Source organism: Luteococcus sp. Sow4_B9 (assembly GCF_052116585.1).
Classification (GTDB): domain Bacteria; phylum Actinomycetota; class Actinomycetes; order Propionibacteriales; family Propionibacteriaceae; genus Luteococcus.
Genome location: NZ_JBQKKT010000006.1, coordinates 1 through 56,055, shown reverse-complemented (window position 1 = coordinate 56,055; position 56,055 = coordinate 1). Strand labels below are relative to the sequence as shown.

At 67.5% G+C, this 56,055-nt stretch carries 52 protein-coding genes and 2 pseudogenes (1 of these 54 only partly in view); 33 read left to right on the top strand and 21 right to left on the bottom strand.

Going from position 1 to position 56,055, the window contains the following annotated elements; all coding sequences use genetic code 11:
- The 6 genes from ACTQ49_RS05750 to ACTQ49_RS05725 form a co-directional block, all read left to right on the top strand.
- Positions 1–700, top strand: partial view of a hypothetical protein gene (locus ACTQ49_RS05750; RefSeq protein WP_441826892.1) — the 3' portion only. The gene continues 506 nt to the left of window position 1, outside the view; 700 of the gene's 1,206 nt are visible here — the last part of the coding sequence; its start codon lies beyond the left edge, outside the window; the stop codon is at positions 698–700.
- Positions 697–978 (top strand): hypothetical protein, encoded by a 282-nt coding sequence (locus ACTQ49_RS05745; RefSeq protein WP_441826891.1) that lies wholly within the window; start codon positions 697–699, stop codon positions 976–978. Before ACTQ49_RS05750 ends, ACTQ49_RS05745 begins: the two co-directional genes overlap by 4 nt.
- Positions 979–983: 5 nt before the next feature.
- Positions 984–1,271 carry a hypothetical protein gene (locus ACTQ49_RS05740; RefSeq protein ID WP_441826890.1) on the top strand — a complete coding sequence of 96 codons (288 nt, stop codon included), beginning with the start codon at positions 984–986 and terminating at the stop codon, positions 1,269–1,271.
- 95 nt (positions 1,272–1,366) lie between these two features.
- On the top strand, positions 1,367–2,527 hold the full coding sequence (locus ACTQ49_RS05735) for an ImmA/IrrE family metallo-endopeptidase (protein ID WP_441826889.1): 1,161 nt from the start codon (positions 1,367–1,369) through the stop codon (positions 2,525–2,527).
- Positions 2,527–3,000 (top strand): DUF4411 family protein, encoded by a 474-nt coding sequence (locus ACTQ49_RS05730; protein WP_441826888.1) that lies wholly within the window; start codon positions 2,527–2,529, stop codon positions 2,998–3,000. The genes ACTQ49_RS05735 and ACTQ49_RS05730 overlap by 1 nt, the downstream gene beginning before the upstream one ends.
- A gap of 70 nt (positions 3,001–3,070) precedes the next feature.
- Positions 3,071–3,310: a hypothetical protein gene (locus ACTQ49_RS05725; protein ID WP_441826887.1), complete on the top strand. Its 240-nt coding sequence runs from the start codon at positions 3,071–3,073 to the stop codon at positions 3,308–3,310.
- A gap of 238 nt (positions 3,311–3,548) precedes the next feature.
- Here ACTQ49_RS05725 and ACTQ49_RS05720 read toward each other — a convergent pair whose 3' ends face one another.
- The 3 genes and pseudogenes from ACTQ49_RS05720 to ACTQ49_RS05710 all read right to left on the bottom strand — a co-directional run.
- Positions 3,549–4,625 (bottom strand): IS110 family transposase, encoded by a 1,077-nt coding sequence (locus ACTQ49_RS05720; RefSeq protein ID WP_441826886.1) that lies wholly within the window; start codon positions 4,623–4,625, stop codon positions 3,549–3,551.
- A 237-nt stretch (positions 4,626–4,862) separates the two neighbouring features.
- Positions 4,863–5,618, bottom strand: a complete 756-nt coding sequence (locus ACTQ49_RS05715) for an ISL3 family transposase (RefSeq protein WP_441826885.1) — start codon at positions 5,616–5,618, stop codon at positions 4,863–4,865.
- Positions 5,619–5,689: 71 nt separating this feature from the next.
- Positions 5,690–6,013 (bottom strand): annotated as a pseudogene (locus ACTQ49_RS05710) (transposase family protein); the annotation flags it as partial.
- 342 nt (positions 6,014–6,355) lie between these two features.
- On the opposite strand from ACTQ49_RS05710, the gene ACTQ49_RS05705 reads away from it, so the two are divergent.
- Positions 6,356–7,009 (top strand): DUF6037 family protein, encoded by a 654-nt coding sequence (locus tag ACTQ49_RS05705; protein WP_441826884.1) that lies wholly within the window; start codon positions 6,356–6,358, stop codon positions 7,007–7,009.
- Here the strand turns inward: ACTQ49_RS05705 and ACTQ49_RS05700 are convergent.
- From ACTQ49_RS05700 to ACTQ49_RS05680, 5 genes and pseudogenes are all read right to left on the bottom strand, one after another.
- Positions 7,006–7,944, bottom strand: a complete 939-nt coding sequence (locus ACTQ49_RS05700; protein ID WP_441826883.1) for an alpha/beta fold hydrolase — start codon at positions 7,942–7,944, stop codon at positions 7,006–7,008. The genes ACTQ49_RS05705 and ACTQ49_RS05700 overlap by 4 nt on opposite strands.
- A gap of 85 nt (positions 7,945–8,029) precedes the next feature.
- Complete coding sequence (locus ACTQ49_RS05695) at positions 8,030–8,674, bottom strand: HAD-IA family hydrolase (RefSeq protein WP_441826882.1); 645 nt, start codon at positions 8,672–8,674, stop codon at positions 8,030–8,032.
- 183 nt (positions 8,675–8,857) lie between these two features.
- Positions 8,858–11,041: a glucose PTS transporter subunit IIA gene (locus tag ACTQ49_RS05690; RefSeq protein WP_441826881.1), complete on the bottom strand. Its 2,184-nt coding sequence runs from the start codon at positions 11,039–11,041 to the stop codon at positions 8,858–8,860.
- Positions 11,042–11,102: 61 nt separating this feature from the next.
- On the bottom strand, positions 11,103–11,375 hold the full coding sequence (locus tag ACTQ49_RS05685; protein WP_441826970.1) for a hypothetical protein: 273 nt from the start codon (positions 11,373–11,375) through the stop codon (positions 11,103–11,105).
- Between the two features lie 18 nt (positions 11,376–11,393).
- Positions 11,394–12,748 (bottom strand): annotated as a pseudogene (locus ACTQ49_RS05680) (alpha,alpha-phosphotrehalase); the annotation flags it as partial.
- A 221-nt stretch (positions 12,749–12,969) separates the two neighbouring features.
- Between ACTQ49_RS05680 and ACTQ49_RS05675 the strand changes: the two are divergent.
- A complete protein-coding gene (locus ACTQ49_RS05675; RefSeq protein WP_441826880.1) occupies positions 12,970–13,446 on the top strand; it encodes a DUF2382 domain-containing protein in 477 nt (158 codons plus the stop codon).
- 206 nt (positions 13,447–13,652) lie between these two features.
- Here the strand turns inward: ACTQ49_RS05675 and ACTQ49_RS05670 are convergent, their stop codons facing one another.
- Complete coding sequence (locus ACTQ49_RS05670) at positions 13,653–14,471, bottom strand: hypothetical protein (protein ID WP_441826879.1); 819 nt, start codon at positions 14,469–14,471, stop codon at positions 13,653–13,655.
- Complete coding sequence (locus ACTQ49_RS05665) at positions 14,468–15,376, bottom strand: ABC transporter ATP-binding protein (protein ID WP_441826878.1); 909 nt, start codon at positions 15,374–15,376, stop codon at positions 14,468–14,470. Before ACTQ49_RS05665 ends, ACTQ49_RS05670 begins: the two co-directional genes overlap by 4 nt.
- A gap of 167 nt (positions 15,377–15,543) precedes the next feature.
- Here ACTQ49_RS05665 and ACTQ49_RS05660 point away from each other — a divergent pair, with 167 nt between their 5' ends.
- On the top strand, positions 15,544–16,794 hold the full coding sequence (locus ACTQ49_RS05660) for a sensor histidine kinase (protein ID WP_441826877.1): 1,251 nt from the start codon (positions 15,544–15,546) through the stop codon (positions 16,792–16,794).
- Entirely contained in the window at positions 16,791–17,495 is a 705-nt protein-coding gene (locus tag ACTQ49_RS05655) for a response regulator transcription factor (RefSeq protein ID WP_441826876.1), read from the top strand. Before ACTQ49_RS05660 ends, ACTQ49_RS05655 begins: the two co-directional genes overlap by 4 nt.
- 231 nt (positions 17,496–17,726) lie before the next feature.
- On the opposite strand, the gene ACTQ49_RS05650 is transcribed toward ACTQ49_RS05655, so the two are convergent.
- Both ACTQ49_RS05650 and ACTQ49_RS05645 read right to left on the bottom strand, forming a co-directional pair.
- On the bottom strand, positions 17,727–18,680 hold the full coding sequence (locus tag ACTQ49_RS05650) for an ROK family glucokinase (protein WP_441826875.1): 954 nt from the start codon (positions 18,678–18,680) through the stop codon (positions 17,727–17,729).
- Positions 18,681–18,823: 143 nt separating this feature from the next.
- Entirely contained in the window at positions 18,824–19,813 is a 990-nt protein-coding gene (locus ACTQ49_RS05645; RefSeq protein WP_441826874.1) for a Gfo/Idh/MocA family protein, read from the bottom strand.
- Between the two features lie 149 nt (positions 19,814–19,962).
- Between ACTQ49_RS05645 and ACTQ49_RS05640 the strand changes: the two genes are divergently transcribed.
- Both ACTQ49_RS05640 and ACTQ49_RS05635 read left to right on the top strand, forming a co-directional pair.
- On the top strand, positions 19,963–20,892 hold the full coding sequence (locus tag ACTQ49_RS05640) for an alpha/beta fold hydrolase (protein WP_441826873.1): 930 nt from the start codon (positions 19,963–19,965) through the stop codon (positions 20,890–20,892).
- 90 nt (positions 20,893–20,982) lie between these two features.
- Positions 20,983–21,309 carry a hypothetical protein gene (locus ACTQ49_RS05635; protein ID WP_441826872.1) on the top strand — a complete coding sequence of 109 codons (327 nt, stop codon included), beginning with the start codon at positions 20,983–20,985 and terminating at the stop codon, positions 21,307–21,309.
- 320 nt (positions 21,310–21,629) lie between these two features.
- Here the strand turns inward: ACTQ49_RS05635 and ACTQ49_RS05630 are convergent, their stop codons facing one another.
- On the bottom strand, positions 21,630–23,273 hold the full coding sequence (locus ACTQ49_RS05630) for a DUF885 domain-containing protein (protein ID WP_441826969.1): 1,644 nt from the start codon (positions 23,271–23,273) through the stop codon (positions 21,630–21,632).
- Between the two features lie 372 nt (positions 23,274–23,645).
- On the opposite strand from ACTQ49_RS05630, the gene ACTQ49_RS05625 reads away from it, so the two are divergent.
- Positions 23,646–26,366 carry a S8 family serine peptidase gene (locus ACTQ49_RS05625; RefSeq protein ID WP_441826871.1) on the top strand — a complete coding sequence of 907 codons (2,721 nt, stop codon included), beginning with the start codon at positions 23,646–23,648 and terminating at the stop codon, positions 26,364–26,366.
- A 208-nt stretch (positions 26,367–26,574) separates the two neighbouring features.
- On the top strand, positions 26,575–27,912 hold the full coding sequence (locus ACTQ49_RS05620; RefSeq protein ID WP_441826870.1) for a flavin monoamine oxidase family protein: 1,338 nt from the start codon (positions 26,575–26,577) through the stop codon (positions 27,910–27,912).
- Positions 27,913–28,092: 180 nt separating this feature from the next.
- Here the strand turns inward: ACTQ49_RS05620 and ACTQ49_RS05615 are convergent, their stop codons facing one another.
- Positions 28,093–28,758, bottom strand: a complete 666-nt coding sequence (locus ACTQ49_RS05615; protein WP_441826869.1) for a TetR/AcrR family transcriptional regulator — start codon at positions 28,756–28,758, stop codon at positions 28,093–28,095.
- A gap of 115 nt (positions 28,759–28,873) precedes the next feature.
- Between ACTQ49_RS05615 and ACTQ49_RS05610 the strand changes: the two genes are divergently transcribed.
- Positions 28,874–31,012, top strand: a complete 2,139-nt coding sequence (locus ACTQ49_RS05610; protein WP_441826868.1) for an MDR family MFS transporter — start codon at positions 28,874–28,876, stop codon at positions 31,010–31,012.
- 37 nt (positions 31,013–31,049) lie between these two features.
- Here the strand turns inward: ACTQ49_RS05610 and ACTQ49_RS05605 are convergent, their stop codons facing one another.
- Genes ACTQ49_RS05605 through ACTQ49_RS05595 form a run of 3 tightly spaced genes read right to left on the bottom strand, consistent with a single transcriptional unit; the run spans position 31,050 to position 32,766 of the window.
- The gene (locus tag ACTQ49_RS05605; protein WP_441826867.1) at positions 31,050–31,388 is read right to left on the bottom strand and encodes a P-II family nitrogen regulator; all 339 of its coding nucleotides are present in this window, start codon (positions 31,386–31,388) and stop codon (positions 31,050–31,052) included.
- Complete coding sequence (locus tag ACTQ49_RS05600) at positions 31,385–32,467, bottom strand: ammonium transporter (RefSeq protein WP_441826866.1); 1,083 nt, start codon at positions 32,465–32,467, stop codon at positions 31,385–31,387. The genes ACTQ49_RS05605 and ACTQ49_RS05600 overlap by 4 nt, the downstream gene beginning before the upstream one ends.
- A complete protein-coding gene (locus tag ACTQ49_RS05595) occupies positions 32,350–32,766 on the bottom strand; it encodes a hypothetical protein (RefSeq protein ID WP_441826865.1) in 417 nt (138 codons plus the stop codon). Before ACTQ49_RS05595 ends, ACTQ49_RS05600 begins: the two co-directional genes overlap by 118 nt.
- A gap of 456 nt (positions 32,767–33,222) precedes the next feature.
- Here ACTQ49_RS05595 and ACTQ49_RS05590 point away from each other — a divergent pair, with 456 nt between their 5' ends.
- From ACTQ49_RS05590 to ACTQ49_RS05570, 5 genes are read left to right on the top strand one after another with little or no spacing between them, the layout of a single operon-like run.
- Positions 33,223–34,422 carry a glycosyltransferase family protein gene (locus ACTQ49_RS05590; protein ID WP_441826864.1) on the top strand — a complete coding sequence of 400 codons (1,200 nt, stop codon included), beginning with the start codon at positions 33,223–33,225 and terminating at the stop codon, positions 34,420–34,422.
- Positions 34,412–35,656 (top strand): glycosyltransferase, encoded by a 1,245-nt coding sequence (locus tag ACTQ49_RS05585; protein WP_441826863.1) that lies wholly within the window; start codon positions 34,412–34,414, stop codon positions 35,654–35,656. The genes ACTQ49_RS05590 and ACTQ49_RS05585 overlap by 11 nt, the downstream gene beginning before the upstream one ends.
- Positions 35,653–36,846, top strand: coding sequence for a glycosyltransferase family 4 protein (locus ACTQ49_RS05580; protein WP_441826862.1), 1,194 nt, complete (start codon positions 35,653–35,655; stop codon positions 36,844–36,846). The genes ACTQ49_RS05585 and ACTQ49_RS05580 overlap by 4 nt, the downstream gene beginning before the upstream one ends.
- Positions 36,843–38,675 (top strand): ABC transporter ATP-binding protein, encoded by a 1,833-nt coding sequence (locus tag ACTQ49_RS05575; protein WP_441826861.1) that lies wholly within the window; start codon positions 36,843–36,845, stop codon positions 38,673–38,675. The genes ACTQ49_RS05580 and ACTQ49_RS05575 overlap by 4 nt, the downstream gene beginning before the upstream one ends.
- Entirely contained in the window at positions 38,668–40,911 is a 2,244-nt protein-coding gene (locus ACTQ49_RS05570) for a hypothetical protein (protein ID WP_441826860.1), read from the top strand. The genes ACTQ49_RS05575 and ACTQ49_RS05570 overlap by 8 nt, the downstream gene beginning before the upstream one ends.
- Before the next feature lie 36 nt (positions 40,912–40,947).
- Here ACTQ49_RS05570 and ACTQ49_RS05565 read toward each other — a convergent pair whose 3' ends face one another.
- The gene (locus ACTQ49_RS05565; RefSeq protein WP_441826859.1) at positions 40,948–41,439 is read right to left on the bottom strand and encodes a SixA phosphatase family protein; all 492 of its coding nucleotides are present in this window, start codon (positions 41,437–41,439) and stop codon (positions 40,948–40,950) included.
- The gene (locus ACTQ49_RS05560; RefSeq protein WP_441826968.1) at positions 41,436–42,452 is read right to left on the bottom strand and encodes a TRM11 family SAM-dependent methyltransferase; all 1,017 of its coding nucleotides are present in this window, start codon (positions 42,450–42,452) and stop codon (positions 41,436–41,438) included. Before ACTQ49_RS05560 ends, ACTQ49_RS05565 begins: the two co-directional genes overlap by 4 nt.
- Before the next feature lie 191 nt (positions 42,453–42,643).
- Between ACTQ49_RS05560 and ACTQ49_RS05555 the strand changes: the two genes are divergently transcribed.
- Positions 42,644–43,087 (top strand): fluoride efflux transporter FluC, encoded by a 444-nt coding sequence (locus ACTQ49_RS05555; RefSeq protein WP_441826858.1) that lies wholly within the window; start codon positions 42,644–42,646, stop codon positions 43,085–43,087.
- Positions 43,088–43,089: 2 nt separating this feature from the next.
- Positions 43,090–43,458: a fluoride efflux transporter CrcB gene (gene crcB, locus ACTQ49_RS05550; protein WP_441826857.1), complete on the top strand. Its 369-nt coding sequence runs from the start codon at positions 43,090–43,092 to the stop codon at positions 43,456–43,458.
- Between the two features lie 245 nt (positions 43,459–43,703).
- Here the strand turns inward: crcB and ACTQ49_RS05545 are convergent, their stop codons facing one another.
- Entirely contained in the window at positions 43,704–44,270 is a 567-nt protein-coding gene (locus ACTQ49_RS05545; RefSeq protein WP_441826856.1) for an inorganic diphosphatase, read from the bottom strand.
- Positions 44,271–44,384: 114 nt separating this feature from the next.
- Between ACTQ49_RS05545 and dacB the strand changes: the two genes are divergently transcribed.
- The 10 genes from dacB (at position 44,385) to ACTQ49_RS05495 (ending at position 53,994) form a co-directional block, all read left to right on the top strand.
- Positions 44,385–45,767, top strand: a complete 1,383-nt coding sequence (gene dacB / locus ACTQ49_RS05540) for a D-alanyl-D-alanine carboxypeptidase/D-alanyl-D-alanine endopeptidase (RefSeq protein ID WP_441826855.1) — start codon at positions 44,385–44,387, stop codon at positions 45,765–45,767.
- A gap of 1 nt (position 45,768) precedes the next feature.
- Positions 45,769–46,722 carry a tRNA lysidine(34) synthetase TilS gene (gene tilS, locus ACTQ49_RS05535; protein WP_441826854.1) on the top strand — a complete coding sequence of 318 codons (954 nt, stop codon included), beginning with the start codon at positions 45,769–45,771 and terminating at the stop codon, positions 46,720–46,722.
- A 9-nt stretch (positions 46,723–46,731) separates the two neighbouring features.
- A complete protein-coding gene (gene hpt, locus ACTQ49_RS05530) occupies positions 46,732–47,283 on the top strand; it encodes a hypoxanthine phosphoribosyltransferase (RefSeq protein ID WP_441826853.1) in 552 nt (183 codons plus the stop codon).
- 267 nt (positions 47,284–47,550) lie between these two features.
- Positions 47,551–49,797, top strand: a complete 2,247-nt coding sequence (ftsH, locus tag ACTQ49_RS05525; protein ID WP_441826852.1) for an ATP-dependent zinc metalloprotease FtsH — start codon at positions 47,551–47,553, stop codon at positions 49,795–49,797.
- A gap of 357 nt (positions 49,798–50,154) precedes the next feature.
- Positions 50,155–50,739 (top strand): GTP cyclohydrolase I FolE, encoded by a 585-nt coding sequence (gene folE, locus ACTQ49_RS05520; RefSeq protein WP_441826967.1) that lies wholly within the window; start codon positions 50,155–50,157, stop codon positions 50,737–50,739.
- A 72-nt stretch (positions 50,740–50,811) separates the two neighbouring features.
- Positions 50,812–51,627 (top strand): dihydropteroate synthase, encoded by an 816-nt coding sequence (folP, locus tag ACTQ49_RS05515; protein WP_441826851.1) that lies wholly within the window; start codon positions 50,812–50,814, stop codon positions 51,625–51,627.
- 201 nt (positions 51,628–51,828) lie between these two features.
- Positions 51,829–52,191, top strand: a complete 363-nt coding sequence (folB, locus tag ACTQ49_RS05510) for a dihydroneopterin aldolase (protein ID WP_441826850.1) — start codon at positions 51,829–51,831, stop codon at positions 52,189–52,191.
- Positions 52,188–52,739: a 2-amino-4-hydroxy-6-hydroxymethyldihydropteridine diphosphokinase gene (gene folK, locus ACTQ49_RS05505; protein ID WP_441826849.1), complete on the top strand. Its 552-nt coding sequence runs from the start codon at positions 52,188–52,190 to the stop codon at positions 52,737–52,739. The genes folB and folK overlap by 4 nt, the downstream gene beginning before the upstream one ends.
- On the top strand, positions 52,736–53,314 hold the full coding sequence (locus ACTQ49_RS05500) for a DUF3180 domain-containing protein (RefSeq protein ID WP_441826848.1): 579 nt from the start codon (positions 52,736–52,738) through the stop codon (positions 53,312–53,314). Before folK ends, ACTQ49_RS05500 begins: the two co-directional genes overlap by 4 nt.
- Positions 53,315–53,403: 89 nt before the next feature.
- Positions 53,404–53,994 carry a hypothetical protein gene (locus tag ACTQ49_RS05495; RefSeq protein WP_441826847.1) on the top strand — a complete coding sequence of 197 codons (591 nt, stop codon included), beginning with the start codon at positions 53,404–53,406 and terminating at the stop codon, positions 53,992–53,994.
- Between the two features lie 137 nt (positions 53,995–54,131).
- Here ACTQ49_RS05495 and ACTQ49_RS05490 read toward each other — a convergent pair whose 3' ends face one another.
- Complete coding sequence (locus ACTQ49_RS05490; RefSeq protein WP_441826846.1) at positions 54,132–55,178, bottom strand: NADH-quinone oxidoreductase subunit D; 1,047 nt, start codon at positions 55,176–55,178, stop codon at positions 54,132–54,134.
- 273 nt (positions 55,179–55,451) lie between these two features.
- Here ACTQ49_RS05490 and ACTQ49_RS05485 point away from each other — a divergent pair, with 273 nt between their 5' ends.
- Positions 55,452–55,769, top strand: coding sequence for a histone-like nucleoid-structuring protein Lsr2 (locus ACTQ49_RS05485; protein WP_441826845.1), 318 nt, complete (start codon positions 55,452–55,454; stop codon positions 55,767–55,769).
- Positions 55,770–56,055 lie beyond the last annotated feature (286 nt).

The window sequence follows — 56,055 nt, the reverse complement described above, 5'->3', positions numbered from 1 at the left end:
CAAAGCCAGCGACGGGGAAGCGGTGTTGTTCGAACTTGACGATGTCGCCCGGACCTTGGATTCGTTCACCGCCGAGCTGGGAACCATCGTCGAGAGCGCCAGGCTTGACCTCATGGGCGAAGGAGCCGTCCTTCTGGGCGACAGTCGTGGGAACGACGTCTCACCCGAAGGCCTCCGCAAGGCCGATGTTCTCTTGACCTCACCCCCTTATGTGAACCGAATGTCCTACATCCGAGAGCTCAGGCCCTACATGTACTGGCTTCGCTACCTGGACGTAGCTTCAGACGCCGGCGATCTCGACTGGAAGGCCATCGGAGGCACGTGGGGTTCGGCCACCACCAAGGTCGGAGCATGGTCTGCTGAACTCTCCACGCCTGCGGACGAGGCCATGATGCAGGTCTGCGAGTCGATCAGAGCCGATGGAGGCAAGAACGGCCCTGTGCTCGCCAACTACGTTCACAAGTACTTCGTGGACATGTGGCAGCACTTCCAATGGGTGCCAAGCATCCTCAAGGACGGGGGTCGAGTGTCCTACATCGTCGGAAATTCAACATTCTACGGCCATGTGGTTCCCGCCCAAGACTGGTACGCAACGATGCTGAAGGATCTTGGCTTCACGGATGTGAAGGTCGAGGTCATTAGAAAGAGGAACTCGAACAAGTCGTTGTTCGAGTACGACGTGACGGGTCGCATGGCATGAGTGTCATCAAGCAGAACAAGCTGGCAGACGTCGTCTGGGAACTGGTGGACGACAGGCACATCGTTCGACATGGCAGTGAGGAGCTCACGAACACTGCTGTGGATTCACTCGCCCAGATCACGTATGACGAGGCCGTCGAGCAGTTTGACCCGGCCAGGGAGAAGCGTCGCCGTGAGCGGAACAACGCGGACTTCCAGGCAGCCATCTGGGAGGGGTTTGGCACTCGCTCGACCAAGAACGCAGGCAAGGGCGGTAAGGGTGGCCGCGGAGGGGTCTGACACGCATGGACTCCTTCGACCTCCTTCTTGTTGCTGACCAGCTGCGCGACCTCTGTCTCGCGGCCGGCCTCGACCACCCGCGTGTCGCAGGTCTGGTGGCGTCGGGCCGCACCCTGCCGCCCGGCGTAGCCCTCGAGGTCTACGTCGTCCCACGACAAGAGATGACCGCGAGTGACCTCGGGCGCATCGGCCGCGAGATCACCGACGTCATCGGCTGGCCGATCCTGCTGTGGGCTGTGTCCCCTGGTGAGGAGGACTTCCTGCCGGGGGAGAGGGTCACCTACCTTGAGTAGCGCTGACCAGAACTCACAATGTCCCGGCAAGCAGGCGTTCACTGAACTAGGATCGCATCCGACAAGGCGCAGCATCGAGACGAGGGGAGTCGCTCATGGTCACGCGAATCCCTGTCAACGGTGAGGTGCTGCAGTGGGCTCGTCAAACCGCTGGCCTTGACCAAGAAACCGCATCTGAGCGTCTTCGCGTCAAGGTCGACCAACTGAAGCAGTGGGAAGACGGGTTGTTGAACCCCACCATGAACCAGCTGCGCCAGCTGGCCAAGGTCTACTCGCGCCCCTTGGGTGCGCTCTTGATGCCCGAGCCGCCGCGAGATGAAGTCACGCCCGCGTTGCCCGACTTCCGCCGGCCTAGTGAGCAGGATCATGTACAGCCGGCTGCCCTCCAGAAGGCCATCATCCGTGCCAGACAGCAACGCGAGGACTTGTTGGAGATCTCGGAACTGTTGGGCGAGGAGATCGAGTCGCGTAGCCCGAAGTTCAGCTTCTCGAAGACTGACGGGCCTGAGAAGATCGGCTCGCTACTCCGGTCGCTGCTGAAGATTGACTCGTTGTCGACGGGCAAGCTGCAGCGGCCAGACGAGACGTTGCGCCTCTTGGTGGACAGGGTCGAGCGTCTGGGAGTCTTGGTGATCCAGGTCCAGAACGTTTCCGCTGACGCCATGCGCGGCTTTTCATTGGCCGAGGATCAATTTCCGGTCATCGCCCTCAACGGTGCTGACTGGCCTCGAGGAAAGATCTTCACGCTGCTCCACGAGCTCGTACATGTCGGCCTTCGTGCCAGCGGACTTTGTGATCTGCAGCAGGAGTCCGACAAGGCTGTTGAGCGGTTGTGCGATGCCGCCGCGGGAGCTGCCTTGATGCCCTGGGGGGAAATGAATGCACTCCTCGTGCATCTCACGCGCCCCTTGACCGTCCAACAGATGTCTGCACTCGGCAAGGAGTTCGGCGCGAGCGGCGAGGCTGCCACCCTGCGCTTCGTTTCCATGGGCAAGGTGACCTGGGACGAATACTTCGAGTTGCGTCCGGCCTTTCGTCAGGCCTACAAGTCGTACAAGGCGGATGAAAAAGCTTCGAGGGACGGGGAGGCTCCCATCTACTATCAGCTCAAGGTGCGCGACTTGGGGCGCCCGTTCATTCGTAAGGTGCTCCAGGCTTATGGCGAAGATGCTGTCAGCTCACGCGACCTGGCTGTCATGCTGGACGTGAAATTCGACAAGGTGCCCAAGCTGGCAACTATGGTAGGGGCATTCTGATGACGAACCTGTACTCCTTCGACACCAGCGCGCTGATCGATGGTCTCGAGAGGTTCTACCCACAGAAGAACTTCCCGGCCCTCTGGGAGAAGATTGATGACCTCATCGCGCAAGGTCGACTCCTCATCTCGGAAGAGGCTTGGAAGGAGGCCATTCGCGTCGCCTCGGCCACCAAGGATTGGTGCGAGGATGTCAATGCGGCGCGCAATCAGGCGATCCGCAACACGGATGCAGCCGTGGCTGCAATTGTCGGTGCCATCATGCGCGACTACCCACAGTGGGCCAAGCAAGGGCGCAAGAATGGCGCTGACCCGTTCGTGATTGCGGTGGCAGAAGCCCTCGACGGGACCGTCATCACGGGCGAGAAGGGCGGCGGGCCCGCGAAGCCCAAGATTCCGTATGTTTGCGACAAGAGGCAGGTCCCGCACGGAGCCCTCGTGCGTGTGATCACAAGCGAGGGTTGGACATTCTGAGGCTGAGTGTCAGCTCGTGCTGCGTCCGTTTGTATGCTGACCGTACTATTCACGACGATAGGAAGCGGCGATGGGGCTCTTCGGCAGATTGCTCGGCAATCACACAGGTGCTGACGTGACCGAGGGAGATGATGCCCCAGTTCTCTGTGCTGCATGTGGCGATGTCAACGACAACGAGGATGTCAGCGACCTCTGCAAGTTCTGCTTTGCAGAGCATGACGGTGAATCGGGGATTGGCACCAGCTACTGCTGCGGCCAGATCTACGAGGAGGGCGAGACCGTGTGCGCTAGCTGCGGCGAGCCCCTGTGAGCAGCTAGACGTTTGAAGGACAAGTGCACAGCACACGCCCGCGTGTGCCGGGGGAGAGACCGAACAGAGTCATCTCTCGAAGGAGCACACCATGAGTGGCTCTTCGGACTTGAGGTGGGGTCAGGTGTCCAGGCCTCCGGCGATGAGTAGGCAGCGTAGTCGGTAGTTGTCGCGATTGCGGAAGCCTCTGGCGATGCGGCGGTGGAGTTCGATGAGCCCGTTGAATCTCCTATGTCTGTCAAGCAGGGCTCGGGGTGCAGTTGGCTGCGGCCGTGTTGAGTTTTCGGTAGATGTTTCGAGCGAGGTAGCGCTTGAGACAGCGGCGGATCTCTCGGGGTGTTCGTCCTTCGGCGCTGCGGCGTGCGACGTAGGCGCGGGTGCGGGGATCCATGCGCATGCGTGTGACTGTTGCCATGTGGAGTGCTTGGTTGAGACGGCGATCCCCGCCGGGGTTGATGCGGTGACGTTGTGTGTTGCCGGAGGATGCTGGGATCGGGCTTGTCCCGGCGAGACTGGCGAAGGCGGCTTCGGAGCGGACCCGTCCGGGATGCGACCACGCTGTGAATGCGACGGCCGCGGTGATGGGCCCGATCCCTGGTTCCTCGAGCAGCACGGAGGCAGGGCTCATGCGCAGGAGTTCGAGGATGCGTCTGCTCGCGGTGGCAAGGTCGTGGTCGAGGTCTATGATCCGTCTCGCCAGGCGTGTGGCTTCACCGCGGGCGGTTGCAGTGGCGAGGTCTTCGCTGCGGGGTCGCCATCCGGATGCGGTAGTGATCTGGCTGTGGTTGAGGGGTCGTCGCGCGTCGATGCCCAGATCGACGATGCGAAGCAGCGCGGTCAGGGCGTTGATGGTGGCGGTGCGTTCGGTACTCATGTGGTCGCGGGAGGTCAGTAGCACCTTGATCGCAGCTCTGACGCCGTCGTCGGCTCGTGGCATGCGTAGCTTGAGATGATCCAGCGGCAACGCTGCAGCGGCGATGCGTTGGGCGTCGAGCGGGTCGGACTTGCCAAGGCCGCGGTTGTTGCGGGAGTTCATGCGGGGCGCCTCGACCACGGTGTAGCCGGTTTCGGTGGCGGCGTGCGCCAGTCGTGCCCCATAGGTCCCAGTGCCCTCAATGACCCACAGGACATCGAGGTCTCCAGCGGTGCGACGACCGACCCAGGCCAACGCTCGTCGCAGGCCGGCGGTGGTGGTCGGGAATTGTGCTTGGTCGACGACTTCGGCGGTGGGACAGGCAAGGATCGCCAGCGCGTGGGTGCGGGCGTGGGTGTCCACGCCAATGACGAACGGGTGATGGTGAGCGACGATGGTCATGGTGATCGGTGGCCTCCTGGATCGTGAATGGGCGGGCGGTGGTCGCCCGCGGCCGGCATCGTTCGGGAAGAGGTCACGTCGAGACACATCTGTGATGGGTCACAACCGTTACGTTGGACAGTCTCCTGATTAGGTCATCGAGGTGGGCCGGACGATGCTGGCCGCGCCGACGGGATGGACAATTCAACGGAAAGGCACCACCGCGATGGGCCAATAGCTTCGAGGGTCACATCCGCGTCAGCACGACCAACACCATCCTGACCAGCCGATCCCAGACCAGCCACCCCCAGACTCACAGATCGCTTCGGTGGGGCCGTTGGATGCTCCGCCGGTGTCGAAGTAGGCCAGGAACGCGTCGCGCCATTGTTTGAGGGTGCGACCCAGGCGTGCGATCTCCGGGATCGGGCAGGTCGGCAACGCGTCCAGCAACTGCTGGGCGGCGGCCCGACCAGCAGCCGCGGACTCGGCGTGGTAGACGGCCCGGAGGCGTTGCGCTGCTTGCCAGGCGATGAACACTTCCTCATGGGCCTCGTGGGCCTCGATCGCTGTGGCGAGGCGGTGTTTCTGCTTGTCGGACAGGTTGTCGGCCGAGCAGCGCAGGATGGTCTGGATACCGAACAGTGGGTCGCCTTTGCGGCCCCGGTGACCGAGGGTGGCCTGCTGGACCCGGCGGCGGACCTCGTCAACGGCCTTCGTGGCGAGCTTGACGACGTGGAAGGCGTCCAACACGGCGGTGGCGTCGTCGAGGTGGTCGTCGATCGCGTTCTTGTAACCACGGAAGGGATCCAGCGCAGCGACCTCGATGTGGTCGAGCCAGTCTGTGCCGCGGGCGTGGAGCCAGTCGGCATACATCGTCCCGGAACGTCCCGGCACCAGGTCGAGCAGCCGAGTCCGGGCAGTGCCGTCGTCGCTGGGGGTGAAGTCGACCATGCCGGTGAGCATCTTCGGTCCACGAGTCTTCGGGTTCTTGTGGTGCCAGACGTGCTCATCCACCCCGAGGTGGTGACGCCGTCGAACCGGGCCGGGTCAGCATCGGCCACCTCCAGGACGGGTTTGATCGCACGCCAGATGGTCTTCCAGTCGACTCTGAGATGGCGCGCGAGTCCGAGCACTGAGGCGTGTTCTCGGCGCAGCTGCCCCACGGCCCATCGGACGGCGCGGCGGGTCAACACCGCCCGCGGTACGCAGATGCCAGGGTCTTGTTCGGTGAAGCAGCCCTTGCCACACAGGGCTTCGCGGCAGCGCCACGTGCGGGTGCGCCACACAATCACCACGGCTGCATCGCCGAAAGGGACATCGTGCAATACTCGACTGCGGCGGCCATGAGACATTGCGAGCACGCCGCAGTCAGGGCAGTAGCCCTCACCCGGGGCGGTCTCGACCTCCACGGTGATCCTGTCAACGTCGCGCTCGACAGCGATCACGTGCAGACCGGGCAGGTCGATCAAGGCATCACAACGAGGGCAGTAGTCGGTAGGCTCACACACAGTCGGGGTCTTCTTGGAACAGCGAGTTTGGTCGCTGCTGATCCTGCCGAAGACCCCGACCCCTCACACCACCAGGCCCCAGCTACCCGCCCCACCTCAGGTCCGAAGAGCCCGTAATGCGTAGGTCAGGGGTTCGACTCCCCTGGGCGGCTCCATCGAGTCTCCTTGCCGCCGGGGGTCACCTAGGGAAGCCAGTTGTTCGATTTTCCTGCTGCATCATCCGGTCTCGGGCAGAATGGGGCCATGAGGACAGGTTCGCTGGTTAACTTGCGGGTGCTTCGTGACGCCATGCAGGAGCGAGGGTGGGCAGTCACCTGTTTCCCCTTTCCATATGCCCGGCACGACTACTTCGTGTTCGTACACCGTTACATTCCGCAATCCTCGGCGCCGCAGTACGCCTTGGTCGAGCTGTGCTTCGCCGACCGGCATGACCTGGCGCGCTGCTGGACCGCGCCCGCCAACTCAGGCGGACTGATGATTGACATCGCAGACCTGACCGAGTTCCGCCGCTTCTTCGGGATTGCGTACGTCCCAAACCTTGGTGACCTGCGCGAGCAGTTCGCGACGGCGTTGGGTCGCCACGTTCCGGATAGGCTTCCGAAGAGTCTGGCCCCAGAGGAGCGACGCGCACTCGTTCACCGCCTCGATGTCACGGACGGAGAGGACCCTTCGAAGGTCTTCTGCACACACATGAGGCGCAACCCACCACTCGGCGACGGCAGTCCGGGGCGTCGGTCGTCCTTCAACTCGCAGAAGACGGAGTTGCTGCGCCCGGCCCTGTTCGAGCTCCTGCGGGACGAGCACAACCTCAGCTTCTGCTACTCGTCGGATGCGCACAAGGAGCGCACAGATCAGGAAATTCTCGCTCGACTGTCGGAGAACCAAGGCATTCGTTAGCCCAGCTGGAACAAGAACCCAACCAGCTCGGCGACCAACTCATCCCGGCTCTCGGGCTCGTTGTGCACCTCGTGGCGCAGGCCGCTCCACACGCGGGTCCGCACGTCCTGGTGGCCGGTCGCCACTAGGCGATTGGCCACGTGATATGCGCCTTCGCCAAAGTTGGCGACGGGGTCCTGGTCGCCGGCCAGGATCAGCACCGGGAGGTCGGCCGGCAGGGAGGTGTAGAACTCGTCGGCATTGGCCTGGTCGTAGATGTCGACAAAGCCCTTGAGGAAGCGGGCGCTGAGCGGGGCGCCGAAGTTGTTGAACGGGTCGCGTCCGTGATCGGCGACCACGGCCTCGTCGCGCGCCACCCACGCCGTCTGCGGCGAGCCCTCCTCGATGCGGTCCAGGAAACCGTCGAACAGCTGGCCCACCAGCTCGTCGGGGGCCGGCTCGGCGGCCTGCGGCCCGGTCCCGACCTCCTTCAACCACGTCCGGTCCATCGACTGCTCGATGCCCTTCATCTGCGTGGCAATCCCGCACAGCGCCAACCCGTCCAATTTCGCCTCGGGGCGGATGGCCATCACACGCGCAATCATCGAACCCCAGCTGTGGCCGAAGACCACATAGGGCAGCTGGGGGAAGAGTTCACGCACCTTGGCCTGCAACGTCATCTCGTCGTCCACCACGACGCGCGCGGCATCCTCGCCGGCATCGCCCCAGATCCCGTCGCGCATGGCGGTGCGGCCGTGCCCGGCATGGTCGTCGGCCACCACGATGAAACCCTCGTCGACCAGCGCCGAGATCAGCCGCAGGTAGCGCCGCGAGTGCTCGCCCAAGCCGTGGATCAGCTGCACCACCGCGCGCGGATCCCGCACCGGGGTGTACACCCACGCCTGGATGGTGTCCCGCCCATTGCTGGACGTGAACTCGATTTCCTGCAGAGCCATGCCGACCTCCTCGTCGCATCGCCGCGCGGTTGCGGCGTCTGACTCGATGCTATGTGCCCTGCGGAACGATGCCAGAGGGTGGAGCTCAGACGTCGAACTCCAACACGATTCCCTCGTCCGACGGCAGCCGCCTGACCGAACTGAGGTCGGGCACGAGGACGTCCACGGTGGAGGGATCCAGCTGGTCGCCGACGCCCACCACCAGGCCGACGCCCGCGGCTCGCGCTGCCTGGACGCCCGCAGAGGCGTCCTCGAAGACCGCCACGCGGGAAGGTTCCAGACCCAGCAGTTCGGCACCACGCAGGTAGGGCTCTGGGTGGGGCTTGCCATTGGTCACATCGTCCACGGACACCATCTGCTGGGGGTCGTGCCCGGCGGCGCGCACCCGGGCCGTCGCCAGGTCTCGACCTGCGGAGGTGACCACCACCCAGCGATCGGCGGGCAGGCTGGCGGTGAGTTCGGCCGCACCTGGGATCGCGTCCACCTCGTGGGCGTGGGCAATCTCGGTCTCATCAAGCTCCCGGTAGGCCTCGTCCGCCTCGCCTTCCGGCACGAGCGTCGCGATGTACTCGCGGGCGGGCATTCCATGGGGAAAGTCCACGGTGGGATCGATTCCGAGTGAGCGCTGCTTGGCCCACTCACGCCAGATGCGCATGGCGGTCGGGATGGAATTCACCAACACCCCGTCGTTGTCGAACAGGATTCCGTCCACTGCATGGGTTTGCGACATGCGGCTCCACCTCTCAGATCGTCTGCCTGCAGGCTATCTGCCGCAGATGGGCAACGTCTGGGCGGGCATCACCGATTCGCCAAGGGCCACAGGAGCGAACACCGCGCCAGGACCGAAAAGTGGGGAGGATTCCCACCGACATCGGTGGAAATCCTCCCCACTTCGAACCGAAGGGGCGAGGGATCAGGTTCCCTTGGGCTCACGCGAGCCCAAACGCACCTTCTTGACCTCCTTCTCGCCATCCAGATCGGCGTCGGAGAAGCCGAACATGTAGGTCAGCACGAAGGAGACCACCAGCGCGGCAGCGGAGGCGATCAGGTAACCCCAGAAGCTGGAGTCGATGCCGTCCTTCGGGTTGATGAACGACGTGAACCCGATCAGCGAGCCGGTGAAGCCCCACATGTTGACGTTGAACAGACCGGTGAGCAGACCACCCACGGCACCGCCGATCGAAGCGGTGATGAAGGCGCGGCCATACTTCAGGTTCAAGCCGTACATGGCGGGCTCGGTGATGCCGCTGAAGGCAGCCAGCGTCGCGGAACCGGCCAGCTGCTTGATCTTGGCCACCTTGGTCTTGGCGAAGATCGCGAGCACCGCACCACCCTGGGCCACCATCGTCGCCGAGATGAGGGCGTTGAGGTAGGAGTGGCCCGAGGAGGCGATGTCGCTGGCCACCAACGGAATCACGGCCCAGTGCAGGCCGAAGATCACCAGCGACTGGTACAGACCGCCGATCAGGGTGCCGGCGATGGTCGGGTTCAGGTCGTAGACGCCCTGGATGGCGGCGGCAATGCCACCGGAGATCAGCATGACGATCGGGCCCAGGATCAAGAGGATCGCGGCGGAGACGATGAAGACCTCGAAGAAGGGCACGAAGATCATGCGCAGCGTCATCGGGATGATCTTCTTCAAGAAGGGCTCCACCTTGGAGGCCAACCACGCGGCGACGATGATCGGGAAGATCGAGTAGGAGTAGCTGGCCAGCGGGTAGGGGATGCCGAAGAAGTCGGCATTCATGCTCATGCCCAGCAAACTGGTGGAGCCTTCCTTGCCGGCGGCCTCCACGATGGTCGGGTAGGTGAGCACGCCGCCGATGATGGCCACCACGATCGGGTCGGAACCCAGCCGTTTGGCGGCGGTGAACCCGACGAAGATCGGCAGGAAGAAGAAGACCGAGTCACTCATGGCATTGATCGCCATGTAGGTGGAGCTCTCGCCGGTGATGACCTCGAAGTTCATCAGCAGCGCCAGAATTCCCTTGAGGATACCGCTGGCGGCCAGCAGGCCGATGATCGGAATCATCGATCCGGTGATGACGCCGATCAACTCGCTGAAGCCGTACTTCAACCAACCGACGGCGGTGGTGGGCTTCTCCTTCTCGACGACGTCGGCCGAGACGCTGTCCACCTGGGGCAGCTGCTTGACCACCGCGTCGAAGACCTCCTCGACGGCCGGGCCGATCACCACCTGGTACTGGCCGCCGGCCTTGGCGACGTCGATGACGCCGTCGAGGTTGGCCACCACCTCGTCCTTGGCGAGCTTCTGGTCCTTGAGGTAGAAGCGCACGCGGGTGATGCAGTGGATCACCGAGCGGATGTTGTCGGCACCGCCGACGTTGTCGATGATGTCGTAGGCCAACAGGTCATAGCCGTCCAGGGTTTCCCGGTCGAGCGCGGCGTGGCCGGACCCCTCGACAGGCTCGGGGGTCGACGATGCAGCGACAGGCTCGGGGACCGAGGTGTTGACAGGCTCGGGGAGCTTCCCATCGGCGGTGGCCGAGCCCCCATCCACGGCGGCCGAGCCTGTCGAGGCCCCAGCAGTCGCGGCTCCACCAGCAGCCGCGGCCCCAGCGGCCGAGCCCGCGGCCTTCTTGGCGGGGGCGGGCTTCACCTGCGCCGTGGCAACCGGCGCGCCCAGCTCGGCAGGACCGAAGCTCACCTCGAGGCTGTCGAGGCGCTTCTTGGTGTTGGTGATGATGAAGATCGCCGAGGTGTCCTTGCCCGCCGCGACGACGGCATCCAGGTCCATGGTGCCCAGCGAGTCACCGGCCTTCACCTCCTGGCCCTTGGCCGCGGTCAGGGCGAAGGGCTTGCCCTCCAGCTCGACGGTGTCGATGCCCAGGTGCAGCAGCAGTTCGAGGCCCTCGGGGGTGCGGAAGCCCAACGCGTGGCCGGTCTTGGCAGACATGAAGACGGTGCCGTCGGCCGGTGCCACCACCTCATTGCCGGTGGGCCGCACCGCGAAGCCGTCGCCCATCTTCTTGCTGGCAAAGGCGGGATCGGGCACGTCGGCCAGGTCGATCACCTCGCCCGCCATCGGTGCCACGAGCCTTTCGGGCCGCAGCTGCGGGATCTCGTCGGTTGTCATGGGGTTCCTCTCCCTTGGGGATTCGTGGCGGCGCCCGGGACAGTAGGCGCCAGTGGGGTGCTCAGGGCTCCACGACGATGCCCAGAGCTTCATAGGGGCGCAGCATCATCTCGCGGGAGACGACTGCGTCATCGTGATTGCCGATCAACAGGGTGCCGTCGGCGAATTCGGGGGGAATCTGGATGCCGGCCGGCTCGCCGCGGAAGTTCCCCAGCACCAGCAGCCTGCGCTCCTGCAAGGTGCGCAGGTAACCGAAGACGGCTTCGTGTCCGGAGTCGAAGGACTCGTAGCGGCCCGCGCTGATCAGGGGTTCGCTCTTGCGAAGCTGGATCAGGCGACGGTAGTGGCCCAGGATGCGCCCCGAGTCCTGCTCGGCGGCCACATTGATCCGGTCCTGGTTGGTGGGGCGCAGCCACGGAATGCCGTCGGTGAAACCCGCATTGGGGCTGTCATCCCACTGCATCGGGGTACGGGCATTGTCACGGGCCTTGGAATGGACGATCTGGAAGGCACGCTCGGCGCTCTCACCGGTGGCGAGCAGCTCGGCGTAGGCGTTGTGGGCCTCCACGTCGACGTAGTCGCTCATCAACAGGTACTCGGGATCGGTCATGCCGATCTCTTCGCCCATGTACACATAGGGGGTGCCGCGCATCAGGTGGATGACGGTGGCCAGCATCGTCGCCGACTGTGCGTGGAAGTCCTGCGGGTCGCCGAACCGGTCCAGCGCCCGCGGCTGGTCATGGTTGTTCCAGAAGAGCGCATTCCAGCCATTGCCCTCCTGCATGCCGGTGGCCCATTCGTCGAGGATCCGCTTCAGGGCGGCCAGGTCATGGGGCACCAGGGTCCACTTCTGGCCGTTGGCGTAGTCCACCTTCAGGTGGTGGAAGTTGAAGACTATGTCCAACTCGCCGTTGTCGGATTGGAATAGCCGACGCAGGCCTCGATCGAGGTCGACGACATCTCGCCGACGGTCACCGAATCCGGGTCCTGGCCGAAGCTGTTGCGACGCAGCTCCTGCAGGTAGTCGTGCACCTGTGGGCCGTCGGTGTAGGCGTCGCGGCCGTCGGTGCCGGGTGTGCCGTCGCGCAGCTCGGCTGCCTTTCCGATCAGGTTGATCACGTCGAAGCGGAAGGCCTTGACGCCCTTGCCGCGCCAGAAGTTCACCACGTGGGCCATCTCGTCGCGCACGTCGGGATTGCGCCAGTCCAGGTCCGCCTGCGTGACGTCGAACAGGTGCAGGTAGAAGTCGCCGGTCTCCCCGAAGGGTGCCCACGCCGGACCGCCGAATTTCGAACCCCAGCTGGTGGGCAGACCGCCGTCGGGCCGTGGGGGTCGGACGATGTAGTAGTCCCGGTACTTCGGGTCACCGGCCAGGGCCGCCTGGAACCACGGGTGGGCCGTGGAGGTGTGGTTCAGCACCATGTCCAGCATCACGCCGATCCCGTGTTCGGCCAGTCGGGCCACAAGCTCCTCGAAGTCCGCCATGGTGCCCATCGCCGGATCGACGGCGCAATAGTCGCTCACGTCATATCCGTTGTCCCGTTGGGGAGACGGGTAGAAGGGGTTGAGCCAGACCAGGTCAACACCCAGTGAGGCGATGTGGTCAACCTTCTCGATGATTCCTCGCAGGTCGCCGATGCCGTCGGCATTCGAGTCCCTGAATGACTTGGGGTAGATCTGGTAGACCACCGACTCGTGGAAGGTCATGCCGTCCTCCGCTCGGGGCAGCCACGGTGCTGCCTTCCAGAGAACCTAACAGCGTTGAGGAGTGTCCCACCAGAGCCCAGCGTTCAGCCATTGGTGAATAGGGGAGGTTGTGGCCAGCGAGCCGTGACACCATTTCCACAGCGAACTGCCACAGCAGACAGGAGCGTTCCGGGGTGCTGCCCGCCGCGGGGCGTCCGCCATCCACACGGGAGGAGCCGGACATGAGCGACGAGGAACTCACCACCGCAGGAGCAGACGGCACGGTGCGCACGCACGACGACGGCATGAAGCGCACGCACGACGACGGCGTCGAGGTCACGCGCCACGAGGAGCGGATCGTCGCGCACGCCGAGAAGCACGAGTGGGCCACGGTGAAGGTCACCCGGCGCATCGTCACGGAGGAGCGCACCATCACCATTCCCGTTCGGCGTGAGGAGCTGGTGGTGGAGTACCCCGACGAGTCGGTGCCGGCGGCCCACCCGTCGACGGTGCGCGGCTCCACCGACACCGTGAACAGCCGGGTGGTGGCCACGCACGTCCTGCACCAGGAGGTGCCGCGCGTCGTGGTGGACACCGTCCCCTACGAAGAGGTGCAGCTGATCGTCGACACCCAGCGGTCGGCCGTCGAGGTGGAGGAGACCTTGGCCAAGGAGCGGCTCAGCATCACCACTGACCCGGAGATCCCGGTCCAGTACTGAGCTCCAGCCGCCGGTTCTGATCCGCGTCCAGTACTGATCCGCGTCCCGTTCTGAGTTGCACGCAGTCCTGACCTGTGCAGCAGGCCCCGCACCCATCCGGTGCGGGCCTGCTGCCTCAAGGTGCCCGACGTGTGGTCAGGCGACAACCCGGCGGGTGACCGGGCAGGTAGGGGAGCGGAAGGTCACGATGGTCGTCGGCTGCGGCGTCAGGGCAGCTCCTTGGTGTACACACGGACCATCCCGACCGAGAGCGGCACGAAGACCCAGATGATGCCAGCCGTGCCCAGCTGTGCCCAGGACGTGAGCGTCGGAGACCCATTGGCCGCAATCGCCCGGGCCGCCAGGGACAGACTCAGCCACTCCTGCGACTGCGACAGCCGGTCATTCATCCGAAGGAAGACGACCTCCAGCGGGCAACTGGCCCACACCAACAGCGAGAGCGGGATGCTGAGCATCGCCATGCCCAAGGCGATGCCCTGCATGACCAACAGCACCTGGGCCGTCAGGATCGCCAACACCTGGGCGAGCGGGATCCCCTGCAGCGAGGGCACGTGGTTGGGGGCCAGGACCGACGACATCAGCTGAGCCACCCACACCAACCCCAAGGGCAGCACTCCCAGGCCCAGTGCGAGTCCCGCGGTGGCCGTCACCTTGGCCACCACCACCCGCCAGCGGCGAGGCTCCTGGATGAAGGTGACCAGGGCAGTGCGCTCACTCCACTCATTGCAGGCGGTGAGAATTCCCAGGATCGGCAGCAGGAGGGCCTGCGGTGCGAGGGCCCGGATCAGCAAGGCATCCAACGCGACGCCCTGCTGGCGCCCGCTCCACAGCGCCGGCCCCATGGTGGCGATGGTCACCACCAGCACCAGCACCAGCACCGCCTGGGCCGCCGGTGTGTTGACCTGTTTGCGGAACTCGACGCGGGTCAGGCGCAGCAGCGAGACACCCGGGGCCTGTACGGGGCGGGCGCCGACGAGCGGCGCGGGTGTGGCGTGGGCATTGCTGGCGATCAACTCCATGGTCATGCCACCACCCGTCGTAGGTCGGAGCCGGCGGATCCGTCTCGCGGTGCTTCCAACAAGTTGTCCAGCGGGCTGCGCTCAGAACGCCGCAGCTCGGTGAGGGCGATCCCGGCATCCCTGGCCACTTGACCTACCCGCTCGGGCGTCGCGCTCACGTCGAGGGTGCGGTCCGGCCGCACTCGGCAGCCGATGCCCGCGGTCAGCAGCGTGTGCAACAGCAGGTCGCGCTGTTCGGAATCGGCGATACTGCCCGGATCGCTCATCAGCTCGGAAACGGAGCCCGCGGCCACCACGCGCCCGGCGGACATGACCACCACGTCGTCGGCGAGCAGTTCGACCTCGCCCACCGTGCGCGCGGTGAACAGCACGGTGCCACCATCACGGGCCACCGAACGCAGCAGGCCGTCGAGGCGCGCGCGGCCCTGCGCTCCCAGCTGGGTGGCCGGTTCGTCGAGCACCAGCACCGATGGGCGGCCAATCAGGGCGGCCGCCAGCGCCAGCTGCTGACGCATGGTCGCGGTGTAGTCGCGTACCTTGCGTCGCAGATCATCTGCACCCAACAGGACGGCTTGCCGCACCTCCTCGATGCGAGTGCGCGGCACCCCCGCGACGAGGGCTGCCAGCTGCAAGACCTCCTGCCCGGTCCGTCCGGGGTGCTGGGCGGAGGCGTCGAGCATCACACCCACGTGCCTCGACGGATTGGGCAGCTCCTGGAAGGGGCGTCCCAGGACCAGGGCGGAACCACTGGTGGGCGGGGTCAGCCCGCAGACCATCCGCAGGATCGTCGAACGTCCCGATCCGAGCACGCCGGCCAGGGCACAGACCCGCCCGGGGGTGGCGGCAAAGCTCACGGAGTCCACGGCCAGCTGCTGGCCATAGCTCTTGGTGAGACGGTCTGCGACGATCATGGCCCCAACCTTGCACCAGTTGCGGGGGGAAGCATCGGTCGGTGGCCCATCAGGCCCCCTACTGAAGTCTCGGATTGCGGCTCGGGTCGCCCAGCAGCGCTGGCTGCCGGAAGTGCCGCAAGCCATGGGCGACGAGAGTGTCAGGGCCGGTCCCTAGACTGACCGTCATGAGCAGCCCAGTGGTGGCGGTGGCCGCCCGCTACGAGACCGAGCGACGCCCGCGCTGGCGTCGGATCGCGTCCCAGGCGTGGCGGGTGCTGCTGTGCTACGCGATCGGTCTGTCGCTGTGGCTCGCGGTCTGGTACGAGGCCTTGGACCTTCCGGTGCCCCACGTCGCGCACGCCTACATGGGCGTGGATCTGCTTGTCACCCTGGTCCTGACACCAGCGATCGTCTGGCGGCACAGCCATCCGCGCGTGGTCACTGGCCTGCTGTTGCTGGCCTGCTTCGTCTCCGCGGGGATTCTGCCCGCTGCCCTCGCGGCGCTGCTCGCCTTGGCGGCGCGGCGACGCTGGCCCGAGGTCCTGGTCGTCGGCACCGTCTGGATGATCGGCGGCGTGGTGAATGACCTCGTGGTCTCCGGTCACGCCACGGCCGATGGGTCCCTCTTGCGCGGCGGCGCCGGCGGTGTGGCCTTCCTTCTGGTCTTGCAGCTGCTCGTCTTCGGCATCGTGATGGCCATCGGATGGAACCGAGGAGCTCGCGCCGAGCTCGTGCGGTCCTGGCGCACGGCGGCGGAACTGGCGCAGCTGGAGCAGGGGGCCCGCGTCGCGCAGGCCCAGATCGCCGAGCGCGCCCGGATCGCCCGCGAGATGCACGACGTTCTGGCGCACAAGATCAGCCTGATCAGCCTGCACGCCGGGGTGCTGGCCTTCAAGGACGACCTGACACCGCAGGAATCGCGGGAGACTGCGAACCTGATCCGCGAGACCAGCCACCAGGCTCTGGAGGAATTGCGCGAGGTGCTCGGAGTGCTGCGTGCCGAGGAGACGGATCCGGTGGCACCGCCGCAGCCGTCGCTGCTGGACCTGCCCGCGCTGGTGGCGCAGGAGGAGTCAGCCGGTGCCAGGGTGCAGTTGAGGGTGCCCGACGAGTTCTGGCCACGCTCTGCGGAATTGAGCCCCAGCACCGCCCGCCACGCGCACCGCATCATCCAGGAGTCCCTGACCAATGCCCGCAAACACGCGCAGTCGCTCCCGGTGCTGGTGGAGGTGGACGGCGATGCCGAGCGCGGTCTGGAGATTTGTGTGCGCAATCCCCTGGGCAACGAGCCCACGGGGGTGCCGGGTGCAGGTCTGGGGTTGGCTGGCCTGCGTGAGCGGGCCGAACTGGCGGGCGGCACCCTGGTGGGCGCCCGCACCGGAACCGAGTTCGTCGTACGGGCGCGACTGCCCTGGAATGTGAGGATTGGATCATGAGCGATTCCCCTGACCAGGCAGCTTCCGTTGGCGGGGGCGACGAGCGTCCCCCGCTCCGCGTGGTGATCGTCGACGACGACGCCCTGGTGCGCGCCGGCCTCCGGCTGATGCTGCGTGGCCCCCGGATCAATGTGGTGGCCGAGCATGACGACGGCTTCGGCGCCGCAGAGGTGGTGGCCCGTGAGCAGGCCGATGTGGTGCTGATGGACATCCGGATGCCACGCACTGACGGCATCGAGGCCACCCGGCAGGTGCTGGCCGCCCGCCCGGAGGCCAAGGTGCTGGTGTTGACCACCTTTGATGCCGACGAGCTGGTGGTGGAGGCCATTCGCGCCGGCGCCTCTGGATTCCTGCTCAAGGACACGCCTCCTCCGCGCATCATCAGCGCCGTACAGGCCGTCGCAGAGGGCGAACCGGCCCTGTCGCCAACCGTCCTGGCCCAGGTGATGATGCGGGCCGCCGGCACGGTGAAGGACCAAGGGCAGGCGGCCGATGCCAGACGTCGGCTGGAGGCGCTCACGGCCCGGGAGCGCGAGGTGGCCGACGCCCTGGCCGACGGCCTGGCCAATGCCGAGATCGCCTCGCAACTCCACCTTTCCCTGCCCACGGTGAAGGCGCACGTGTCCAGCATCCTGGCCAAGCTCGGCGCCGAGAACCGGGTGCAGGCCGCGCTGGTGGTGCACGATGCGATGCGTCGCTGACCCGATTGCGTCTGTCAGCCCCCGATAGGCCCCGCCTGTTTTCCGTACGCCCCCGTGCGCCTCCGCCCAGTCCCCCACCTGCACCGAAACAGATGCATATGCGGTGTCCAGTGCACATACTGCGCTGGACACCGCGTATGCATCTGTTTCCGTACGCCCGGGTGGGGCAGACGCACGGCGGGGAAGACGCACGGCGGGGAAGACGCCCGGGCGGGATCTCGCCGCGGAGGATCAGGCGGTCTCCGCCACCCGGGAGAGGTCGGCGGCGCCGATCAACCCCGCGTCATTGCCCAGCGTCGCGAGCCGCACGTGCGGGGCATCCCGGTAGCCCTGGGCGGTCAAGCGCTTGTGGAAACTCTTCAACACGGGTTCGCGCAACAGGTCTCCCGCCTCGGCCACGCCACCGGCCAGCACGAAGACATCGGGGTCCAGGATCGCGTCGATGACGGCCATGCCACGGCCGATCCAGTCGCCCAGCGTCTCGAAGCAGTCCAGCGCCGCCGGATCGCCCTCGCGGGCGGCCTGGGAGATGTGGTGACCCTGCACCTGCAGGGGATTGCCGCCGGCCAGCTCCAGCAGTCGCTCCGCCCGGTGGGGTGCCACGCTGGCGAGCTCGCGCGCCTCCAGAACCAGGGCACTGCCCGATCCGTAACGCTCCCAACACCCGCGCAGGCCACAACCGCAGCGGCGGCCGCCGGGGCGGATGATGAAGTGCCCCAGCTCCCCGGCGAATCCGTTGGCGCCGCGCACCAGCTGGTTGTTGTTGATGATGGCCCCTCCCACGCCGGTGCCGATGGTCAGCACCACGGCGGAGCGGGCATCCTGCGCCGCGCCGAAGCGGTTCTCCGCCCAGCCCGCCGCATTCGCGTCATTCTCAACGACGGTGGGAATGCCGGTGGCCTGCTCGATGCGCGCCTTCAAGGGTTCATTGCGCCAGGCCAGGTTGGGGGCAAAGACCACCTGGGCACGATCCTCGTCGACGAAGCCAGCGGCGCCGATCCCGATGCTGGTGGCGCCGTGCTCGTCGGCCAGTTGCTGGGCCATCGCCGCGATGGTGGATGCCACCTCGTCGGAGCTGCCCGCGGGGGTTGGCTGGCGCAGCTGGGCGACGATCTTGCCCCACTCGTCCACCACACCTGCCGCGATCTTGGTCCCGCCGACATCAACTCCGATGGCCAGTGCCATGCTCACTCCCCAGTGACCTCTGGTGCCGGCACCCGTGGCGCCGTGTCCACACCTGGGGGTCATTCAACCACTGCTGATCGGTCATGTCTGGTGCCCGTCCGGCCAGCTGCTGGCCTGGCCAGTCGGTTCGATTCGAGTCCAGATCAGATGCCCCACTCGGGGTCACCCGGCAGCACCAGCCCCACCTGGCGTCGCGCCTCGTCCATCACCGTGAGGGCATCATCGGTGGCCTGCTGGTGAATCAGCGCCAGCCGCGGGTCCGCCACCATCCTGGCGAAGGAGCGCAGGACATGGGCCTGCTGCGGCAGCGACTTGTCCAGAGGGACCTCCTCCGTTCCGCCGCCCTGGTTCCAGACGATCTGCAGCCGGTGCGGGTCGTCGATGCGGTCCAGCAGCAGGCTGGCGTCCTCACCCGCGATCACACTGCCGCCGGCATTGCCGGAGACCTTGGAACAGGCGATGGTCGCGGTGAATCCGGGGTAGTCAAGTAGCAGGGTGGTGGCCCCGTCGATGCCATTGGACAGCTTGACGCTGGAACTCTGCACCCGCGTCGGCAGCCCGAACAGCGTCGTCAGGGGATGCAGGGCATACACGCCCAGGTCCATCAGCGCGCCGGCGCCCATCTCCGGCCGGAAGATGTTCTCCACCCGTCCGGAGAGGTAGTTGTCGTAGCGGCGGGAGCGCTGGCACATCTGCAGGTTGACCTGCCGGACCTCGCCCAGACTGTCCATGTGCGCCGTGACACTGCGCCACAGCGGCTCGTGCACCGCCCGCACCGATTCCAGGAGCACCAGACCCCGCGCCTGGGCCATCGAGACCAGCCCGCGCCACTGCTCGGCCGTCACGCAAGCCGACTTCTCCAGCAGGACGTGCTTGCCGGCCTCCAGCATCATCTGAGCCTGCTCATGGTGCAGGGCATTGGGCGACGCGATGTACACGGCGTCCACGTCGGGAGCCTGTGCCAGGGCCTCGAGGCCGATGACGGGCCGGGCTCCGTGTGGGCCGCCCACGGAGGCGGCGCGTGCCTCGTCGCGGGAACAGGCGGCCACCCAGGCAACCTCGTCGACGAGGCTGGCGGCGGTGCCGAAGAGCTCGACGATCGAGCTGGTGCCGACACTGGCGAAATTGAGCATGTGCATCGTCCTCCCCGTGGTTGCCCACCCTAACCGTGGGGTGGACCAGTCTTGCGCACCCGATCACCTGCCGCACACTGGCCTCCTGTTCTACGCTGAAGCGATGGGGCGCAGACGTGCCTGCACACTCGGGGGAGGGTGACCACGCAATGTCCAGGAAAGATTCCGCGACCGCACAGGTGAAGGCCCCGCTGGCCACTCGGCTGAGGATGGCCGCGCTGGAGAAGATCTCGCCGCAGAGGGCTGCCGCCGTGGGGGTGGACCTGTGGTTCCAGGTGCCCGCGCCGCCCAAGGAACGCACCTTGGGCAAGTACACCCCGTCGGGTGGTGAGCCCTTCTTCTTGATGAGCGGTGACGCCGAGATCACCGGCTATGCCTTCGGGCCCGAGCGGGGCCCCGTCGCCCTGCTGGTGCACGGCTGGGGCGGTCACTGGCAGCTCCTGCAGGCGCACATCGGCTCGCTGGTGGAACGCGGCTACCGCGTGGTGGCCTTCGACATGCCCAGCCACGGACGCTCGACGCACGGCGCGGAGGGCTTCGGCATGGCATCGGCCGTTGAGATGGCCCAGGCCGTGGAGGCCGTGATTGGCGAGGGCGGCAATCCGACGGTGGTGCTGGCCCACGGCCGTGGGGCCATGGCGGTGCTGCGCGCACTGCGCGGCCGCCCGATGCCGCGGGCGTGTGTGCTGTTCGCCCCCGAGGTGTCCATCGAGCCCGCCATCGACTGGTTTGCGCAGGTGGTGGGGATGGGGCCCCGCACCCGAGCCATCTTCGCCCAGCAGGTCGAGGCCCGCCTGGGCGCGGAGCTGGCTGATTTCGACCTGCGCCGCGATGTCGCCCGGATGGCGGCCCGCGAGGACTGTCCGCAGATGCTCGTGGTACACGACGAGGGCGACCCCGAGAATCCGCTGTCGGCCTCGGAGGAATTGCACGAGATGTGGCCCGGATCGGAGCTGATGGTGACCGCCAACCAGGGCCATCGCAAGCTGATCTGGCACGACGAGGTGGTCAAGCGCGTCGACGAGTTCCTGGGCGCTGTGGGTGGCGGACGTCATGGCCTGCGCCGGGTGCCGGGCTAGGCTCCAGGGCAGGTTTGCGAACGGCACGTCTGCACATCGAGACGTTGAGGAGCTGTGATGGGGGAGGACATGTATGGGGGAGGAAATCTGATGGGGAAGAAGTGTTGCGCGGGCACGGCGGCCTGCCAGGTTCCGAGCGCGGTGACCAGCGCCGCGGGTCTGGTGGGTGGTTATGCGGTGGCCCGGTTCAGTGGCAACCGGCCGTTGGGTGGGGCCGTTCTGGCTGCGGCGGGCGTGGCCGCCGGCATGAAGTGGAAGGAGAAGGGCGCTCTGACCACGGCCGGGTTGACCGCGCTCTACCTGGGGGCCTTCGGTGGATCCCACCCGCTGGCGAAGAAGATCGGCGCCTGGCCGTCGGTCTTCACCGTCGCCGGGGTGACGGCGCTGGCCAGCTGGGCCCTGGTCGACCGGCACTGAGCCCCTCCAGGGAGCAAGTAAATCGGTTGCCGCCCCTGCTCTGCCCGCCTAGCGTGTGGAGCACACAAGGAAGGAGGTGGTCCTGACCGATGAATGACTACAGGACGAGTGAGGTGGCCCGCGCCTGAGCGAGCCCAATCCGGGACGCGTGGCAATCCACCCGAGCCACCGGGACCCGCGGGAGATCGGCCGTCGTCCAGCCGATCAGCCGGCAGCAGCCGGCAACCCGCGGGTTCTTCCCTGCCACCGTGTGAGCCATTCGGTGTGAGCCATTCGGTGTGAGCCATCCGGTGTTACCCACCCGGTGCGACCCGGCCCGCTCACGACCCGCTCGGTTGCCCCAGACAGAGGTCGAGCACGGCGGCCTGCAGCACGTCGAGACCCACGCCCCCAATGTCGAGCGCGGTGCGGTGGAAGGCCTTCAGGTCGAAGTCATCGCCGCGGGCCTCCTGCACCTGCCGACGCATGTCCATCCACAGTCGTTCGCCTACCTTGTACGACGGGGCCTGGCCCGGCCAGCCCGCATAGCGGTTGAGCTCGAACAGGGTGTTCTCCTCACCCATGAAGACGCGCTCACTGAAGTACTGGTGCGCCTTCTCGAAGGTCCAGCGGCCGCCGCCCACCTCCTCGGGAGCCTCGAAGCCCTCCGCATCGCTGCAGTGCAGGCCGATGTCCAGCACCACGCGCACGGCACGCAGCATCTGCCCGTCGAGCAGCCCCATGTAGTTGCCCGGATCCTCCATGTGGCCCAACTCCGCCATCAGCCACTCGGCGTAGAGCGCCCAGCCCTCCGTGGTGCCGGAAACTGAGCAGCCGTAGCGGCGCCACGTGTTCAGCAGGTCGGCGCGGAAGGCGGTCTGGCCAATCTGCAGGTGGTGGCCCGGAACACCCTCGTGGTACACGGTGCTGAGCTCCCGCCAGGTGCTGAAGGTCTCGATCCCCTCGGGGACCGACCACCACATCCGGCCCGGGCGGCTGAAGTCCTCGCTGGGTCCGGTGTAGTAGATGCCACCGTCATGGGTGGGGGCGATCCGGCACTCGATGCGGCGCACCGGCTCGGGGATGTCGAAGTGTTGCCCCACCAGGTCCATCGCCTCATCGGCGCGTTCCTGCATCCACGCCTGCAGCTCGTCGGTGCCCGTCAACCGGTACTTCTCATCGGCGTCGAGTGCGTCCACGGCCTCGCGGATGGACGCGCCCGGCAGGATCCGCTCGGCCGTCTCGCGTTCCTCCCGCTCCAGCCGGGCCACCTCCTGCAGGCCCCACTGGTAGGTCTCCTGCAGGTTGATGCGGGCGCCGATCGCGCGACGGGAGAAGTAGCGGTAGCGCTCGATCCCGATCCCGTCCTCCTCGACGGCCTGCGGCAGGAATTCGGTGCGCAAGCGCTCGGCGGCCTGCTTGAAGCTGCGACGGGCCACCTCGATGCTGCGGGCCAGCTCGCCCTCCACCTGGGGATCCAGCGGCCCGTCGTTGGTGGTGGGGTTGGCGCGCAGGATGTCCAGGAATCCGCCCTCGGCCACCCAACCATCGATCTGCCCGGCCAGTGCCTCCACCTGCCGACGGGCGGGGCGCACGTCGCGCTCCACGGCGGAGGTCTGCGAGATGAACCAGGTGAGCACTGCAGTGGGCACGGCGCGCAGCCGGCGGGCGATGGTGCGCCAGTCATCCCCGGTGGCGCGCGGCATCTGGTCGAAGGACTCACGGATCAGGTGCAGGCTGGAGGTGATGTTGTTCACGTCCACCAGGTCGAGTCCCTGCTCGTGCATCTCCACGTGCAGGCCCAGCCGTTCGCGCATCGCGGCGATGGTCACCATGTCCACCACGTCGACGGGGGTCACCTCGGCCAATCTGGCCAGGGTGGCCCGGTTCAGCTCGTCCCGGGCGCCGAGTCCCGCAGGGGAGAGGTCGTCCAGTTCGTCCTGACGTTCGGGGCGGCCAGCCCACGTGAGGGCCAGCGGGCTCATCTGCAGGTACCGCTCGAAGTGCTCGTTGGCGATCTCGTCGACCTGGCTGGGGGAACGGGGGGCGGTTTCGGTCACGTATTCACCATAGCCAGCATGGGTGCCGTCAGACAGAGTTCGCCTGCATCGGGACTGGCCATCCGGCCAACCCGGACGCCTCGCGCATTTTGGGCCCACAACTGGCTGAATGACTGTCAGGTCTGACGGCGCAAATGGTTCGCAGGCCCCTGGCTCCCCATCCCACAAGGGAAATCCCGGCCCGGACACGGATCGGTCATGACGGCGTGGACACTCGCCAATCGTGCTCGCTCGTGCACTAGGTTCGGCACATGCCGGCCTGAACGAGCCGGCCCTCAACCCCACGGAGGAGAACCCATGCACAGTCGCATGATGTCCGGCCTCGCAGCCACCGCCCTGGTCGCCTCGGGCCTGTGCGCAGCGCCTACGCAGGCCCGTGCCGCCGATCCAGACCTTGGCCGCATGAGTGACTACATCAAGGCCGCAGAACGCAATGAGGGCGGCAAGGTCGTCGCCAACCGCTGGCTGGTCCAGGTGGAAGGCGTCGTGACCGCCCAGGGCGGCAATGCCGGCAAGGCCCAGGATGCCCAGAAGCAGGTGGCCGCCGCCGCCAAGCGTGCGGGCGTCAAGATGAAGCAGAACCGCTCCTACACCCGCACCTTCAACGGCATGGCCGTCACCATGGACACCGCCCAGGCGGAGAAGCTCGCGCGCGTGCCCGGAGTCAAGGGCATCTACCCCGTCATCCAGGTGGACCGTCCGGTGACGCCCGGCACGAAGACCAGCCCGTCGATGGCCACCGCGGTGAACCTGACCGGCGCCGCGATCGTCCGCGACGACCTCGGGCATGACGGCGAGGGCATCAAGGTTGGCGTCATCGACTCCGGCATCGACATCGACCACCCGGACTTCGGCGGCAACGGAACCAACGGCTCCACCACCTTCCCCACCGCCCGCGTGCAGTACGGCTATGACTTCGTCGGTGACGACTACAACGAGGAGAAGGCCGGCAGCCTGCCCGTCCCCGACGCCATTCCCGACGACTGCGGCGGCCACGGCACGCACGTGGCCGGCATCATCGGCGCCGACGGCGACCCCGCCGCGAAGGGTGTCACGGGCGTCGCCCCCAAGGTGACCTTCGGCGCCTACCGCGTCTTCGGCTGCGACGGCCCCACCTCCAGTGAGGTCATCCTGGCGGCCATGGAGCGCGCCGAGGCCGACGGCATGGACGTGGTCAACATGTCCCTGGGTGCCGGGATGATGACCTGGCCCGACTACCCGACGGCCGTGGCCGCCGATGCGATGGCCGACCGCGGCACCATCGTCGTGGCCGCCGCTGGCAATGACGGTGAGGACGGCGTCTTCACCGCCGGCGCGCCCAGCGTTGGCAGCAAGACCATCGCAGTTGCCAGCTACGACAACTCCCACGTCACCCAGTGGGCCATTCGCCTGCAGGCCAATGGCAAGCTCTACGGCTACACCGCGGCCGACGGCGTGGAGGTGCCCCGTACCGGCAACCTGCCGGTCGTCTCCCTCGGTGAGCCGGGCACGCCGCAGGCCCAGGGGTGCGAGCCCTACACCGACGAACAGAAGGCCCAGGTGGCTGGCGCTGCCGTGCTTGTCCAGCGCGGCACCTGCACCTTCCACCAGAAGGCCGCCAATGCGCAGGCCGCTGGCGCTGCAGCCGTGCTGCTCTACAACAACGCCGCCGGCACGCTGAATCCCAGCGTCGAGGGCACCCCGGAGATCACCATCCCCGTCGTGATGCTCAGCCAGGAGGCGGGCACCGAGATTGCCCAGCAGCTGGCCAGCGGCAATGTCATGGAATGGACCAGTGAGACCACCGCAGCCGAGGATCCCAATGGCGGCCGGATCTCCTCCTTCTCCAGCTGGGGTGTGGGCGCTGACCTGAGCCTCAAGCCCGATTTCGGCGCCCCCGGAGGCAACATCTGGTCCACCTACCCGCTGGAGAAGGGCGCCTACACGTCCATGTCCGGCACCTCGATGGCCACCCCGCATGCCGCCGGTTCCATCGCGCTGCTGCTGCAGGCCCGTCCCGGTCTGAAGGGCAAGGCGGAGAAGGTCAAGGCCCTCCTGCAGAACACCGCCGACCACGACGCCCTGTTCAGCCTGGCCCCGGATGCCGGGCTCAAGGAGATGGTGATCCGCCAGGGCGCCGGCATGATGCAGCTCGACCGCGCCCTGCTGACCCAGCAGCATGTCACCCCGAGCAGCATCAGCCTCGGCGAGTCCGAGGCCGGCCCGGTCACCGTCACCCTGAACCTGCGCAATGACTCCAAGCGGCCGACGGTGTACACCTTCGCCAATGAGGGTTCGGTTGGCAGCGTCGGAACCAGTGACCCGTCCTTCGACGTCCTCGACGCCCAGGTGGATCTGCCCAAGCGCGTGGTCGTGCCGCCGCGCAAGACCAAGAAGGTGGAGGTGACCATCACCGCACCGGCCGATGCGCCCAATGGCTACATCTACGGCGGATGGATCGTCGCCAGCTCCGCCACCGGCGCGACGCTGAACGTGCCCTACATGGGCATGGCCGGCGACTACCAGGCCGTCGACGTGCTGAATGCCCCAGACGGTTCCACGCCGTGCCTGGGCGAGATGGTGGGCCCGAAGGATGCGCGCAAGCCGGTCTGCCTGCCGGAGCAGGAGGGCCTGTCCTTCTCCATGGCTGAGGACAACCAGCCGATGCCGGTCTTCCGCCTCGAGTACCCCACCGAGAAGGTGCAGATGGTGGTGCATCGCGCCAATGCCGATGGCTCCCAGGCCGAGTTGGTGGGAGTTGCCGCCGAGTTCGAGCACGAGGGACGGGTCGTCGGTGACGTCGGCCTGGCCTGGGACGGCTCCTACCTGACCACCGGCAGTGCCCCATACCGGGCGCGGGTGGCCGCTGGCAGCTACATCCTGGAGATAAAGGCGCTGCGGGCGCTGGGTGACGCCGAGAATCCCGAGCACTGGCAGTCCTGGACCAGCGCGCCGTTCACGGCCCGATTCGACGCCAAGGCCCCTGCCCCGGGCGGCGACCAGGTGGATCCGCTGGCGCTGCAGCGCGTCGGACAGTGAATTCCTGATCCCACGCCTCTAGGGGGGGTCCTGCCAGTGGGCAGGACCCCCCTTCTCGTCGTTCTGGCAGGGGCAGGAAAGTTGCTCTGAGCACGGAACTCGACCCGTGGGCGGGGCCGGTCGGTAGGACGGAACCCGTCGACTCCGGGCGCGAGCACAGTCGGTAGAGTTCACGGTGGAACAGTCGCAGGATGGCTCAGGAGGCCCCATGTTGGACGTTGCAGTGGTCGGTGCCGGTCTCGCCGGTCTCAGCGCCGCAGTGAAGCTGGTCGAGGCGGGCCAGGACATCGTCGTCCTGGAGGCCCGCAGCCGCGTCGGCGGCCGACTGGAGAATGTCGTGGAGCACGGCACGGTCCTGGAGATGGGAGGCCAGTGGGTCTCGCCGACGCACGAGCGGGTGCTCGGCCTGGCGCACGAGTTCGGCCTGCAGCTGGCGGATCCGGCCGAGGGCGCCGCCGTGGTCCGAGTATCCGGCAGTTCCCGTCAGGTGCCCACCAGCAATGACATCGAGGACCACCTCACCCCCTTCGAGATGGCCGATCTGGGTCAGGGGCTGATGCGTTTCCGGCGCCTTGCCGAGCGTGTCGCCAAGGACGCCGCCTGGTGCAGCGCCAACACTCGCTGGCTGGAGCAGGCCGTCGCCACCTGGGCATCGACCAATCTGCGCACCCCCGGTGCCCGCGACTGGTTCGACCGCGTCTTCGAGAGCTCGATGGGCCGCTCGGCGGAGGATTCGACGCTGATCGAAGGGCTGCGCAAGGTCAACGACGGTGTGGACATGGAAGCCCTGATCTCCCTCAACGGCGGCGCCCACCAGCAGCGTGTCGTCGGTGGTGCCGCCCTGATCTGCGAGCGCCTGGCGGAGAAGCTCGGTGAGCAGGTCCGGCTGGGGGCGGTGGTCACCAAGGTGGCCCAGTCCGACGAGTCGGTCGTGCTCACCCTGGCCGACGGATCGACGGTGGAGGCTCGTGAGGCGATCACCACGTTGCCCCCGCGCCTGCTGGAGAAGGTGGACTTCGAACCGGCCCTGCCACAGTGGCGTGCCGACGCCGCCAGCCAGATCCCGCCGGGCAATGTCATCAAGGCTGCCCTGGTCTACGAGTCCCCGTGGTGGCGCCGCGCAGGTCTGTCCGGTCAGCTCGGCTCCGACCAGGGCGTCATGCGCGTCATCCTGGACAACTCCAACCCGGAGGACAAGCAGGGCGTGCTGATGGGCTTCTTCGAGGGCGCCGAGTCGTCGGGTGTTGGTCAGCGCTCGGCCTTCCTGCGTCAGCGCGCGATGGAGGAGACCGTGAAGGCGGCCTTCGGCGCCGACGCCCCCGAGCCCCTGGGCTACATCGATCGCGACTGGAGCCGCGAGGAGTTCACCGGCGGCTGCCACGGTGCCCACTTCGCCCCCGGCGTGTGGACCAGCACGGGCCCGAGCCTGGCCGCCCCCGAGGGCCGGGTTCACTTTGCCGGCGCCGAGTACGCCAATCGCTACAACGGATACATGGAGGGCGCCGTGCTCTCCGGCGAGCAGGTGGCCGCCCAGCTCCTGGATTGACGGAGCGGCCCTGGCGCCGGCGGGCTCGGGTAGGTACCGGCCACTGGTCCCGGTTTCCAGGCCCAGCCACCGGTCCCGCCGCCAGAAACAGATGCATGGGCGGTCTCCAGTGCAGATACTGCACTGGAGACCGCCCATGCATCTGTTTCCGGCGGCCTTGGGGGCGCGGTCGGGGTGGCCTCAGGCGTGAGCGCGCTCCAGTCGGTCCAGGATCTCCGTCAGCACGCGGTGCACTTCCGCCGGGTCATCGCCCACCTCGGACGCCACCCGGACGGCGTTCACCGCGGCCAGTGCCTGCATCCTTGGTTGCCACGGGGGGCCGGGCGTGACAGCTGATTCGGCACGAGCCACCAGCGCGTCAACCACCCCCACCTCCAGGGTCCGCTCCACCCCGTACAGCAGCGGCGCCACCTCCGGTCGGTTGGCCACCAGCTGCGCCCGTCGTCGCCACATCTCCTCGTCGCGCGTCGTGACATGGCAGAGAGTCTGGGCGACCAGACGACAGGTCTCCCACTGCGGCTCCTCGGCCGGCCGGTCCGCCACCAGCTCGGCGATTCTCTCGACGAGCACTTCTGCCACCCCCGTGAGCGCAGCCTCCTTGGTGGGGAAGTAGTTGAAGAAGGTGCGCGGTGACACTCCCGCTGCCCGGGCGATGTCGTCGGTGGTGACCGCGGTCAAGCCGCGCGCCGTCACCAGATCCAGCGCCGCCCCGTGCAGGGCCAGGCGCGTCTGACGCTTCTTGCGCTCTCGCGCGCCCAACTCGGACTCGGGCTCCTCGACGGGCAGGCTCGTTGTCCCGGGGGCGCTGGGCTGCCCAGGGGCGTGCGACATGGGGTCATCGGCCATGGGAATAATCTTGCAGTAACTGCAAGTTGTTGTCACCAGGGATGAGCTCGCGCGGCCCTGCGTCGCGCGCGGCCATCCGCCTGCACCCCAGCCTCGCGCCCACCCAGGGAGTTCCATGTCCACCACCACCGCCCCCTCGGAGGAGCGCTTCGAAGGCCTCGGGCCGCAGAACAAGCGCATCTTCATCGGCCTCATGCTCGGCATGTTCGTCGCCTCGATCACCCAGACCATCGTCGGGCCCGCCATGCCGCGCATCGTCGCCGAACTCGGCGGCATGGACCACTACTCCTGGGTTGCCACCGCCACCATGCTGGTGGGTGCCATCACCACCCCCATCGTCGGCAAGCTCTCGGACCTGTACGGCCGCCGCAGCTTCTACCTGGGCGGCCTGCTCGTCTTCATGCTGGGCACCCTGCTGGCCGGGCTCACCCAGAGCTTCGGGATGTTGATCCTTGCCCGCGCCATCCAGGGCCTGGGAACCGGCACGCTGATGCCGCTCAGTCAGACCATCATCGGAGACATCATCCCCCCACGTCAGCGCGGAAAATACCAGGGGATGATGGGTGCCGTCTTTGGCATGAGCTCGGTGGCCGGTCCGCTGGCGGGCGGCTTCATCACCGACCACTGGGGTTGGCGCTGGCTCTTCCTGGCCTCGCTGCCGGTGGGCATCGCCGCCTTCGGTGCCATCTTCCGCTTCCTCCGCCTCCCGCACGAGAAGCGTGAGACCAGCATCGACTGGCTGGGCATGGGAACTCTCTCCGCCGCCCTGGTCTGTCTCCTGCTGCCCACCTCCATGGGCGGCACGACGTGGGCCTGGGACAGCCCGTTGGTGATCGGACTGTTCACCGCCGGGGTGTTGCTGACGGTCGCCTTCATCATGGTGGAACGACGTGCCGTGGAACCCGTCATCCCGCTGCGTCTGTTCAAGAGCTCGCTGTTCACCCTCAGCAATCTGGCCGGCTTCCTGATCTCGCTGCTGATGTTCGGCGCCCTGATCTACATTCCCGTCTACGCGCAGGGCGTCCTGGGCGTCTCCGCGACGAATTCAGGCCTGATCCTGATGCCGATGAACCTGGCACTGATCGGACTGTCGATCATCGGCGGCCTGTTGGTGAGCCGCACTGGCCGCTACAAGGAGTTCATGCTGGGTGGCGTCCTGATCATGGGCATCGGCTTCTGGCTGCTCACCCGGCTGGGCGTCGACTCCAGCCAGATGCAGCTCACCATCGCGATGACCGTCTTCGGTCTCGGGCTGGGACTGTGCATGCAGCAGTACACCTTGGCCGTGCAGAACACCGCCTCGCAGCGCGACTTGGGCGTCGCGACGGCCGCCACGCAGTTCTTCCGCAATGTCGGCAACACCGTCGGCATCGCCGTCTTCGGCACCATCATGACCACCCAGTTGAAGACCGCCGTCCCGCGTCACCTGCCGCCGGAGATGGCGGCGCAGATGGAGGCGAGCGGACAGCAGGTGTCCACCGGCAGTGTGCTGGATCCCGAAGCGCTGGCCGCCATGCCGCCCGTGGTGGCCCAGGCGATCCGAGCGGGTCTGGCCGATGCACTGCACACCGTCTTCGTGATCGGCCTGCCGCTGACCGTGCTGGTCTTCGTGGTCAGCCTGTTCATCAAGGCCGTGCCCCTGCGCGACACCGTGCTGACGGCGGACCAGGCCGGTGCCGAGCTGCTGGACACCATGGGCAACTCCAATGCCAATGACCCGCGTCTCCCGCTGGGCCGACTGTCCGGGGCCACCCGCTCCGGCGAACGACTGCTGGGACTGCAGTTGGAACTCATTGCCCAACAGGCAGAGCGCGACGACCGACCTCTGCTGCGCAAGGCCATCACGGACCTGGGCGACGGCAACTACCATGACGGGATCTGGATCCTGAACCAGACCGGGCGCCTGCTCACCACGGAGAGCAGTGACGAGGTGGTGGAGCTGGAGAAGTACGGCGTCGAGGTGGCCCACCGCGCCAGCCGCAAGGGCGGCATCCTGGGTGAGGAGCTGCGACGCGAGCTGGCCCTGCGGGCCGCCCAGATGACCCGGGCCAACGACGAGCACGTGCTGACGGGGGCCGAGCCAACCGTCGCCGAGCGATTCGAGGCGGTTGACATCAGCCGGCTCCGGGAAGCCTCGCATGACCTGGTCAATGCCCTGATGATCGATCTGGGGGACGGACCGCGCACCGGCCGTCGGGCCGCAGATTCCGGCGACCAGGTCGACGGAGCTGCCCGCACCCATCGGCTCAACTGACCCGATGGGTGCGGTGGGTGATGCAGGCGCAGGGCCATCAGATGGCCGCCGGGCCCTGTTCTCCGGTCCGGATCCGGATCACTTGCTCAACAGGGGTGATCCACACCTTCCCGTCGCCCACGGAGCCGGTCCTGGCGGCCCGGCAGACCACCTCGGCGATGCCGCTCGCCTCGTCGTCGTCGGCCAGGATCTCCAGCTTCACCTTGTCCGTGAAGTCGATGGTCACCTGCTCGCCACGATAGAGCTCCTGGTGGCCCCGCTGCCGGGCATAGCCGCAGACCTCGGTCAACGTCATCCCGTTGATGCCGTGCCGGTGCAGCTCCACCTGCACGGGCTCAACTGCGTCGGGCTGGATGATGGCGGTGACGAGTCTCATGCGGAGACCTCCTGGGTGTCGTTGTGCTGGGTGTCGTTGTGTTGGGTGTCGTTGTGTTGGGCGTCAGCGGGTGCCTCGACGGGAACCACGATCGAGCGACGGTAGGACGAGTACTGCACCCGGCTCAGGTCATAACCGCTCTCGGCATGCTCGCCCAGATCGATGCCATTGCGCTCCGTGTGCGCCGAGACCCGCAGTCCGATGGTGCGGTCCACCACCTGGGCGATGACCCAGCTGACCACCAGACCCGGGATGAGCACGGCCAGACCTCCGATGACCTGGCGCACCAGCTGGTCGGTGCCGCCGCCCATCAGCAGGCCCGCATGCCCGTCGGTGAGTTCGGTGGTGGCGAACAGGCCGGCGGCCACCGTTCCCCACAGGCCGCCCACCAGGTGCACGCCCACCACGTCGAGCGAGTCATCCAGTCCGACGACGTGCTTCCAGCGGATGGCCCAGGCGCACAGGGAGCCGCTCAGGGCACCGATCACCAGGGCCCCGACAGGTGTCACGACCGCTGCGGCCGGAGTGATCGCCACGAGGCCGGCGACGATCCCGGAGGCGGCGCCAAGGCTGGTCGGATGGCCGTCGCGCACCTGCTCCGTGACCAGCCAGGCCAGCAGGCCGGCGGCAGGCGCGGCCAGGGTATTGATCCAGACGTGCGCGGCCAGCTGTCCCGCGGCAAGGGCGGAACCCGCATTGAAGCCGAACCAACCGAACCACAACAGACCGGCCCCGAGCATCACCAGGGTCAGATTGTGCGGGCGCATCGGCGTGCTGCCGAAGCCGATCCGTGGTCCCAGGACGAAGGACAGCGCCAGAGCCGCGGCGCCCGCATTGATGTGGATCGCGGTGCCTCCGGCAAAGTCGAAGGCGCGCACGTCATTGGCGATCCATCCGCCCTGGGAACTGACCAGCCCATCAATCGCGAAGACCCAGTGGGCGGCAGGGAAGTAGCACAGCGTCACCCACAGCCCGCTGAAGGCCAACCAGGCGGTGAAGCGCATCCGGTCGGCGACGGCGCCGCTGACCAGCGCAACGGCAATGATGGCGAAGGCCGCCTGGAAGCCCGCGAATGCCATCGCGGGAATCTGGTGCCCTGCGGCCCGACGGCCAGCTCGGTGACGCCGCGCATCCCCGCGAACTCCAGCGGATTGCCCACGAGTCCGTGCCAGGACTTTCCAAAGGTCATGGAGTATCCGTAGAGCACCCACAGGACACCCACCAGCCCCATCGAGGCGGCAGACATCATCATCATGTTGAGCACGGTCTTGGAGCGGACCATGCCTCCGTAGAAGAGGGCCAACGCCGGGGTCATCAGCAGTACCAGACTGGCGCTGACCAGGACCCAGGCAGTGTCGGCTGCATTGATCTGTGTCATGGGAGGAAAGCCTGCGGCACGCTGATTTCGGCGGTGTTGTGCTCGTGTTACGGGGCCGTTTCGGTTCCGCGGCTGGCCGGATGTGCCCGAGTCCCAAAGACCCCCACGTCCCAAACCGGCCCGAGTCCCAACCCCCGACTCCCGCTCGACCCCCGCCAGAAACAGATGCATAGGCGGTCTCCAGTGCACATACTGCACTGGAGACCGCCTATGCATCTGTTTCTGGCGGTCGGGTGGTGGGGAGCGGTCGGGTGGTGGGGAGCTGGCGGGTGGTGAGGAGCTGCCGGTCGGCGCAGCCAGCATCAGCAGGTGCAGGGGGTGACGTCAAGGGTGTCCAGATGAAGATTCGTTAATCCTGCCTTCATGGGGGCGTCATTGTCTCGTTGTGTGGTGGATGCTGAAGGTTTCCAAACATGGCAGCCCAGAGGAACACAAGCCCATAGGGGCACAGGGGGAATGACGATGGAGGCAGCGGAGCCGGCGCCGCTACGGGTGGTCTTCTACTCACACGACGCACAAGGGCTGGGGCACTTCAGCCGGAACACGGCTCTGGCCCAGGCACTCGCCCGCTGGCTGCCCGAGCTGACCGGACGCCCAGTCACCGGCCTGCTCCTCAACGGCGTCCCGGAGAGTGATCCGGCAAACCTGCCCGAGGGCTTCGACGTGGTCACCCTGCCGGCAGTCTGCAAGCAGGGCCGCGACTACGATCCCCGTCGACTCGACCTGAGCCTGGACACCGTCACCTCACTGCGCAGCGACATCATCCGGGCCACACTGCGCTCCTTCGCGCCTGACCTGGTCATCATCGATCGGCACGCCCTGGGCATCGACGGGGAACTGCTGCCAGCCCTGCAGACGCTACGCCGCGAATACCCCGGGGTGGCGCTGGTGCTGGGGCTGCGCGAAGTGCTCGACGACCCACAGGCCACTGCCCGGGAGTGGACGCGCGTCTCGCCGGGCCAGGTCCGCAATCTGTACGACGAGATCTGGGTCTACGGGGACCAGGCGGTCCATGACCTGCGTGCCACCGGCGAGCTTCCCCGGGAGCTGCACGAGCTGGTGCGTTTCCAGGGCTATCTCGCCATCGGCCGCTCCACGAAGGAGCTGGAGTGCGACCTGGAGAAGCCCTATCTGCTGACCACCACCGGGGGTGGTTCCGACGGATTCGACCTGTGCATGGCAGCCGCCAGGGCCAAGGTTCCACACGGTTACCGCCAGGTGCTGGTCACCGGCCCGCAGATGCCCGACGAGCAGTTCCAGCGGGTCGTCCAGGCCGCTCGCAAGCGGACCCTGGTGATGCGCCAACTGCCGGACGTCGCTGGCCCGCTGCACCACGCCGAGGCGGCCATCACGATGGCGGGCTACAACACCGCCACCGAGGTGCTGGCCACCACCACCCCGGCCCTGTTCGTGCCGCGCGAGTGGCCCCGCACCGAACAACTGATCCGCGCCGAGGCACTCGCCGGGCAGGGGGCCGTCGACGTCCTCCGCCAGGAAGAGCTGTCGCCCGACGCCATCAGCCAGTGGTGGCACGGGGCCCTGGGCGCCCGCGCGGATCGCACCCACCTTGCCCTCGACGGTCTGCAGACCGTTGCCCACTCGGCAGCGGACATCGTCGCCCGCCGGAGAAACCAGGAGGAATCCCTTGTCAGCTGAACGCATCGCCTATGTGGTGAAGGTCTATCCGCGCTTCTCGGAGACCTTCGTCGTCACCGAGATCCTTTCCCGGGAGGCCGACGGGGAGGACATCGCCATCTATGCCCTCAAACCCACCGGGGACTCCCGCTTCCACCCGCAGCTCGCCCAGGTCCAGGCGCCGGTCACGCACATCCGACGCCCCTACAAGCTGAGCATGGAATGGGATGTCATCCGCAGGGGGCAGGAGCAGCTTCCGGATTTCGGGGCTCGCTATGGCGAGCTGATGCCCTTCCTGGTGCAGATGGAGCCCAGTGAGGTGGCCCAGGCCGTGGATCTGGCCCTGCGCTGGAAGGCCGACGGGATCACCCGCGCCCACGTGCACTTCGCCAACATCGCGGCCCGCTGCACCGCGGTGGCCGCCGCACTGGTCGGCATCCCGTTCAGCGTCACGACGCACGCCAAGGACCTCTTCCACGACGAGGTGGACCCGCAGGTGCTGCGTGAGGTCCTCCACCGCGCCAGCCACGTGATCGCGATCAGCGAGTACAACCAAACCTTTCTGCTGGCGCAGGTGGATCCGGCCCTGGCCAGCAAGGTGGTGTTGGTGCGCAATGGGCTGGAGCTCCCGCGCTTCAACTACGTCGATCCGGACCCGGTGCATGATCCGCTGCGCGTGCTGGGCGTGGGGCGCCTGGTGGAGAAGAAGGGCTTCAACCACTTCGTCGAGGCAATCGGTGAACTCGTCGACACAGGGCTGCCGGTCCAGGCGCGCATCGTTGGGGAGGGGGAGAAGCATGACGAGCTGCGCTCCCAGATCACCGAGGCCGGTCTGGACCAGGTAATCACCCTGCTCGGCGCGCGCAGCCAGGCCGAGCTGGTGGACGAGATCGCCTGGGCTGACGTGATGGCCGCGCCGTGCATCGTCGGTTCCGACAACAATGCCGACGGTCTGCCCACGGTGATCCTGGAGGCGATGGCCAGCGGCCTGCCGTGCGTGGCCACCGACGTCACCGGAATCCCGGAGGCACTGCACCCGGCCGGAGATGGCCAGCAGGCCACGGGAATCCTGCTCTCCAAGGATCCCGCCGGGCTGTCGTCGCGGCTCGCCGGTGCGCTGCGCCAGGTGGCCGATCCGCAGTGGCCGCGGGTGGAGGTGGCCCGGGCCGCCCGGGCCCTCGTCGAGGAGAAGTTCGACACCCGTAAGCAGGCGCGCCTGTTGTCCACCCTCACCACTGGAGGTGTTCTTGCATGATGGCCCCGGAAGAGATCTTCGAGCAGGTCCCGCAGCAGCCAGCGGGCAGGGTGACCAGCGTCGCCTATGTCTGCGTCGATCCTGGTATCCCGGTCTTCGGCACCAAGGGGGCCAGCGTGCACATCCAGGAACTGGTGCGGGCCTGGCGCGAGCGCGGCGCCCACGTGCACGTCTACTGCGCCCGACGTGGCGACGACGTGCCCTCGGACCTGGCCGACCTGGAGGTCACCGAGGTGAAGGTGCGCGGCAAGGGCGCCGAGCGGGAGCCCGGTCAGAAGCAGGCCTCGCAGCAGATCGCGGAGTTGGTCAAGGCCGGTGGCCATGACCTGGTCCACGAGCGCTATTCGCTGTTCAGCCAGGTGATGGCGCAGGTGCGTTCCGCGCAGCCAGACCTGCCCACCGTGCTGGAGGTGAACTCGCCCTTGATCGACGAGCAGCGCACCCATCGTGAGCTGATCGACGTGCAGGGAACGTACACCGCCCTGGCTCGCCAGTTGGACGCCGCGGATGTGGTGGCCTGTGTCAGCGAACCCGTCGCCCAGTGGGTGCGGGATCGTGCCGCCGAGGCGGGGGCGGAGCCGGGCGCCGTCGTCGTCACCCCCAATGGCGTCAACACCAACCGCATCACGGCAGTGGAGCCTGATCTCTCGGGCCCGGGCGTGGTTGTCTTCGTCGGAACCCTGAAGCCGTGGCACGGCACGGAGCACCTCTTCACGGCAGCCACGCTGGCCCGGGAGCCCTGGCGGCTGCGGATCGTCGGCGACGGGCCGCAACGAGAACAGCTTGAGGCTCTGGCCGCCGAGCACCAGCTGGATGTGGAGATGGTCGGCGCAGTGGCACCACAGGACGTGCCCGGGCACCTGGCGGGTGCACTGGTTGCCGTGGCGCCCTATCCGGCCTCCGACGACCACTACTTCTCCCCGTTGAAGGTCTACGAGTACAGCGCCGCCGGCCTGCCGGTGGTGGCCAGCCGGATCGGTGAGATCCCGCAGGTGGTGCTCGACGGGCAGACCGGGGTGCTGGTGCCTCCGTCGGATCCCGCAGCGCTGGCCGCTGCGATCGACGCGCTCGTCGCCCGGCCGGAGCGCGCCCGGCAGCTGGGCCGCGCGGGGCGGGATCTCATGGAGCGCCAGCACTCGTGGGCGCACGTGCTGGCGGCCACCCTGGCGCCATTGGAGGGGCGCCTGTGAAGCTGCTTGCCCTGCCGCGGACCTCCGTCAGGACGCCTCGTTCTGCGGAGGAGCCGACGCCCTTCCAGCGCACCCTGGGTTTGGTGAAGCCACACCTGGGTGGCCAGACGCGCCTGATGGTCCTGGCAGCCGTGCTGCTGCTGGCCGAGGTGGCCATGCGCGTGCTGGAACCGTGGCCCACCAAGTTCGTGATCGACGCGGTGAGCCGCAGCCTGGGTGCAGACCTCAACGCGGGTGGACCGGTGGCCACCCCCAGGGTTCTGCTGCTGTGCGCCCTGGCCACCGTCGCCCTGGTGGGGCTGCGCGCCCTGTTCAACTACGGGGCCACCGTGGCGTTGGCGCTGGCCGGCTCCCGGATCGCCACCCAGCTGCGTGCCCGGGTCTTCGACCATGTGCAGACCCTCTCCCGCGCCCAGCACACCAAGGGGCGCTCCGGGGATGTGGTGCAGCGGCTGGTGGGCGACGTCGGCAAGCTGCAGGAGGTGGCGGTGACCGCCGGAATGCCGCTGGTGGTCAACATCGTCACGCTGTTCACGATGCTGGGCGTGATGCTGTGGCTGGATCCCATCCTGGCCGGCGTCGTGGTGGCGACGATCCTCTGTTTCTGGCTGTTCTCGCGCAACAGCGGCGGCAAGATCACCCGGGCCGCCCGCAAGACACGTCGCAGCGAGGGAGACCTGGCCAACATCGCCCAGGAGACCCTGGGGGCGATGACCCATGTGCAGGCCTACAACATGGAGCGTGAGCGGTCCGAGCACTTCGGCGGTTCCAACCTGAAGTCGCTCAAGGACGGTGTGAAGGCCCGACGACTCGCCGCCGGCCTGGAGCGCCGCACCGACGCCCTGGTGGGGGTGGCCACGGCGACCGTGCTGTGGCTGGGTGGCATGCGCACCATGCAGGGTGCCATGACCCCCGGAGACCTGGTGCTGTTCACCACCTACCTGAAGACGTCGATGAAGCCGCTGCGGGATCTGGCCAAGTACACCGGACGCATCGCGCGGGCCAGCGCGTCGGGGGAGCGGGTGGCGGACCTGCTGGACCAGGAGCCGGAGATCGTCTCACCAGCCAGTCCGGTGCCGCTGACCCGGGTGCGTGGCGAGATCACCCTGCACGACGTGCACCTGTCCTACACCGACGGCATTCCGGTGCTGCGCGGCGTCGACCTCAACGTCAAGCCCGGCGAGACCGTCGCGGTGGTGGGGCCGTCCGGTTCGGGCAAGTCGACCACCATTTCGCTCCTGCTGCGGTTGATCGATCCCGACCAGGGCAGTGTGCAGCTGGACGGCATCGACGTGCGCGACGTGGCACTGTCGCAGCTGCGCTACCGGCTGGCGCTGGTGCAGCAGGAGGCGTCGCTGTTCACCGGCACCATCGAGGACAACATCCGGCAGGGCCGTCCCCACGCCAGCGACGAGGAGGTGGCGCAGGCCGTGCGGCTGGCCCGCGTCGACGAGTTCACGGACCTGCTGCCCGACGGGCTGCAGACGGAGGTCTCGGAACGGGGCAGCAGTCTTTCGGGCGGCCAGCGACAGCGGATCAGCCTGGCCCGGGCCTTCCTGCGCAATGCACCGGTGCTGCTCCTCGACGAGCCCACCACCGGTCTGGATCCGGAGAATGTCGTGTTGGTCAACCAGGCCATCTCGGCCCTGGCCCGGGGACGCACCTGCGTGCTGGTGACGCACGATCGGGACACCGCGATGCTGGCTGATCGGTTGGTGCTGATGGAGGCGGGACGGGTGGTCTGGCAGGGGCAGCCGAAGGACGCTCCGTGGGACCGGGTGCTCGACGACGAGCAACCGGGCGAGGTGCAGGAGATCGCTCATGACTGATCCGCAGAACCGGGCGCAGCTGGCGCTGTGCCCACCGGCCAACGCATCGATGTCGGCCGATCCGACGCTGCAGCTGCTGCTGGACGAGCAGCGGCTGCGTGGGATGGTCCAGCGCCCCGTGCGAGCCGTGCGCGTGCGCCCCAAGGCGAGGGTGGGGCACCAGGCAGCCCTGGTGGGCCCCGACGGGCAGCCCTGGGGCTGGATCCGAGTGCTGGTGGGGCGATCCCGCGAGAAGCAGGACAAGTTGTTGACCCGCGCACGTCGTGGCGCCGGGGCAGCCCAGGTGGGCAGTCTGATCCTCGGAGAGCTCGACGCCTCGGTGCTGTGGGGGCCCTGGTTCACTGACCCAGCCCTGGTGAAGAGTCTGGAAAGGATTCGTCCGTCAACCGCCCCGGAGGTCTCTGGCCTGCAGGTCCTGCGCCACAATCCGGGACGACGTCTGGTGCTGCGCGACGGCAACCAGGTGTGGCGGGTGACCTCCGATTCCCACAGCCGTTCGGTTCAGGTGGCGACGCAGTTGTTGAGCCTGGGTGTGCCGGTGAATGCCCCCGTCGAGGTCTGCGACCGTGACGCTGTGCACCTCTCCCGGTGGCCCTGGCTGCCGGGCCGTGACCTGGGACAGGCTCCCCAGGTTTCGGAGCTGTCAGGAGCCGGGGGCGTTCTGGCCCAGCTGCACGAGCTGCCGGTGGGTCCGCTCGTCGACGTGCTGGACGGGTCGCCCAGAGGCTGGCGGGAACAGATGTTGGCGGTGGACCAAGCGGTTGCCCAGCTGCACGAGGTCGCCCCCGGGCTGGGGGCCCGCGCCCAGGAGCTGCGGACCGCGCTGCCCCGATGGGTGCCTGCGAGCCGCGACGTGGTGGTGCACGGCGACCTGTCCCTGGACCAGTTCCTGGCCGGGGCGGACGGGTCGGTCCATCTGGGCGACCTGGACCGGGTGGCGCTGGGGCCGGTTGAGGTGGACCTGGCGAGCCTGCGGGCCGTTGCGCTGCTGTTGGAACACGACATCGACCCGCTGCTGCAGGCGTGGGCGGACACGGTGCAGCAGGAGCTGTCGGTGTCGCTGGCTGGGCTCGCCCCGTGGACCGCTTCCAGCCTGCTGCAGCGCTGCTCCCAGTACTGGCGTTCCCGCGACGCGCAGTGGTCCGAACGCACCAGTCGCCTGTTGGAGTTGGCCGCGCAGGAGCTGCGTCACGATGCCCGGGGAGGATCCTGGCGGGTGCCGCACCGAGTGCAGGGATGCGGCGACGCGGTCACCATCACGCGCGCCTGGCCGGACAAGATGCGAGAGCACCCGACGATCGCCGTCGAAGGTCGGGATGCCACCGGCACCCTGAGGGCCGCGCGCCTGGACACGACGGGGCGCGCCCGGCTCCTGCCGCCCGGGACGGATCGTCGACTCCCCGCGCTGGAATCGGCGTCGAGCCGGGGCGAACTGGTGGTGCACCGCGCAGGGAAGCGGGCCGTGCTGGCCTGCCCCACCCGGGAAGCGCCGAGCAGCTATGTGAAGGTGGTACGAGCCGGTCAGGGCGCCGGGGTGGCTCGCGCCGCCGAGCACGGCGCCCGCGTGGCCGCGGCGGTGGGTCTGGCCGCCCCGTCGGTGCTGGCACACGGCGACGACACCGTCACCATGTCCGTCTTGGCGGGAGTGCCGCTGCACGGTCTGTCCACCGACCCCCGTTGGGAAGGGATCTGGCAGGAGTGGGCCCAGCGGTGGCAACTCCTCCAGCAACTGCCCGTCGACGGGGCGTTGCCGGTGCACGGCTGTGCCGCGGAAGCTGGTGTGCTGCGCACTTGGCAGACCCGCTGCGCGCAGACCGGACTCCTGGATCACACTCCGTGGCCGCGGCGGATGGCCGAGCTCGCCGACGAGCTGGCGGCGGCTGGAGACCGTCGGCTGGTCACCGCCCATCGCGACCTGCACGACAAGCAACTCCTGTACTCCAGCCAAGGTCTGGGAGTGCTCGACTTCGACACGGTCAGCCTGGCCGCGCCCGAGCTGGACCTGGCCAATCTGGCGGCACATGCGAGCCTCCGCGAGGCCCAGGGCTTGTGGGGGCAGGAGGCGGCGCTGGTTGTGACCAGGGCGGCCCAGCAGGTGGCCCGGGCGATGGACATCACCGAGGACCGGTGGCGCCGGGCCGAGCTCGCGACCGTGGCCCGGTTGGCCGGTGTCTACGCCTTCCGTCCCCAGTGGCGCACGCTGGTGCTTGACTGGGCGGAGCGCTGCTGGGGCTGAGCCCGGGCCTGGTCCTCCCCGGCCCCGTCGGCGAAATCAGTTGCCGACGCGTCGGATCTGGGTCAGCGACACCGTCTGGTCATCGGCCAGGTCCTGCCAGCTGCCCTCCAGCGTGAACTGGGTGAAGGTGCCCGTGGGGAACCAGCAGCGCATGTCGTCGGCGGCCTTGGCATCGGCCACCCAGCTCAGTTCCGAGGCGAGGCCGGGGATGCCGGGGGCGTGCCCGATCACCAGCAGGCCGGTGATCTCGTCGTCGATCTCGCCGATCCGCTGCAGGATCGTCTGGTCACCGCTGTTGTACAGCGCGTCCATGTACTCCACCGGCACGTCCAGGCCCAGCTGCTCGAAGGTCTCCCGGGTGCGGGCCGACGTGGAACACAGCACGTGCTGGATGCCCAGGCCGGCCAGTTCCAGACCGGCCATCCGGGCCTCCTCACGGCCCGCCGCGCTGAGCACGCGCCCCTTGTCCCCATCGGCCGACCAGCCCTCGGCGGCCGCATGACGCATCAGAACCAGTGTGCGGGTCATTGCTTCTCCTCCTGCTTGACCGCCACCATCAGGTCGCGGTGGATCGACGAGTCCACCCGGTGGCCGAACCGCAGCCACTCGGGGCCCTCGCACGGGGTGAGTCCGTTGGAGACCATCATGGCCGCCAACTCCTCGCGCGGCAGGCCGTAGGTATTCCAGCTCACCCCCAGCGCGCCGCCGGCCTTCAGCTGGCTGGCCCAGATGGGCAGAGCCTCACCCAGCAGTCCGGCGGGGGACCGGTCACGCTTGCCGGCGACGCCCCGCACGTCGCTGCTCTGGTGTGCGCCGTGCACGATGCCGTAGGGGGCATCGGTGACGATCGCGTCGAACTTCTTCTTGCCGTACAAGTACTGCGACTGGCGGGTGTCGCCGGTGAAGACGGTCATCTCCAACTTCTCGCTGACCAGTTTCGCGTCGAAGCGACGGCCAATGCTCTTGCCCTCCCTGCGCACGGGGGTCATGTCGGCCGTGTGTTTGATGCGCTTTCGGCGCAGCCAGGTCTTGAGGTAGGCGCTCATCTGCTCGACGGACTTGGCGTCGCCCTCGACGCCGTAGCCGTGGTGGCCCAGCATCCACGCCACCATCAGGGTGGTCCCTCGCCCGGTCAGGGGGTCCAGGATGGCCAGCGGTCCCTGTGCGGCCTTCGGGTTCAGATTGGTGTCGATGCTCGCAACCGTCACGTTCAGCAGCAGCCGGGTGAACTGTTCGTTCGTCTTGCCCGGGTACTTGGGAATGGTCACCAGGTCGTCGGAGAGGTTCAGGCAGTCGGGCAGGGCGACGGGCCGCAGCAGCTCCCCCTCCCGCTGGAAGAGCGCAAGCGCGGCGGACTGGCGAGCCAGTACCGCCAGCTGTTCGTCGGCGAGTTCGTCGGACTCGAAGGAGAGGTATTCGACGCCGGCCACCTGCGCGGGATTCACCTGCGCCACGAAGGGCGCGCTGATCGTCAGCTCGGCCGCGGCGAGTTCGGTGGACTCACCCGCATAGACTCGGTTGGCGGACGGGGCAAGCAGCATCAGGTGGGTTGGCACCGGGTCATTCTGTCACCTTGGTTCGTCGATTCCCCGCTGACGTGCTGGTCCACGCCTTGTCCATCACGCCATGTCCACTCTCATGTCCATCACGCCGTTTCCACTTCGCCCGTCTGTCCGTCCTGCCCGCCGCGACGGGTTGAGGCTCGGCGACCTGCAAGGAAGAACCCGATCCCATGTCCCTCCACCGCCCGCCTGAGCAGCGCCCGCTGCACCGGCAGCCTGCCTGTCTGGTGCTGGTGCTGGTGGGTGGCATGGCGGGGAGCCTCGCCCGCTGGGGAGTGGGGCAGGCGCTTCCCGTCACCGACGGCTGGCCCACGGCAACCCTGCTGGTGAACCTGACCGGCGCCTTCCTGCTGGGACTGCTGCTGACCGCCCTGCGACGTCGCGGGCCCGACGTGGGTCCGCGACGGGTCGCCCGGCTCCTGCTGGGGACCGGTTTCCTGGGCTCCTTCACGACGATGTCCGCCCTTGCCGTGGAGAGCCTGCTGCTGGTCGAGGCGTCTGGCTGGGCGCTGGCGCTGGTCTACCTGACGGTCAGCCTGCTGGGTGGGGTGCTGGCGGCATGGTTGGGTCTACTGGCCGGCCTGAGGGTGGCCCCCGGCGGGACTGGTGGCTGACGATGGTCCTGCTGATGTCACTGGCGGGCGGCGTGGGAGCCGTCCTCCGATTCTTCGTCGACCAGGAGCTTCGTCTGCGGCGCCCAACCGAGTGGCCCGTGGGGACCCTGCTGGTCAATGTGCTCGGCTCTGCACTGCTGGGTCTGCTGGTGGCTGGGGTGGCCTCCGGAACCGTCGCGCCCACCGCTCGGTTGGTCCTGGGCGTCGGCTTCTGCGGCGGTTTCACCACCTTCTCGACAGCCAGCCTGGAGTGTGTGGAGCTGGCGCGGGAGGGCCGGGTGGTAGCTGCACTCGGCCATCTGTTCGGCGGGGCTGCCTGCTGTCTGGGAGCCGCCCTGGTGGGCTTTCAGGTAGGGCTCGCGTTCCCTTGAGGAATTCACCCAGTGTTCGCCGGGCGCTCGTCCTGACGGGTGTTCAGGTCACTCCCGTGTCACCCCGGGATCCATCTGCTGGAAATGCGCGGAGGGCCCGTCCCTCATGAACTGGTCCCCAGTTCAACGGGATGGGCCCTCCGCGGGATTCAGCAGCACTTCAGCACCGTCGTGGTGCCTCGCGTCCGTGCGAGAGCGCCTGCTGGTCCGTCGCCTGCGCGACGTGTGATCAGTTGGGTGTGTGATCAGTGGGGCGTGACGAAGACGGTGTGGTGCTCGTAGGCAGTGCCCTTGGCGCGCTCGAAGGAGGCGTTGACCTCGGCCTCGGCATTGGCGCGGCCGGTCCAGGTGGCACCCTCAACCGACTTGCCCGGCTCCAGGTCCTTGTAGACCGTGAAGAAGTGCTCGATCTCGAGCAGCATGTACTCCGGCACGTCGTTGATGTCCTGCAGGTGGTTGCGGCGCAGGTCAGCGGTGGGGATGCACAGCAGCTTGTCGTCGCCGCCCATCTCGTCGGTCATCTTGAACATCGCGATCGCGCGGCACTCGATCAGGCAGCCCGGGAAGGTGGGCTCGTTGCCGATCACCATGGCGTCCAGCGGGTCACCGTCCTCACCCAGGGTGCCCTCGACGAAGCCGTAGTCATAGGGGTACTGCGTGGAGGTGAACAGGGTGCGGTCCAGACGGATGCGACCCGTGTTGTGATCCATCTCGTACTTGTTCTTGGTGCCCTTCGGGATCTCGATGGTGACATCGAAGGTCACGCCAGGGGACAAGCTGGTGAGGGTCGGCTTCACGAATTCATCTGACACGTTGAGCTCTCTCTATGATTGGGGCACCTGAACTATTCCGAAGGATACCGTCAACAAGACAGGACTGGGAGCCTCGTGGGAGGACGTGCTGATCGGCGAAACGGATTCGGTCCCATGGGCATGGTGGCCCTGGCCGCTGCCGTCGCACTGCTGACCATTGCGGGTGCTGTCTTCTGGCGGCCCGCGCTCTATGCGTCGGGTCTGTGGGTGGACGGGGGCTCGCCAACCATCTCGCCCACATTCTTCGACGATCCGGGCGACCAGGGCGGACCGAATGGTCACGGAACCGGTGTCATCACCGCCGCATCGGCCCTGCCCAGCGCCCCCACGGTCAACAAGCAGACCTTGGCCACGGCACTGTCCGCGGTGCCCACCGACGGGATGGGCACCACCAGCGGGATCGCGCTCGACGCCCGTACCGGTGAGGTGCTGTGGCAGAGCAGGCAGACGGCCAACCTGGTTCCCGCCTCCACCATGAAGATCCTGACCAGTGCCGCGGCGCTGGAGACACTGGGTGCCCGCACCACCTTCCGCACCCGCGTCGTCGAGCCCGCCGCCGGAACCATCGTCCTCGTGGGTGGGGGAGACCCGCTCCTGGCCTCCACGCCAAGCAAGACCTATCCCTTCGTCGCCAGCACCGACGTGCTCGCGGCGCGCACCGCGGCGGAGCTCAAGAAACAGGGCACCACCTCCGTGCGGCTCGGCTTCGACGACAGCCTGTTCACCGGCCCGGCCTGGCACCCGAGCTGGCCGGACGACTACCACGACCAGGTCACCACCGTCTCGGCGCTGTGGATCGACAAGGGACGCCCCAGCAAGGAGGGGGCGCCCAGCAGGACCCCCGCCCAGACGGCCGCCACCGTCTTCGCCGCCCAGCTCAAGGCCAATGGGATCACGGTCGCAGGGGCCCCCTCCCGTGTGGTGGCCCAGAAGGGCGCCCGCCAGGTGGCACACATTGAGTCGCTGCCCGTCGCCTCGCTGGTGCAGGAGACGCTCGTGCACTCCGACAATTCCGCCGCCGAGGTGCTCCTGCGGCAGGTGGGGGTGGCCACCGGTCATGGCGGCAGCTTCGCGGGTGGGGCCAAGGGCGTCAGCGCCACCGTTCTCGGCATGGACCCGGGCAGCCCGTCGCCGCGGATCGCCGACGGCTCCGGGCTGAGCCGCAGCAATGCCGCCTCCACCGCCCTGTTGGCCGGCGTCCTCCAGCACGCGGCCACCACCCCCAAGCTCTCGCCCCTGCTGGAGGGCATGCCGGTGGCCGGTGTGACCGGTACCCTGACGATGCGCTTCTACACGCCGGAATCCGAGGCAGGGCGGGGGATCGTGAACGCAAAGACCGGGACGCTGAGCAAGGTGTCCAGCCTGGCGGGCCACACCCGCACCCGCACGGGCGCGCCCGTCGTCTTCGCGCTGGCCTCCAATGGTGCCCCCAAGGAGTGGGATGTGCGCAGTTGGCTCGACCGGATGAGCACCACGATCACCACCTGCGAGTGCTGACATGGCCCGCCGCGCGCTGACCCACGACCAGCTGGCGCTGGTGCAGGCCGTCCAGCCCTGGCTCGACGAGATCGCCGGCCCGATCAAGGTGGGTGTCTCGGGTGGCGTCGACTCGATGGCCCTGGCGGCGACGCTGGGCCTCCTCGCGGCCGAACGGATCGAGGCCGTGATCGTGGACCACGGCCTCCAGGAGGGCTCCGACGCACTCGCGCGGCAGGTTCTCGGCCGGGTTCAGGCGCTTGGCCTGCAGGGGCGCATCGAGACGGTCCTCGTGCACAACGACGGGCAGGGCATCGAGGCGGCAGCCCGTGGGGCGCGGCTGCTTGCGCTGGCCGGCGACGGCTGCAGACCCGTGATGCTGGCGCACACCCTGGATGACCAGGCGGAAACGGTGCTGCTGGGTCTGGCGCGCGGCTCCGGTCCCACCTCGCTGAGCGGCATGGTGCCCCGACGGGGGCCCTTCATCAGACCCTTGCTGGGCTTGCGTCGCGCGACCACCACACAGGCCTGTCAGGACTGGGGGATCCCGGTGTGGGATGACCCGATGAACGAGGATCCACGCTTCCTGCGGGTGCGCGTCAGGCGCGAGCTGATGCCGACCCTGGAATCCGTGTTGGGGCCGGGAACCGTGCAGGCGCTGGGGCGCACCGCTGACCTGCTGCGGGTGGACCATGACCTGCTGGACCGGCTCTCCCTGGATTCGATCCGCGATGTGCAGCGCGGCGACGAGTTGGATGCGGTGGGCCTGCTGCACCTCCATCCCGCCCTGAGAGGCCGGGTGCTGCACCGCTGGCTGCAGCGGATTGGCGTCGAATCACCCAGTCATGAGCATGTCCGCAGTGTCCTGCGGTTGGTGGAGAAGTGGCATGGTCAGGCTGGCGTGGACCTGCCCGGCGGCATTCGGGTTCGACGAGTGTCCGGGTGGCTGGTGGTTGACCACCCGCGAGCTGGATAGGCTGGCCGGGTGGACGCAGCCCAGATTTCCGACGACCTGACCCGAGTGCTCTTCACCGAAGACCAGGTGCAGCAGCGAATCAACGAGATGGCCAAGCAGATCGACGCCGACTACGAGGGCCGCGACGTCCTGCTCGTCGGCGTGCTCAACGGCGCCATCATGGTGATGAGCGACCTGTCCCGTGCCATGGACAGCCACTGCACCATGGACTGGATGGCCATCTCCTCCTATGGCTCCGGCACCAAGAGCTCCGGTGTGGTGCGCATCCTCAAGGACCTGACCACCGACATCAGCGGAAAGCACGTCCTGATCGTCGAGGACATCGTCGACACGGGCCTGACCCTCAGCTACCTGGTGCAGAACCTGAAGAGCCGAGAGCCCGCCAGCATCGAGGTGGCTGCCATGTTCCGCAAGCCCGAGGCGATGACAGCACCGGTGGACGTGAAGTACGTGGGCTTCGACATCCCCAATGAGTTCGTGGTCGGCTACGGCCTGGACTACGCCGGCAAGTACCGCAACCTGCGCGACGTCGCGACGCTGGCCCCGCACGTCTACAGCTGAGACGGGGCCGGCCGACTGCCCGCGCGGCGCGCGAACAGCCGCCGCCCATTTGGCGCCAGAAACAGATGCATTTCGGGGGGGCCAACGCAACATGTGCGTTGGACCCCCCGAAATGCATCTGCTTCTGTACGGGCTGGTGCGGGGCTGCACTTGCGGCAGGTGGTGGGCACCGTCGCTTGACCCCGATCGCTTCCGCCGGAACCGGGATAGCCTTGGCCGCCGCTGGTAGGGTGCCAGATGCTCCGTCGTCCCATCGTCAGGTAGTCAATGAACAAATTCCAGAAGGCGACCCGCAACCCTTGGTTGTGGATCTTCCTCGTCATCCTCTTCGTGCTCGGTGCCGTGCAGCTGGTCAACTCTGCCTCAGGCAGTGAGAAGGTGCCCACCAGCAAGGCGATCTCCGTCCTGCAAGGGTCAGAGCCGATCCGGCAGGTGGTCGTCAATGACGGTGACCAGTCGATCAAGATCGTCATGAAGGATGACTCACGCACCTACCTGTCCACCTGGACCGCGAGCCAGAACGACGACATCGTCGAGCTGCTGGACAAGCGTCTCCAGGCCAACACGCTGGAGGAATGGCGCGGCGAGAACCCGCGCCCGGGCGTGCTGAGCAGCCTGCTCTACACGGGCCTGCCCTTCCTGCTGATGATCCTGCTCTTCTTCTTCGTGATGAACATGGTGCAGGGCGGCGGCGGAGCCCGTGGCGTGATGGGCTTCGGCAAGAGCAAGGCCAAGGTGGCCAGCAAGGACACCCCGAAGAACACCTTCGCCGACGTCGCCGGCTGCGCCGAGGCGATCGAGGAATTGCAGGAGATCCGCGAATTCCTCGCCGAGCCCGCCAAGTTCCAGCGCGTCGGTGCCAAGATCCCCAGGGGTGTGCTGCTGTACGGCCCGCCCGGCACCGGCAAGACGCTGCTGGCCCGCGCCGTTGCCGGTGAGGCCGGCGTTCCCTTCTTCTCCATCTCCGGTTCGGACTTCGTCGAGATGTTCGTGGGCGTGGGCGCCAGCCGCGTGCGCGATCTCTTCGACCAGGCCAAGGAAGCCAGTCCCGCGATCATCTTCATCGACGAGATCGATGCCGTCGGCCGTCACCGTGGTGCCGGCATGGGCGGCGGGCACGACGAGCGCGAGCAGACCCTGAACCAGCTGCTGGTGGAGATGGATGGCTTCGACGCCACCACCAATGTCATCCTGATCGCCGCGACCAACCGTCCCGACGTGCTGGACCCGGCTCTGCTGCGCCCCGGTCGATTCGACCGCCAGATCCCCGTCGAGGCCCCAGACCTCAAGGGTCGCGCCCAGATCCTGCGAGTCCACGCCGAGGGCAAGCCGATGGCTGCCGACGTGGACCTGGACTCCATTGCCCGTCGTACCCCGGGCTTCACCGGCGCCGATCTGGCCAATGTCCTGAACGAGGCAGCCCTCCTCACGGCCCGGCTGAACCTGCCGGTGATCGGCAACGACGAGCTGAGCGAGGCCATCGACCGCGTGATTGCCGGTCCGCAGAAGAAGACCCGCTTGATGGATGACCACGAGCTGCTGGTCACCGCCTACCACGAGGGTGGCCACGCGCTGGTGGCCGCGGCCATGCCCGGTACCGATCCGGTGCAGAAGATCACGATCCTGCCGCGCGGCCGGGCCCTGGGCTACACCATGGTCATGCCGGACGAGGACAAGTACTCGCAGACCCGCGGCCAGCTGCTGGACCAGATGGCCTACATGCTGGGTGGCCGTGCAGCTGAGGAGCTGATCTTCCACGACCCGTCGACCGGTGCCAGCAATGACATCGAGAAGGCCACCAAGGTGGCTCGCGCCATGGTCACGCAGTACGGCATGACCGAGCGTCTGGGAGCCGTGCAGCTGGGCGGCGGTGACACGGAGCCCTTCCTGGGCATGAGCGGCGCCCAGCCGAGCCGTGGCTACTCGGACATCACCGCCGCGATCGTCGACGAGGAGGTCAGCAAGCTCCTGATGACTGCCCATCAGGAGGCCTTTGACTGCCTCAAGGACAACCGCGACGTGCTCGACGAGCTGGTGCGCCAGTTGCTCCAGCACGAGACCTTGGACAAGGCACAGGTGGCCAAGATCTTCGAGCCGCTGCGGCGTCGTCCCGAGCGCGGTGCGTGGACCGGTTCGGACCAGCGCATCCCGTCGGACCTCCCGCCGGTGCCGATGCCGCCCCGCCCCAAGAAGGACGAGCTGCCGGCCGGCGGCACGCCATTGCCTCCCGGCAATACCGGTCCGGTGGAAGCCCCGGGTGGTTGGCAGGCACCCGGTGACTGGGCACCGCCGGCTGGCCCCGGACACCCGACTCCGCCTGCAGCCGAGCCGTGGGCCACTCCCGGTCAGCCTCCCGAGCCGCCCGTGAACGACCCGTGGAGCGCCCAGCCCGACCAGTGGCCGAGCCAGCCACCGCAGGCCGGTCCGGACACCACGCCTGGCCTGCCCGGCAATGATCCGCAGCCGCCGTCCGGTGGCTCGGGCGCCAGCCCGTGGAGCCGGCCTCCGCAGTGAGCCCGTTGCCAGCAAGCTGAACAGCGCGTCCCGTTTGGGGCGCGCTGTCCTGCATCTCACGGACGGCGGGGGCGCGATATGGGTGGGGCCGGGCCCTGGCGCCGCCCGGCCCCGCCAGAAACAGATGCATATGCGGTGACCAGTGCACATGCTGCACTGGTCACCGCATATGCATCTGTTTCTGGCGGTGAGGGGCCCGATGCCTCACCTGCGACGGTGACGGCGACACCACCGTCGCTCGGGTGACGGGGCACGGCGGGTCCGTCTGGCTGACCAGCGAGCACAGCTGCCGCGCCCTAGGATGTCCGGGTGACCCAGACACCAGACGCCCCCGGCGCATCTGCGAGGACCGGCCAGGTGGTCCGGACCGAGCAGGTGGACCAGCCGCGGATCGAGGCCGCCGTCCGCGAGATCCTCTTCGCCATCGGCGAGGACCCGGATCGCGAGGGGCTGCAGGAGACGCCTGCCCGAGTGGCGCGCAGCTATGCAGAGATCTTCGCGGGGCTGGGGCAGGACCCGGCAGACCTGTTGGCCACCACCTTCGACGTCAGCCACGACGAGATGGTCCTGGTGAAGGACATCGAGCTGTGGAGCATGTGCGAGCACCACCTGGTGCCCTTCACCGGAGTGGCACACGTCGGCTACATCCCGGCCAAGGACGGCCGGGTCACTGGTCTGAGCAAGTTGGCACGACTGGTGGACCTCTATGCCAAGCGTCCGCAGGTGCAGGAGCGCCTCACCACCCAGATCGCCGATGCCGTGGTCGAGCACCTGCACGCCCGGGGAGTGATCGTGGTGATCGAGTGCGAGCACCTGTGTATGACGATGCGGGGTGTCCGCAAGCCGGGTGCCAAGACCGTGACGAGCGCCGTGCGTGGTTTCCTGCGGGAGCCCGCGACCCGGGCCGAGGCGATGAGCCTCATCATGGGGGGACAGCGATGAGCCTCATCATGGGGGACAGCGATGAGCCTCATCATGGGGGACAGCGATGAGCCTCATCATGGGGGGACAGCGATGAGCCCCCGCCGCACCCTGGTGATGGGGATCGTCAACGTCACGCCTGACTCCTTCAGCGACGGCGGGCACTGGGACACGCCGGAGGCTGCAATCGCCCACGGACGGGAACTGCTGGCCCAGGGCGCCGACCTGTTGGACATCGGCGGCGAGTCCACCCGCCCCGGAGCCGTTCGGCCCACCCTTGAGGAGGAGATGGCCCGCGTCCTGCCCGTCGTGGAGGAACTCGCGGCCGAGGGCGCGTGGGTCAGTGTCGACACGATGCGCGCCGAGGTGGCCCGTCAGAGTGCGCTGGCCGGGGCTCGGATCATCAATGACGTCTCGGGTGGTCTGGCCGACCAGGACATGGTGCGCACCGTCGCCGGACTGGACGTGGACTACGTGTGCATGCACTGGCGTGGCTATCTGGGCACCGGTGACACCAATGCGGCCTACCAGGATGTCGTGACCGATGTGCTGGCCGAACTCGTCGAGCGCATCGACGCGTGCATCGCCGGTGGGATCGCTCCCGAGCGGATCATCAGCGACGTGGGGCTGGGCTTCTCCAAGACCGTCGAGCAGAACTGGCAGCTGTTGCGGCATCTGGACCGGGTGGAGGAGCTGGGCTACCGACAGCTGGTGGGCGTGAGCCGCAAGCGCTTCCTGGGCGACCTGCTGTCCGGCCGTCCACCACTGGAGCGCGATGCCGCCACCCAGGCGGTCACCGCCTTGTGCGCGCAGCAGGGGGTCTGGGCCGTCAGGACGCACGAGGTGGCCGCCAATGTCGACGTGACGAGGGTCTACGAGAAGCTCGCGGAGTCGGTCCCGGAAGCCTGAGGCGGGTTGGAGCCGTCCTGCACACAAGGGCTTGCACACAGGGCTTGCACACAGGGGCTTGCACACAAGGGCTTGCACACAAGGGCTTGTGGCGCTACGAGGGCTGCTGCTTCGTCCATTCCCGTGGGATCGTGTGGGGTTCGGGGATGCGGCTCCGGTAGTGTCGGTGGTGTTCGTGAACCCCATCCCCTTGGAGGCAGGATGCATGACCTGGACTGGATCAGTGTCCGGGGTCTTGCCGCGGTTGGCTTCCATGGGGTCTACCCCGACGAGCGTCGCGACGGACAGCAGTTCGTCGTGGACCTGCGACTCGGACTGCATGCGCAGACATCCAGCGATGACCTGGCAGACACCGTGGACTACTCGGTGATCTCCCGGGACGTGGTCGAGATCATCACCGGCGAGCCGGTGGACCTGATCGAGACGCTGGCCGGGCGGATTGCCGCCCGGTGCCTCGCCGAACCTCTCGTTCGAGTCGCCGAGGTCTGTGTGCACAAGCCCGATGCCCCGATGGGCCTCACCTTCACCGATGTCTCGGTGACGATCACCAGGAGCAAACCATGAGCAATCCCTTCGTCCCCGACGTGGACACCCTCGGCAACCTCAAGCCGATCTCGAAGGTCGTCTTCAGCCTGGGCTCCAACCAGGGCAACAGCGTCGACCTGCTGCAGAGCGCGGTGAGCGCCCTGGCCGACACGCCGGACCTCATTCCGGTGGACCTGTCGAGCGTCTACGTGACCAAGCCGGTGGGTGCCGTCCAGGACCAGCCCGACTTCATGAACATGGTGCTCGTTGCCGAGACGGTGCTGGAGCCCACCATCCTCCTGGAGCGTGCCCACGCCATCGAGGCCGGTCTCGGCAGGACCCGTGACATCCCTGGCGGTCCCCGCACCATCGACATCGACCTGGTGATGTTCGGCCGTCGAACCCTGGACACCGACGAGCTCAAGCTGCCGCACCCGCGCGCCCACGAGCGCGCCTTCGTCGTGGTGCCGTGGTTGGAGATCGATCCCGACGGCGAGCTTGCGGGCCACGGCCGTCTGGACGAGCTGGTGAAGACCATCGACGTCTCCGGTGTCACCAAGAGCGACGAGGTCGTCGAACTCCCGTGAGCAGTGCTTTCCCGTCGGGCCCCGAAGACCCGCAGCCCGGCGACCTCCAGCCGACCACCAATCGCCAGATCACCACGTCGGTGCTGGCTGGCATGGTGGTCGGCTGGTTCGTGGTCGGCACCATCCAGGCCCTGGGCAATGCCGTGCCGGTGGTGCCCTGGAGCCTGCCGCTGGTGCTCGGTGCGCTGGGGATCGCTGCTCTGGCCTATGCCGAGGTCCTGCGTCGTCAGGTGGAGCGCACGCGTGCGGACATCAGCCCGGAGGCGGGGGTTCGCGCGCTGGTGCTGGGCAAGACGATGTTGATGACCGGCGCCATCATGGCGGGCGGTCACCTGGTCTATGTGTTGGCCAATCTGGGCAGCTGGGAGATCCCGGCGCCGCGGATGCGCGTGGTGCGGGGTCTGTGGACCATCGCGGCCAGCGCGATCTTCGGCTGGGCGGGCCATCGGCTGGAGCGCGCCTGCCTGGTGCCCGGGGATGACGTGGACCCCGACGACCCTGATCCGGGTGCCCCGGACGCCGGCTCCCGGAAGGCCGGCCCAGTGGCTCCTGACGAGGGGCAACTCGACCATTGAGTCGAGAATTCTGAAATTATGCCAACCATTTGGTGCGACTCGCCGGACGAGGTGGCCGGAGGGCCTGCAGGTACGCCTAAACTTTCCCCGTGGCTGCCATGAACAATGCTCGTAAGTCGTCCAATTCCCGCTCCTCGACCCTCGCGATCCTGTGTGTCGGCACCGTTCTCGCCCTCGCCTGCAGCGTGGGCCCGGTGTGGCTGGTGCGCGTGGGTCTCGGCGTGGCGCTGCTGACCGCCTTCGCGTCGGTCCTGCTTACGTGGCGGCAGATGGACCGGATGGTCGCCGAGCACATGGCGGAGGTCAAGGCCTTGCGTGACCAGGCCCGTGTGGCGGCCACCGCACACCACACCGAGATGATGAATGCGATCGCCCGCTTCAACGAGCGCCAGGAGGCCTACCGCGCGGAGATTGCCGGTCACAAGGCCGAGATCGCTGGCCTGCGCAGCGACGTGGCCGCGGTCAGCCTGGATGCCGAGGCCAAGCAGACCCGGATCGCAGCCTTGAACAAGATCGTGAGCGACTTGGAGAAGGAGCTCGCCTCGGCCACCGACGAGATGGAGCTCGCCCAGCAGGTGATGAGCCTTCCTCGTCGCGGCGTCGCCACCCGCACCAACCGCGTCGACGTCACCGGCCTGCCGCTGGTCTACCCGACCCAGCAGGAGCGCCGCCGGGCCTGACAGGGATTCCGGCTCTCCGGAGCGGCCAGCTCCGTGAACCCGAGCAGCACACGATCCGCCACCCTTCGGGGTGGCGGATCGCTGTCATTCGGGGACCTGCCCTGGGATGGGGCTTTCGTGGGGCTGCTGGGCTGCGGCTACTTGTCCAGATCTCCCGCGGTCCAGCCGAGAGAGGCGAAGGCGATGTCCAGACAGTCCGTGGGGCAGCCAATCAGGGCTGCCTCCAGCGCCTGGACATTGGCGAAGCTGGGAGTGCGCAGCTTGAGGCGCCAGGGTGTCCGCTCGGCTCGGGAGACGACGAGGAAGCCCGCCATTCCCCAAGGGGCCTGGATGGACAGAAAGGCCTCTGACTCGGGCAGTTTGATGATCTTGGACAGCGGGGTGTCGACCGGGCCGGAAAGCTCGGCGAGAGTGTCCGCGCAGTGCTGGATGATGGCATGACTCTGGATGATTTCCAGTGCCAGCTGGAGGAATCGTGCCAGCGCATCCCCTGAACGAGAATCCGGGACATCCGTGGTCATGAGTTCAGCCGAAAGCTCCTCATAGGCGAGGTATGGGGAAATGATCCGCAGATCTCGTTCGAGTCCACTGGCTCGTGCCACGGGGCCGGACAGGCCGAAGGCATTGATTTGATCCTCGCGAAGGAAGGCAATTCCGGCACCGAGGCTGGCGCTGGTCAGCCGAGCGGCCAGCGTTTCCATGCAATCTGCACATTCCTGTGCCCAGTCGCTCAACCGTTCAATTGAGTGGCGGGTGGCGTCGACGGAAAGGCCGCCGAGGCGATTGAGCATCGGATGAACGCGGTTGCCGCTGATGTGCAGGACGAGCTGGCGGCCTTGTTCCCGCAGGCCGCGGATGGAGCGGGCCAGCTCGTCGTCCGCCAGGCGGTGGGGCACGAAGGACAGGTGGGCCAGGTGGCTGGCGATGCGGGCCTGCTCGGCCAGCAGGGTACGCAGCCACGTGGCTCGAACCGGAGGCACCAAACCCATCAGGTGCTCGCAGGTCAAGGCGATGCCCAGCTCCCCGGTGAAGGGCGACTGCCAGTCATGGCGATCGGCCAACATCAGCACCTGGCGATAGTCGCGCACCTCGAACAGCTTCTCCGCGCTGCGATGGTTGAAGCCGGGCTGGATCCGGGCCGACGAGACGCCGCCCTGTTCGCATTCCAGGCGTGCCAGCAGCATGCCGGCGCGGGAGGGGTGCTCTGGGCCAAGGTCAAGATGGATTCTGTGGCGCTGCCCAGCATCCGATGGATCGGTACTCGATGGATCGGTCCACGTCCGGGCCGGTGTGCCGATGCTCACGTCGAGAAGTTCTGTCACCACTCGATCGTAGCGAACGACTGATTGCCGGTGGATTGTGCTGCAGTCAATTCAGGATCAAATGCCTGCCTTTCGAGTTTGCATGATTGTGGATCGAGGCTATATTCCTCGTGTAACCAATCGAAAGGAATGGCGATGGCTCAGCGAGTGCACATCGTTCTCGAAGACGACGTTGATGGTTCCGAGGCCGTTGAGACCGTCTCCTTTGCGCTTGACGGCGTCAGCTATGAGATTGACCTCAGCGAGGAGAATGCCAGCAAGCTTCGCGACCAGATGGCCATGTGGACCGGGCATGCCCGCCGCGTGGGTGGCCGTCGTTCTGCAGGCAAGAAGCCCAAGGGTTCGGCGGCGAATGACATTCGCGCCTGGGCGCTGGAGCGGGGAATGCAGGTGAGCGCTCGGGGTCGGGTTCCGGCCGAGATTCGGGAAGCCTACGAGAAGGCCAATTCCTGAGGCATTCCACCAACGCAGGATTGCGGTGACCCATCCAGACCAGGTTCGGGGCACCGGGGAGGGGTCGGGCCGTGCCCGGCCCCTCCGGTCGCGTCCGGGTACGGTCGGCGGCGGGCATTTGGCCACCAGCGAACTGGTGGCTCCCGTCGGGAACACAGGACTGTCCGTGGGGGTTACTAGCCTCGATCTTTCATGAGGGCTGATGGATTGACGGTTCAGCGTCGTTGCTGGTCTCGTGTTCTTGATTCTGGCATGTGGGTGTGACAGTTTCCCGCATGTCGTTGCG

Coding starts and splice junctions, on each gene's coding strand:
- ACTQ49_RS05580 (WP_441826862.1), top strand. CDS start 35,653: ATGATGGCCCCGGAAGAGATCTTCGAGCAGGTCCCGCAGCAGCCAGCG.
- ACTQ49_RS05490 (WP_441826846.1), bottom strand. CDS start 55,178: ATGCTGCTGGCACGCCTGGAATGCGAACAGGGCGGCGTCTCGTCGGCC.
- ACTQ49_RS05675 (WP_441826880.1), top strand. CDS start 12,970: ATGAGCGACGAGGAACTCACCACCGCAGGAGCAGACGGCACGGTGCGC.
- ACTQ49_RS05700 (WP_441826883.1), bottom strand. CDS start 7,944: ATGGCTCTGCAGGAAATCGAGTTCACGTCCAGCAATGGGCGGGACACC.
- ACTQ49_RS05590 (WP_441826864.1), top strand. CDS start 33,223: ATGACGATGGAGGCAGCGGAGCCGGCGCCGCTACGGGTGGTCTTCTAC.
- crcB (WP_441826857.1), top strand. CDS start 43,090: ATGGTCCTGCTGATGTCACTGGCGGGCGGCGTGGGAGCCGTCCTCCGA.
- ACTQ49_RS05615 (WP_441826869.1), bottom strand. CDS start 28,758: ATGGCCGATGACCCCATGTCGCACGCCCCTGGGCAGCCCAGCGCCCCC.
- ACTQ49_RS05600 (WP_441826866.1), bottom strand. CDS start 32,467: ATGGCATTCGCGGGCTTCCAGGCGGCCTTCGCCATCATTGCCGTTGCG.
- ACTQ49_RS05570 (WP_441826860.1), top strand. CDS start 38,668: ATGACTGATCCGCAGAACCGGGCGCAGCTGGCGCTGTGCCCACCGGCC.
- ACTQ49_RS05635 (WP_441826872.1), top strand. CDS start 20,983: ATGGGGAAGAAGTGTTGCGCGGGCACGGCGGCCTGCCAGGTTCCGAGC.
- ACTQ49_RS05740 (WP_441826890.1), top strand. CDS start 984: ATGGACTCCTTCGACCTCCTTCTTGTTGCTGACCAGCTGCGCGACCTC.
- ACTQ49_RS05595 (WP_441826865.1), bottom strand. CDS start 32,766: ATGACACAGATCAATGCAGCCGACACTGCCTGGGTCCTGGTCAGCGCC.
- ACTQ49_RS05625 (WP_441826871.1), top strand. CDS start 23,646: ATGCACAGTCGCATGATGTCCGGCCTCGCAGCCACCGCCCTGGTCGCC.
- ACTQ49_RS05565 (WP_441826859.1), bottom strand. CDS start 41,439: ATGACCCGCACACTGGTTCTGATGCGTCATGCGGCCGCCGAGGGCTGG.
- ACTQ49_RS05745 (WP_441826891.1), top strand. CDS start 697: ATGAGTGTCATCAAGCAGAACAAGCTGGCAGACGTCGTCTGGGAACTG.
- ACTQ49_RS05690 (WP_441826881.1), bottom strand. CDS start 11,041: ATGACAACCGACGAGATCCCGCAGCTGCGGCCCGAAAGGCTCGTGGCA.
- ACTQ49_RS05720 (WP_441826886.1), bottom strand. CDS start 4,625: ATGACCATCGTCGCTCACCATCACCCGTTCGTCATTGGCGTGGACACC.
- ftsH (WP_441826852.1), top strand. CDS start 47,551: ATGAACAAATTCCAGAAGGCGACCCGCAACCCTTGGTTGTGGATCTTC.
- folB (WP_441826850.1), top strand. CDS start 51,829: ATGCATGACCTGGACTGGATCAGTGTCCGGGGTCTTGCCGCGGTTGGC.
- folK (WP_441826849.1), top strand. CDS start 52,188: ATGAGCAATCCCTTCGTCCCCGACGTGGACACCCTCGGCAACCTCAAG.
- ACTQ49_RS05620 (WP_441826870.1), top strand. CDS start 26,575: ATGTTGGACGTTGCAGTGGTCGGTGCCGGTCTCGCCGGTCTCAGCGCC.
- ACTQ49_RS05655 (WP_441826876.1), top strand. CDS start 16,791: ATGAGCGATTCCCCTGACCAGGCAGCTTCCGTTGGCGGGGGCGACGAG.
- folP (WP_441826851.1), top strand. CDS start 50,812: ATGAGCCCCCGCCGCACCCTGGTGATGGGGATCGTCAACGTCACGCCT.
- ACTQ49_RS05730 (WP_441826888.1), top strand. CDS start 2,527: ATGACGAACCTGTACTCCTTCGACACCAGCGCGCTGATCGATGGTCTC.
- ACTQ49_RS05560 (WP_441826968.1), bottom strand. CDS start 42,452: ATGCTGCTTGCCCCGTCCGCCAACCGAGTCTATGCGGGTGAGTCCACC.
- ACTQ49_RS05645 (WP_441826874.1), bottom strand. CDS start 19,813: ATGCTCAATTTCGCCAGTGTCGGCACCAGCTCGATCGTCGAGCTCTTC.
- ACTQ49_RS05705 (WP_441826884.1), top strand. CDS start 6,356: ATGAGGACAGGTTCGCTGGTTAACTTGCGGGTGCTTCGTGACGCCATG.
- ACTQ49_RS05735 (WP_441826889.1), top strand. CDS start 1,367: ATGGTCACGCGAATCCCTGTCAACGGTGAGGTGCTGCAGTGGGCTCGT.
- ACTQ49_RS05610 (WP_441826868.1), top strand. CDS start 28,874: ATGTCCACCACCACCGCCCCCTCGGAGGAGCGCTTCGAAGGCCTCGGG.
- ACTQ49_RS05665 (WP_441826878.1), bottom strand. CDS start 15,376: ATGATCGTCGCAGACCGTCTCACCAAGAGCTATGGCCAGCAGCTGGCC.
- ACTQ49_RS05640 (WP_441826873.1), top strand. CDS start 19,963: ATGTCCAGGAAAGATTCCGCGACCGCACAGGTGAAGGCCCCGCTGGCC.
- ACTQ49_RS05650 (WP_441826875.1), bottom strand. CDS start 18,680: ATGGCACTGGCCATCGGAGTTGATGTCGGCGGGACCAAGATCGCGGCA.
- ACTQ49_RS05630 (WP_441826969.1), bottom strand. CDS start 23,273: ATGAGCCCGCTGGCCCTCACGTGGGCTGGCCGCCCCGAACGTCAGGAC.
- tilS (WP_441826854.1), top strand. CDS start 45,769: ATGGCCCGCCGCGCGCTGACCCACGACCAGCTGGCGCTGGTGCAGGCC.
- ACTQ49_RS05555 (WP_441826858.1), top strand. CDS start 42,644: ATGTCCCTCCACCGCCCGCCTGAGCAGCGCCCGCTGCACCGGCAGCCT.
- ACTQ49_RS05660 (WP_441826877.1), top strand. CDS start 15,544: ATGAGCAGCCCAGTGGTGGCGGTGGCCGCCCGCTACGAGACCGAGCGA.
- ACTQ49_RS05695 (WP_441826882.1), bottom strand. CDS start 8,674: ATGTCGCAAACCCATGCAGTGGACGGAATCCTGTTCGACAACGACGGG.
- ACTQ49_RS05605 (WP_441826867.1), bottom strand. CDS start 31,388: ATGAGACTCGTCACCGCCATCATCCAGCCCGACGCAGTTGAGCCCGTG.
- ACTQ49_RS05670 (WP_441826879.1), bottom strand. CDS start 14,471: ATGACCATGGAGTTGATCGCCAGCAATGCCCACGCCACACCCGCGCCG.
- ACTQ49_RS05485 (WP_441826845.1), top strand. CDS start 55,452: ATGGCTCAGCGAGTGCACATCGTTCTCGAAGACGACGTTGATGGTTCC.
- ACTQ49_RS05725 (WP_441826887.1), top strand. CDS start 3,071: ATGGGGCTCTTCGGCAGATTGCTCGGCAATCACACAGGTGCTGACGTG.
- dacB (WP_441826855.1), top strand. CDS start 44,385: ATGGGCATGGTGGCCCTGGCCGCTGCCGTCGCACTGCTGACCATTGCG.